Here is a 55,281-nt window from a genome sequence, read left to right as displayed (position 1 = left end):
AGATACTCGATCTCCACGCGGGCAAAGGGGACCGGCTTGCCGTCCGACAAAACGATCGCGCGGAAAACGCCGCCGGTCCAGATGCCGTACGGTCTCGTGAGGGGCTGTATCTCGACCGGAAGGCCCTGCGTGTTGGCCCAACCGCTGGGCACGCCGCCGACATTCACAACGACTTTGGTGAACTGCTGGATGTACAGGTCTTCCTCTGTCTCGAGATAGGGCTCGGGCTCGAGTACGAACACGTGATCTCCGAGCGAGCGCACCACCTCTCGCGGGATGGAGGCCCGGAACGCTGCGGCCCGCCGGCCACCCGCTTTCCATTCGACGGGGCGCAGGTATTTCTTGAGATCGGTCTTCACCGGCTCCGCGCCGGCGCGGTAGGTGGTCACGCTGAAGGAGCGCGGCTCTGCCATCGGCATCGTGGGTCCACCTTGAAAGGGATGGGTGAACACCAGCGCGAATTCCAGATCTGTGCCGCGTTCGAGTGTCGACTCCTGGACATACAGTGTCTGAAAATGGGCTTGCACGGGCAGTGCGGCCAGGCAACCGGCCAACGTGAGCACTCCGGCTCGGCGAAGAAAGTTCATCAAAGTCCTCATTTGGTGATGTTGGAGCTGTACAGCGTGGTTTGGTGGTTGTCGCCACCGAGAAAGACCACGTGGTAATCGACGCCTGGTGGCTTGAATACGTAGGTGCCGGCGTTGTCAAGGACGCCCTCCAGCAGCACCTTGTTCCTGGCGTCGAGCACCTGGATTTTTTTCCCGGCGGCGGAACTGCCGTCCGAGAAACCAGCTTCGCATTGCACCTGGTCTTGTTTGATGTAGCAGTCAAGGACGGGCGCATGCGCATGCGCCGCCGCGCACGCGGAGAGAATTCCAGCAACCGACGTCCCACGAAGCGAGAGCAATGGCTTCATCAAGTCTTTTCCTTCATTCACATGCCGCTCAACGCCGGGGCGAGCGGTCCGTGTCTTTCATTGCGTCGCCGGCGGTTTCTGCTAGAGCCGTCGACAAGGCATTCATGTTCCACCTCAGAAGGGCCTCGTAGGCGCCGGCCTCGTCGGTGAGAATGCCGGGGTTGCCCGCATCCAGTACCAGCAGCCGCGCGCCGCCTTTCTCGATGGCCTTGACGATCCGCTCGTCCGGTTTCCACTTGTGGACAACCAGCCGAATGTCTCGCTCGCGCAAGTAGCGGCTCAGCGCCGAGCGATCGCCATCGCTCCAGTCGACATCCTGTTTGACATACCAGCCTTCGACGAACACGCCGAAGTCGCCCAGCATGTAGGCGAACTCGCTGGCCAGCGAAAGAACGCGAGGGTCGCGCTGCGCCGCCATGCGTGCGCCATATTCGGCTTTCAATCGGCGCAAGCGCCCTTCGAAGGCGGCGAGGTTCTGCTGTATCCGGTTGGCATCCGGACGCGACAAGCGCTCCAGGTCGGCAGCGATCAGTGCCGCCATGCGCATGCCGTTGTCGGGGCTGAGCCAAGCGTAGGGCGACGGCCCCGCATCCGGGCCAGCTGCCTCAACCCAGGGGACGTTGTTCCTTGGTGTTTCGAGCACCGACAACCCCGGCTTCGCGGCATCCCACGAGCGCGATGCATCGATCTCGATGATGCGCAGGTTGTGCCGGCGCGCCGTCGGGTACAGCGGGTCCGCGCGCCACAGGTTGCGCAGCGTGACAACCGCTTCTGCCTTCATGAACGCGTCGGCCTGCAAGCGTGCGAGCGCGTTGCCCTGTGCTTCCATTGGCACTGCAGCACCTTCAGGCAGGCGTATAGCTTCGATGTCTGTCCCTTCGGTGAGGGCGGAGGTGAGGGCGTGTAGTGCAGGAAGTGCCGTAAGCACGCGGCATTTTTCACCGCCGGCGCCTGCATGTGCCGCAAGAGGGGCGCCCCACGCGAACACCAAGATCGTCAACCAGTTTCGGAAAGTCATGGAGTGCGCTCTAGATGCCAGCGCTTCGGAACCGGGGCGCGCGGGCTCGAACGACGGAGGTAAAGACGAAGATCGCCGCAGCGACGAGGACAATCGCCCCGCCCGTGGGGACCGGGATATGCAGCTGCATCGGCAGCAGGATGCCGAGCACGCAGGACACCGTCGCGATGGCGACCGAGCGCGCGACCAATTCACCCAGTGAGCGGCTGACGTTGCGGGCTGCCGCCGCCGGAATGAGAAGAAGAGCTTCGACGAGCACGGCACCAATGATCTTCAGGCAGGCCACGGTCACCAGCGTGACCATGGCGACAAATACATAATCCACAAAGCGCACCCGCACGCCCCTTGCATGTGCCAGGCTCGGGTTGATGCTGGCCAGCAGCATCGCGTTGTACATCGGCAGTCCAATGCAGGCGCAGATCACCGTGACGACAAGCAGCACGTTCATGTCGGTGTGGTCGACCGCCAGGATGGAGCCGAACAGCACGCTTTCCATGACGTGGGTATTGATCTTTGCGGACACGAACAGCAACAGCGAGGCCCCCAGGGCCAGCGAGATCGACAGGAAGACGCCGATCAGGATGTCGTTGGACAACGTCGTGCGGTGCTGTGCGTACTTGAGCGTCAGAGAGAACAGCAGGCAGAAGGCAAACATCGAGACATAGGGCGACGTGTAGGACTCGCCGATGAGCACCCCGATGGCCACGCCCGTCATGGCTGCATTGCCGACAGCCTGGCTGAAGAATGCCATCCGCTTGATCATGACCATCGAGCCCAGCACTCCCAGCAGCGGGCCGATCAGCAACGTACACAGCAGCGCATTGATCAGGAACTCATACTGGAACGGCTCTGGCAAGGCACCTCGTTCGGCGAGTGCCTGCAACTGGTTGCGAATGAATTCGTATACGGGCGTCATTGGCTGGTCTCTTACCGAAAATGCGTCCAGTCGAGTGCTTCGGCGGGAGAGCCATGGAAAAGGACTTGACCATTGATACTGGTCACGCACTGGGCGAGACGCATCACCTGATCCAGGTCATGATTGATCCACAGGATGGTGACCCCACGCGCATGCAGTTCGGCCACCAGATCCTCGAGCAGCCGCATGCCCGGCCTGTCGACACCGGTGGTGGGCTCGTCAAGAACCAGCAGCCATGGCGCCGGAGTCAGGGCCTGTGCCAACAGGACGCGCTGCCGCTCCCCGCCGGAGAGGGCTCCGAAGGGGCGCCTGCCTGAGACCTGGACGCCGGTTCGCTGCAGGGCCGCGGTGCATGCTTCCCGGCCCGGTCGGGAGGCGCCCATGAAGGCGGGCCTGCGCTGACTGAGGAGCGCCATGACGTCATCTACCGTCATCGGCAAGTTGCGGTCGAACTCCGGCAACTGAGGAACGTAGCCGATCGGACCCACCACATCACCTTCGAGGCGGATATGCCCCGAATGCGGCATCTGGCCCAACAGGGCGCGGGCCAATGAGGTCTTGCCGCCGCCGTTCGGGCCGACCAGGCAGTGCAGCGCACCGGCCTCGACGCGGAACGTCACGTCGTCCAGAACACGCGTTCCACCCAACTGAAGGGTGACATGCTCGAATACCAGGGCCGGGCCACGCATCGGTCTTTCTCCTTCAACGGCGCGTGGACTCGATGGCCGAGGCCAAAGTTTGGAGGTTTTCGCGCATCTCCACTTCGAACCGGTCCGCGGTGTACGGTCCGCCGGTGATGTGAGAGAGCGCAAAGATCTTCACGCCCGTGGCTTCCTCGATTGGCTTGCCCAGGCCGATGGAGAAGTATTTTTCAGCGAAGAGCACGCGGACGTTCGCCTTCCTGATGGCATCGATCGTGTTGGCGAGCTGGCGCGCGGTCGGCGCAACGCCATGGCGCGGCTCGATGACCGCCGTCACGGTCAGGCCGAACTCCTGCATCAGGTAGTCGTAGCCCGCGTGTGTCGTGGCGCATCGGAACGACGACAGGTCGAGACTGGCAAAACGGGTCATGAACTCCGCACGCAGCCCCCGGATCCGCGCCGCATAGGCGGCGGCATTGCGCCGGTACGCGGCGGCGTTGTCCGGGTCGAGCTCTCCCAGGCGCCGGGTGATTTCGAACACTTGCTGTATGGCCGCGGTGGTGGACACGAAGGTGTGGGGATTGACGACCTTGGCGTCGCCCTGGTCCCCCGCGATCGGTATGAGCGCCACCGAAGCATTGGCGTAGATGAGCGGCAGCGTCCCCTTGCGTCCGGCTGCCTTGACGATCTCGAAGGCCCACTCGTCGTGCCCGATGCCGTTGACCACCAGCGCATCGAGTGACATGGCACGCGTGATGTCTTCCGTCTGCGGCTGATAGTTGTGCGGATTCGCATCTCCCGCGATGAGCGGGACCACCTCTGCCTTGTCTCCGACGATGTTGGCGACGAAGCTGTAGTAGGGGTGCAAGGTGACGCCCACCTTGAGCTTTTTACCCGCGGCCAGTGCCGGGCCGACCAATCCGCACCCCAGAAGCAGCAGGCACATCGTCGTCCCGCGCCGGCGCAGCGAAAGCTTCTTCGACGTGGCCGTCATCGAGCCTCCTTGATGCGCTCGACTTCACTCGCGCCGTTATAGGCGATGACTTGCCGCCATCCCTTGGCGACCAGTGCTTCGGGTTTGACGATCTCGGGGTAGGGCGCCAGGGCATCGGGATGGATCCAGATGGTGGCCTGGTTCGCCCACATCACCCCCGCGTGCGCATGTCCGATCACCAGCAGGTAGGCGCTTTGGGCCGGCGCCTTGCCAGCAGAGCCGTAGTAGACGGTGGCACCCTGACCCTGCGTGCCTTCGGACACAGCGTTCGGCGCCGCCGCGGCAGGCGTCTCACGATGGCCGCTCTCTGCGCCGGGCTGGCTGGCATGGGGCTGGTGAGCGCCGGGGAGGATCAATTGCCAATGCACCTCCCCATTCGCCTTCCAGAAGGTGTCCTGATAGAAGGGCGGGAGCAGCGTCCGCTGGGCGTCCGCGAGGGTGATCCAGCCGCCCGTGTCGTTGTTGAACCAGATGATCTCTTCCGAGGCGGGCAGCAGCGCGCCGTGAATGGCCTGGTCGGCGGGCCCGAGGCCGTCGAAGGACCTGATCTGCCAGCTGAGGGGTTTCGGGGGGGCAGGATGGGCGGGGCGCAACAGCACGTAGCCTGCCAGGCTGCCGACCATCGCCACGAACAGCAGAGGCATCATGAGCGTTTCAAGCCTGCCGGTGAGGGGACGCACGGTCCAGAGTCGAGCGCTCCCACCTTTCAAGGCCGGTGAGTCACCCAACGCCCGCCGGATGCTGCGCCCCACGAGACTGCCTCCCGCGCTCACGAGGAGAATCCTATCCATCGGCCGAGAACAATCACAACGATCCACAACCCCATCGAGCTCAATCCCGCGGCGCGCGCCGCGCGCGGCGGCGGCAGCAGTTCGTCCCATTCGCCGATCCGGCGATAGATGCCCAGATGGAAGATCGCCATGTTGATGCCGGCGAAGACCAGGATGGTCATCTTCCACCAGAACAGGCTGTTCTCGGCGTAGGTAGTGGCATTCGACGCGAACATGAGCAGGCCCGTCGCCACGGAGGCGATGAAGGCCACCCAGGTAAATGGCAGCAGCTCTTGCATCAGCCGATGGGCGCTGCAGCGGTGCGAGGCACAGCCGATGAGCCGCAGATCCACAATGGCAATGATTCCGAGCACCAGCGTGATCGCAATCACATGCACTGACTCGAGCGCCGGAAATGCCACACCGGTCTCTCGGATGAAAGTCGAAAGCCGGGAATCTTGAACGGCTTGGAGGATGGATTGAATGACCATGGAAGGTACCGGTGAGCGTTGCGTCAAAGAGGAGGCGACCTAGATCGTGTAGGCAATCCATCGGCCGCAGACGATCACGCAGCACCACAGGAAAAGCGATAGCCAGGAGATCGGCTTGACGAGGTGTACCCATCGAGCGCCACTGCCCTCCGCGTCCGGAGACAGGAGCGGACGCCGCGCGAGCCAGGTCAACGTGAAGGCGGCAACGACCAGCACCATCTTGAGCCAGAACGTCGAGTTCGTCAGAACGCGTTCAGGCTCACCGATGCTCATGACCAGCCCGGTGAGGAGCAGCACGATGAGCGCGCGCCACATCCACGGGAAATAGCGGCGAACGACTTTGCCCGGGGACTCATCCGTGGCCAGTACGCCTGCAAGGCGCAGATCGGAAACGAATGCCGAGCCGAAGATCACGGCGATCGCAATGATGTGGATGCACTGCACGGTCGGAACGATCCAGGACACGTCCCGGATCATGGTGCTGGGCGCGGACTCATAGAGCCACGCGATGAAGGTCTCCGAGGACATCTGTCGCCTTTCAATGAAAAGAATCAGGATTGGCTTGCCTGGCAGGCCGGGACCATGGAGCTTCTCGTCAGAAGTCACCTGGCTTCGCGATCGGGCGCAAGCTCGCGGCGTCTTCGGGAAGGAGATAACCCTCCTTGACAGACAGCGCCTTGGCCTCCTCGAACTTCTTTGCGTAGATTTCACCGGTTCCGTAGAGCTTGCGCAGCTGCGTACGCGAGTACGGAATCTTGGTGTCGTAGATCAGGCCGCAGCGGGTCTCCTGGTCGGTCATGTAGCGGCTGGATGGCACGCTGATCCAGGGGGGGCGGACGCCGCCGAGCATGTTGCCGGTTGCGGGGTCGCGCAGCACCGATTTGCCCTTGCGTGCCACCCGTGGCGCCTTGGGCATCGCTGTACCTTCGCGGACCCAGCGGTCCATGCCGTCGAGCAAGGCCGAGGCAAGCATTTCGACCGGCTCGTCGTACAAGGTCTGGCAGCGAGGATCGCGACCTTTGCCGACATCGGCGGCCAGCCGCTCTGAATGCTCCGTGCCGAGGTCCGCCAGGCGCAGATGCGGCATGCCGGTCACTTCGTAGTAGCGAAGTTTCGGACTGTCCGTGTCCGGCGGCAGCTCGATGCCCTCGATCGCGTCGTGCATCAATTCGGACTGGCTGTAGACCGTCACGAATGGCACGCCGTCGGGCATCTTGCGAGGTACGCGAATGGCGTCACCCCCGACTTCGCCGTAGGCCATGCGGCCAGTCATGTAGGCGTCGATCAGGGGACCACCATCGGGCATCCGCCATTGCTGGTGACGCCCTTGGTCGAGATAGTCCATCCACACCTGGGCCGTCACGGCCCAGCTGTTGACATACACGCGATGAACTTCGAGTCCGGTGAGCGGACCTTGTGGCGCATTGGATTTCAACGCCATCGCAAGCTGCGCCGCAATGGCCTGCGATTGCGGAACGAAGGGATCGGCAACGCTACCGCGCTTGAAGCGCTCGGGATCGGAGTACGTGCCCAGCGGTGCGTAGCGTGCGTAGTCGTACCGGCGCATGAAGTCGAAGTTCACGATCCGGCCGTACTGCCTGATGCCGTCGGCTTCCTCCGCCGCCATTTCGGAGATGAACTTGGGATCACGCTTTGGCTTGTTGATGTTCAGCGTGTAGCCGACGTAGGCGTATCCTCGCCGCAGCAGGTAGTCGCGGGTGAGGATCCAGCCGGCTCCACGCTCGCCGAACCAGCTGAACGGTTCGATCACCACGGTTCCATTGAAGCGTGCCGGGTCGATCGGCTTGCGCACGAGAATGCGCGTGGTATATGGGGCTTGCAGCAGCGTCTCGCCTGCGGCGGTGATGGCTGGCGCGATGCCCGAAAGGTAGTACTCCTCTTCGACATACCCGTGGCGCGCCAGGTCGATGTACTCCGTGCCCCTGCGCTGCGCCGAAGACAAGGGCACCTTGCCGGAGGGGGGGACTGCCACGATCGTGGGCGTGGTGGGAACCTCCGCCCACGACAGCCCGGAAACGCTGAGCGAAACCAAAGCGCTTTGCAGCACGGCACGCATCAGACCGCTCGAGATCCAATTCATTTCAGTACGTCCGCTCTTGGGATGGAGTGAGGGGGCAGGGCGGCGGTGTCAGTTGCGACGAAGGGCGGTCTTTCCCTCGCTGTCGATCACGATCTGGTTGTTCTCACAGACGTATTCCTGGATCCTGTAGTCGGACCTCTTGTATTCGAAGGTGAAGCGATACGGCGCGTTAAGAACTTCCGGATCCTCGATCACGATCTGGTTCTCGAGATGATCGGGATCCTTGAGCCGGATTCGCTCCGTGATCTTCATTTCCTTCCCATGCGGAACGTCGTACAGCCGCGCCTCGGGCCGAATACCTTGGGTCTCCACCACGAGCGTGTCGCCCTCCCACCGCCCGCGCGATTGCCCTTGGAACGTGGCCTCCAGGTTGTCCTTTGACGGCATCGGTTCGGTCAACAGGATGCGACGTACTTGCTGGAGATACTCGCCGAGCACGACCACTTGCTTGTTGTTCTGAATAATCTCGATCGGAAAAAGCGCCGCCATCAGCGTGGGCATTCCCTCCGGGAGGCACTTGCTGCTCGTTGTGGCAAGCGGGGTCCCGGCTTCGTTGGCCTCAGCCTGCTTTTTCTTCAGCGTCTCGTATTCACTGAGGAAGGGCTCTTTCAGGTCGATCTTTCCGCCTGGCAATACAGGGTTGTCCGGATCCTCGCCAAACCAGTCGTCCGGTGTTCTTTCCCACGTTCCGCTGATGCCGAGCTTCTGCGCTTCTGCAGGACCACCACCGCGTTCGGAGGCGATGAACGTCACTGCGGCAGCTGCGGCGATGAACAGGGCCAGCAAGCCCGCACGAGAGCGTCGTGTCATTGTCATATCGATATCTCCACCCGGCGGACGTCGTCGGTCTCAGTACAAAGGGCTGGGCGGCGCGTCATCATCCTCCCCCCGTCAGAACCACGCTGCCGATCTTGATCTCGATGAGCAACCCTCCAGGATCACCGTTCTTCAGCGGGTGAAACGACACCTCTGCTTTGTCGCCAACCTTGATCGAATCGGATTTCCAGCCCGATCTGGCCAGGGCGTTGATGCTTCCGGTCTCGACCTTGTATCGCTGGGCCGGCGTGCCCTCTGCATCCACGTAGATCGTCACGTGGGGATTCGTCCAGTCGAACCGACCGACGAGGCCTTTGACCGCGGTGGTCTTGGTTCTGTCGAAAATGGCAAAGGAGTGATGTGCCGATGCAGTCAATGGCAGCAGGCCCGATGCGATCACTGCCAGCACGAGGCGCCTTCTGATTGAGGACGGCGATAACCTCGGATGTCTCATTGCGGGTGTCTCCACTCTTGTATTGATCTGTGGCCTCTCAAAATGCCACTGCGCCATCGCGATGCATGCCAAGGTTAGGCCGCTTCGTGATGTGGCCTTAGCCCAAAACGGCAGTTCGTCCTGAGGCTAGGGAATTCCCCAATCCGCGCCTGCTGTACAGCAGGCGCGGATCAGAAGCTCGCTCGCGCCGTGAGTTGCACTGTGCGCGGAGTACCCAGCAGCCAGCTTGTATTGGCGGTGCCTGTCAGCGCGTAGTCGCGATTGGCCAGGTTTTTCACGGACAGGCTGAACCTGAGGTTGGGTGAATGTTCGTAGGCCAGCGACGCGTCTAGTACCACGTACGACGGCAGCTTCGTGGTGTTGGCGGTGTTGCCCTGGCTCTCACCCACGTAGCGCGCGCCGAAGCCCAACTGCCATTGCGGCAGGAAGCGCCACGTTGTCCAGATGCTGGCCGTGCGCTCGGGCACGCCGGTGGGCGTCATACCGTCGCGCGAGACCAGGGCGCCCGAGACCAGTTCCCTGAAGTCGTCGTAGCGCGCCCGCAGGAAGGCGGCATTGGCGTCGATCGTCCAGCCGCGCACGGGCTCGGCCGCGAAGGCCAGCTCGATGCCGGTGGACGACTGCTGGCCGATCTGCTGCGTGACGTTGGGATTGCCGGCATCGCGCGAGAGCAGGTTGCGCTTTGCGATCTTGTACAGTGCCACCGTCCATTCGCCGCGCACGGCGGGCACGGCGCCCTTGGCGCCTACCTCGACCTGGCGGCCCTTCGTGAGATCGAAGGTGTTGCCGCCTCCGGGCAGCGACAGTGCGCCCGAAAGCGGGTCGGTGCCGGTGCCGAACTGTCCGTAGAGCGAGAGCGCCTCGCTGGGCGACCACACGGCGCCAAGACGGCCGGTGATGGGCGAATACTTCTTGACCAGGTTCACGCCGCGGCGCAGGTCCGTGCTGTGAAGTTCCATGCGGTCGCTGCGCAGGCCGGCCACGAGCCTCCACTCCCGATTCAGGTCGAGCGCGTTCTCGGCAAACAAGGCGGTGGTCTCCAGCTCTGACGCGCGGCCCGGAATGGTGGGAACAGGACTGATGAAGACGCCAGGCGCGAAGTTGTAGGGGTCTCCCGCACTGGCGCCCCCATAGGGCGAATTGTTGGTGTGCACGAGCCGGGTACGGTACCAGTCCAGGCCCACGATGAAGCGGTTCTTCAAGCCGCCCAGCGTGCCGTCGAAGGTCGCGTCGAATCGGTTGCCGGTCTGCTCCTGGTCGTGCAGGATCTCCAGGTAATCGCTGCGGTCCACGCTGGTTCCCGGGGTACTGAAACTGTAGTCCTCGGCGTTGCGCCAGTGCCGGGCGGTGGTGAGGTGGTAGGTCTCGTTGCGCAGGCGAAGGCCGGCGGCGACCTGATAGTCCACCTTGGCGCGCCAGACGCGGTCGTTGTACTTGACCACTGAGTCGGAGACGTTGAAGTTCGTCCGGCGCAGCCGCTGGTCCAACACACCATTGCGCAGCGGTGTACCAAAGTAGCGCGCGTCGTCGTTCACGCCGCCGTCGAGGGAGAGGGTCACGCTCATGTCGCGGCTCGCGCGCACCGCCAGTGCCAGCGCGTAGTTGCGGCGCTGCACATCCATGAACTGGCGATAGCCGTCGCTTCTTTCTGCATCGAGGTAGACCGAATAAGCCAGCACATCGTTGATGGGGCCGCGCAGGCCCACGCCCCCTTGCACAGCGCCAAAGGAGCCAACGCTCAGGAAGGCCTCGCGCTCGGTGCGCTCGAAGCCGGGGCGTTTGGTCACATAGTTCACAGCCGCGCCGATGGCTCCATCGCCATAGAGCACCGACGCAGGGCCTCGCAGGACCTCGACTGACTCCATGGGCCAGGTCGAGAAGGGATAGGTGACGGTGCCTGCTGCGACGGTGAGGCGTGTTCCGTCGATCAACTGGGCCACCGAGTTGTGGCCGACGAAGCCGCGCGCAATCAAGCTGGTCCCGCCATTCCCCGGAGCGGGCGCTTCGCTGATGCCGGGCATGCGCACGGCCACGTCCTGCGCACGCGTGAGATCACGCTCGGCGATGTCGGCCGCCTCTAGACGGCTGACGCTGGCCGGTGTCTCGCGTGCAGTGAGGCCCAGGCGGGAGCCGGTGCTGTTGGGCGCATCGAGCGACAGGGTGCTGCCGGCCTCGGCCTGCGTATCCGTCACCTGCACGGTGGGCAGTTGAGCAACAGAGGGCTCTGCCAAGCTGGTCTGCGCAATGCAGACCACCACGGATAGGAACAGCAGGTTCCGAGCTTCTTGCATGAAACGATCCTCCATGACCCCGGTCTTCTGACCCCGTCCGTTTCCGCGCCGGGCATCGGCCGGTCGAACCGCGCCGGAGCTCTTGCACATCAAGGGTTGCAGCGTTTTCCCGGGTGGGCGTGCGCCGGAACGACCTGGGGTCGCGGCTTCAACGGCAGCATCCGCCGCAGCACGGCATCCTTGCGAACGAAGTGATGCACAAGAGCCGCAGCGACGTGCAGCACCACCAGCGGCCATGCCAGCCACTTGCCGCAGAAGCTGTGAATCGACCACATGATGTCTTCCAGGTCTTTGACACTCAGGCCGAAGAGGTCCCGGACCCAGGCCGCAAAGGCCGTGTCTCGACATGCCGGAATCACGAAGAGCCCGAAATCAGTCGGGTGATACGTCGTCATGTAGCCTGTCACGGGCATAAGGATGAGGAAGGCGTACAGCGCCCAATGGGCCACGTCCGCGGCGAGATGTTCCAGGCGTGAACCGGGGACGTGGTGGGGGACGCCTCCCCAGAGCCGCCAGACGAGCCGCGGCAGCGTGAGCACGCCGATGGAGATACCCAGAATCCAGTGGATATTGAGGAGCGGGATGACCCGGTCAGGCTCCGGAGCGATGCCGAAGAGTGCCGGCTTGATACTTGTTTCCGGATCGACTATCCAGATCACATAGTACGCAATCACATAGGCGGTGATGAATGCCCCCGCTGTGAACCAATGGAACAGCATTGAGGCATTTCCGTAAGCGTCGATTCTGTTGCGCCAACCCATCGCAAGCTCCTTCTTCTTTTGGCTGCAGCACCAAGGTCAGTTTGGCAACAGCACGGTGACAACCTTTTCTTCGGTATACGCGAGGGCACCGGACAACCCGCCCTCGCGGCCAATGCCGCTCGTCTTGAGTCCACCCCATGGCAGGTTCGCATCCAGAGGGCTCCAGCAATTCACGCCAACGGCTCCGACCTTGAGGGCGGCTGCGACGCGGTGAGCGCGCGCGAGGTGGCTGGTCCACACTGTGGCGGCCAAGCCATAGGCGGAGTCGTTGGCCAGATCGATGGCTTCCTTCTCGGTGTCGAAGACGATGATCGTCCCCACGGGACCAAAAATCTCTTCCCGCGCAATCGTCATTGAGTTTGTTGCGTTGGCGAAGATGGTGGGCTTCACGAACCATCCTCTCTCAGGCTGCGACACACCGCCGGCAAGGAGTTCGGCGCCTTCGTCGAGGCCAATCTGCACGTAGCGATTCACACGGTCGAACTGCGCCTTCTTGGCCACTGGGCCCATCTGCACACCGGGTTGGCGCGGATCCCCCACGGTGATGGAATTCGCCGCCTCCGCCAATGCAGCCGCGAATTCGCGGGCGATGCCGTGCTGCACGAGGATCCGCGATCCAGCCGCGCACACCTGCCCCTGATTCACGAACAGGCCCATGGCGCAGCCGCGCAGTGCCTCCTCCATGGAGGCATCATCAAATACGATCTGCGGACTCTTGCCACCCAGTTCCAGTGTGATTCGCTTGAACAACGGAGCTGCGATGCGCTGGATGGCCCGTCCCGCTTCGGGGCTTCCAGTAAAGCTGATCTTCGCCACGTCGGGATGCTCGCAAAGCGCACGGCCGACCACCTCACCGTAGCCCGTGACCACGTTGATCACGCCGTCGGGAAAGCCCGCCTCCTGCGCGAGGAGAGCCAGATGCAGCGCGGATTGGGGCGTTTCCTCTGACGGCTTCACCACCACGGTGCAGCCCGCCGCCAACAGAGCGGCCAGCTTCCATGTCGTGATCATCAGGGGCGAGTTCCACGGCAGGATGGCACCGACCACGCCGATCGGCTCCCGGATCGTGTATGAGAGCGTCCGATTCCCCATATAGCCGCCCGTAGGGATGGCGCGGCCTTCAAGGTGGTTGGCCCAGCCCGCTGCGGCACGCAAGTTGGCCACGGCATTGGGAACGTCCATCATGCGGGGCTCCATCGGCGAGCGTCCGATGGCATTGGCATCCATGTCGGCCAACAGCGCAGTGTCGCGTTCGACGAGGTCGGCCAGCTTGCTCAGCAGGTGGCCGCGTTGCGCTCCGCTGAGTAGCTTCCAGGCGCCGCTTTCCAATTGGGCATGCGCAGCCGCTACGGCGCGCTGCACGTCCTCGGACGTGCCGCGCGCTGCGGTGGCATATTCCAGTTCGTCAACAGGACTGACGAGGCTCATGCGGGCATGGTCCGAGGCAGGGACCAAAGCGCCCTCGATAAAGTGATTCAGTTGCAGGGTCATGGGTGATCTGCCAGATGAAAATCGCACAAATGCCAGAGGCTCTGGCAGGTTGAAGAAAGTCGCGCCGAACTCTGGGCGCAGGGCGAGTGTGCGTTTGCCTGTGTCACCCGCGTTAGCCCAAATCAGCAACTGGACGAAGTCGCCAGCGGAGCGGGCGGCGTCAAGTGCCGCTTGAACTTGACCGCCTGCGAGCGGCACATCGACTTGCGCCGAAAGACGCGCGCGCAGCGCCGCGACAATTGAATAGAGTCAAGAGGTGCATGCGGGCCAGCGATGCACCCGATGGATGCGCGTGTCTCTTCGAAGGTGCGGTAGACACGCCGACGAGCGCACTCGCAATCGCGTAACCCAGTTCAGGCGCGATGGCCGTGACGGGGGCGATCACGCTCGTCCGTCGGCTCGGCGATGAGCGCGTGCGCGAATCGGTTAGTGAGTGTTGTGCATTCTCTCTGCGCTTTCACGCTCACCTTGTTCGCGCGCTGCCTGCTCGGCCGCTTTCACGCTGGACCGTGAACCGGTCCGGGTGAGGTAGGCTTCCAGGTGGGGCCATGGCGCAGTGTCGATAGCGTGGGCTCTTGTCCACATGGCAATGGTGTAGCAATGCGCATCCGCAATCGTGAAGATGGACCCCATGAGGTAGTTCCTGTCGCTCAACTGCGTGTTCAGCCAACCAAGTCGGCCATTGAGGTATTGGCGAGCGATGCTCCTGTATTCAGGAGGAGTCGCCGCCTTGAAGAGCGGCATGAAGCCGCCCTTGTGAAGGTCCGCTCCGATGAAGCTCATCCATTCGAGCGTCCGGTACCGTTCGAGCGTGCCCGGGGGCGCCAGCAGCGAACTGCCCGGGCTCTGGTCTGCCAAGTACTGCATGATGACCGCGCCTTCGCTGAGATACTGCCCGTCGGCCATTTCGAGAGTGGGCACGGTTCCCTTGCTGTTGACCTGAAAGTAGTCGGTGCCGTCCTTCAGACGCTTGGTGGTCATGTTGACCCATTCAAGCTCAAGAGGGATTTGTAGTTCGCGCGCAACGATATCGACAGCCAGCGAGCAGCCGCGCACCTCGTGATAAAGCTTCATGACATTTCTCATTTTCTTCTAGTGCATAAATGGCCAGCGTCGTGCCGACCAGGAATTGAGTCGAATCTCATGCGACGGTTCGCTACCGGTCCGTTTCGATCTTGACCTGAGTCAGGATGCCCTGCGTGGCGACGATGGATCGCTCCCACACGGCCATCTGGAGCGCACGGCTGCTGTTCGCGCTGCGCAATCCAAGCTCCACCAACTTGGCCTGAACTTCCGGGGTTGCCATCACGCGCCCGATGGCATCGTGAAGAAAGTCCATGACAGGCTCCGGAGTCCCGGCGGGTGCGAACACAGCGAACCAACCCGAGTCTTCGAAACCCGATACGCCGGCTTCCTTGAATGTGGGAACGTCGGGCAATGTCTGCACGCGGCGGGCCCCGGTCACCGCCAAGGCGCGCACTTCCTTGTCTTCGACATGGCTGCTGAGCGCGGCGACTGTCAGGAACACGCTGTCGATGTGACCGCCGAGCAACTCGGTGATCGCGGGCGAAGAGCCTTTGTACGGAACATGCTGCAGACGCGCATTGGTTCGCGCCGCAAGCAGCGCCCCCATGATGTGGGGAGACGACCCGGAGCCGAAGGTGCCGAAGGTCAGCTCGCGGTCGCGCGAAGCCTTCAGCAGCTGATCGAGATTCTTGAACGAAGACTTGGCGTTCACGGCCAGTACAAGCGGTGTTTCCGCCACGATGCCGACCATCGAGAAGTTCTTGCGGGTTTGTTCCATCTGCTGCTTCTTCGGAGACAGTAGCGGCGACAGGACGTGGGTCGAGCTGCCGCCGAACATCAGCGTGTAGCCATCGGCTTTCGCTCGTTCGGCATACTGACTCGCGAGAACACCGTTGGCACCCGGCTTGTTCTCGACAACAACGGATTGCCGAATCATCGCGCCCAGCTTGGCCGCCACAAGTCTGGCAAGTATGTCGGTCCCGCCACCGGCGGAAAACGGCACGACCAACGCGATCGGGCGATCTGCGGGGAATGCAGGAGCGGCCTGGGCGCTGAGGGATGCGAGAGCGGTAAACAGTGCAAGCGCTGCGAGAGGTATTTTCTTGAGCATGGCAAGTGGAGTAAGACGGCGCTCGGCGGCGCCGGGTCCGGGTCGTCGATCGGCGGTGGTCGACCGTGTGCCGGCGTCGATGCGGGTTTCGGCAAAAGTGCTCTGTCGGGTTGGAGTGGCTACTCGAGTTGAATGTGAGCGTGCTGGACAACGCTTCGCCACTTGTCCTGATCTCGTTCGATGAAGGCTCGAAACGGTCCTGGACCTTCGCCGGATACCTTCACGCCGCGCTGCGCCAAGGCCTCTGCGACCTGCGGTTTGGCAAGTGCGTTTCCGATTGCCTTGTCGAGGCGTTGCACGATGGCGTCGGATGTTCCCGCCGGGGCCATGACACCAAGCCAGCCGTCAACCACCAGGTCCGGGATACCCGCCTCGGCCATCGTTGGAAGATTGGGGGCCTGGGTGGTGCGCTGAGCAGACAGGACACCAAGTGCCTTGAGCCTTCCCGCCTGCACATACGGAAGCATCACCGACACGGTATCGAACGCAATCTGCACCTCACCGGAGACCAGGTCCGTCGCGGCAGCTGCGCTTCCCTTGTAGGGCACGTGCAGCAGTTTTGTCTGCGTCTTGATCGCGAAGAGTTCACCGATCAGGTGATTGGTCGAACCTGCGCCGTAGGACGCGAAGCTCAGCTGCCCCGGCTTCGCCCGGGCAAGGGCGGTCAACTCGCCGACGCTGCTGGCTGGGACTGATGGATGCGCCACCAGCATGAACGACACGGTGCCCACTTGCGTGATGGGCTTGAAGCTCTTCAGCGTGTCATAGGGCACCGCCTTTTTCAGGGCCGGCAAAACGGTCAACTCCGAGCCCGACCCGAAGAACAGTGTGTAGCCATCCGCAGATGCCTTGGCTACGGCGGCGGCTCCGATCATTCCTCCGGCGCCCGCCCTGTTTTCGATCACTACCGGCTGTCCCAGCTCGGCGGCCAGGTTCTGCGCCAGCAAGCGCGCCGCCGTGTCCGTGCCTCCGCCGGCGGCAAAGCCGACAACCATGGTGATGGGCCTTGCGGGAAACGCTTGCGCCTGAGGTTGAGTCCAGGCCGAGAGCGGCACTGCAGCCAGAAGTCCGATCTTCAGCGCGTCTCGGAGCAAGCGAAGCACCATGGTCGGCCTTTCAGTGTCGTGTCAGAAGAACTTTCTCATATTTTGGGAAAAAATCAAACAAGAAAGAAATGCCGGCTTTTCCGGGGCGCGAAAGCGCGGTGCTTTACCGGCGCGTTACTGCAGGGCGCTGCTGACCGTGGCTGCCGCAGCTTTCACCATTTCGATGACGACCTCCTCGCGCAGCAGTGCCATGCGCGCCGCATCGCCAATGAGGGTGATGCTGCCCACGACCTGCCGGGATTCGATGAAGACGGGCGCGGAGATGCCTTCGATGCCGCTGTTGAGCTCTCCGACGGAGAGGGCGAAACCCTGGCGTCTGATGTTCGACATGCTGGCGTGGAAGCTCTCCCAGTCGTTGAGCTGTTCGTCGCCCTGCGCCTCGCCGTTCTCGAAGAGTCGGCGCAGTTTGGCGGCCGGCAGGAAGGCGGTGATGGCCTTGGAACTGGAGCCTCGGAACAGGGGCAGCGGCCGGCCCCGGCCGTAGGCAAGCGAGCCTGTGTCGCTCGTGGATTCGATGTGCACGGTCATGACCTTGTTGCCATAGAGCTTGGTCAGCAGCGCGTTCAGGCCTGTCTGCGCACACAGTGTGCGCATGGGTTCGGACGCCGCACGGATGACCGGATCGCACTCCCTGATTTGCAGGTCCAGTTCCATGATGCTGGGCCCGAGCGTGTAGCCGCCTTTCCAGCGAACCAACAAGCCGGCCGTTGCCAACTGCTTCACGTAGCGATAGGCCGTGCTGGTGGGAACGCCCGCGCCCTTGGCGATCTCCTCGGCCGACAGCACCGGGTGCTCGCGCGTGAAGAGTTGAAGCGTGCTCAGCATCCGGGAAAGGCTCGAGGAGTCCTGCTCCGAATCGCGGGCCTTGACGGCGACCGAGCGCGCCTTGCGGGCCGTCTTGGGAGTCGCCTTGAGGGGCTTGGTCTTTGTGTTTGCACGCGGCATGTATGGGTCTCCTCCCCCTTCGGCTGAGCGATGGCTGGGAATTCTAGGGGCCGCGTCGCTCGAGGCTGCGCCCGGCCTTCCGGTGGATGGCCGATGCGGGTTCGTGGGTGATGTGTTGACGAAATAAATAAATTATCGGAATATGGGAAAAATGGCAATTTGACCTGACGGCGCTGGCATGGCGCGAGACCCCGCAACTGACTGAGGAAACACATGAAGCTGTACCTGACACCCACCGCATGCTCGCTGGCCGTCGACATCGTGGCGCGAGAAGCGGGTATCCCGCTGGAACTGATCTGGGTGGATGTGCGCGCCAAGAAGCTCAAAGACGGAGGCGACTACTTCGCCATCAACCCGAAGGGACAGGTTCCGACCTTGGAGACCGACGCAGGGGAGTTGCTGACCGAAGGCCCGGTGATCGTGCAGTACCTGGCCGACATGAATCCGGGAAGCGGGTTGCTGGCTGCCGGTGCCGTGATGGACCGATACCGTGTCATCGAGTGGCTCAACTTCATCGGTTCGGAACTGCACAAGGGCTTCACTCCGTTGTTCCGACCGACCACGCCTCCCGCGTATCGGGTGCTGGCGATAGAGAACCTGAACAAGCGGCTGGCCTGGCTCGACACCGCGCTGTCGGGGCGCGAGTACCTGCACGGCGATCGCTTCACGGTTGCCGACGCCTACTGTTACACCATCGTCATGTGGAGCCACGTCCACGACATCGATCTTTCGCAATGGCCCAGCCTGAATGCCTATCTCGAACGCATCGAGCAACGTGAGAGCGTTCGGGCGGCACTGAATGCGGAGCGGCAGGAGATCGCCGCCCGTGCCGCCGCCTGAGGCGCCCGAAGAAAGATCGCCATGACGAACCGATGGAAGCAAAGGCCGCCGGGTTCGAACTGGGGCCTCTTCGGGAACGACGATCAGCGCGGATCGATGAACCTCGTTGGCCGGCCGCAAGTGCTGAAGGGGCTCGAGGAGGCGAAAGAGGGGCTGACATTCAGCTTGTCGCTTCCGCTGGACTACCCCGGCGGCACGGCACTGCATCCGCGCCGCCATGGCCCTCGGCGCTTCGCCACGCTGCGGGGCGGAAAGAACGAGGGCGAGCAGTGCTTCTGCTTTGCGCTCTCCCGCGAGAATCCTTTTTATTCCGACGTCTATTCGGATGACGTCGTGGTCCTGCACACGCAGTACTCCACGCAGTGGGACGGCTTGGCGCACGTCGGCGCGGAGTTTGACGCCGACGGTGATGGCGTCGACGAGATCGTCTTCTACAACGGCTACCGGGGCGGAGAGCACGTCAAGCCGGCACGCCGTGCCGAAGGCGCCGTGCGATGGGACACCTACGAGGACCCGACGGCAAGCGCGCTTGGCATCGAGCAACTGGCCAGCCACGGCGTGCAGGGGCGCGCGGTCATGATCGACCTGAATCGCCACTACGGCGAGGAGAATCATCCCGTCGGCTATGCGGACCTGATGCGAATCCTGCAGGAGGATCGGGTGGTCATAGAGCGCGGAGACATGGTCTGCCTCTACACCGGCCTCGACGACCTGATCCTCGGCATGAACAGGAAGCCCGTCGCCGAGAAACTGCTTCATTCCTGTGCTGGCTTGGATGGCGGCGACCAGCGGTTGCTTCAGTGGATCACCGACACAGGCATTGCTGCGCTGATCTCGGACAACTTCGCGGTGGAGTTGATGCCCAAAGCCATGCGCCAGAGCGCCAGGCACGCAATGCTGCCGCTGCACGAGCACTGCCTTTTCAAGAACGGCATCCACCTGGGCGAGTTGTGGCGATTGGGCGAACTCGCGCGCTGGCTGAGAAAGAACGAGCGAAGCCGTTTCCTTCTGACTGCGCCGCCATTGAATCTTCCCGGTGCCGCAGGTTCGCCTGTCACGCCCATTGCCACTGTTTGAGCGCGCCTCGGCGCGGGGCTTCGGCGTTCCCTTTCACTTGAAGAGGCTGCCCATGATGATGAATCGCTTGCACCCGGCGCTTTTGCGCATGGCCTTCCTGGCTTGCTGCGTCCTTGCCACTGCGCTGTCCCTCGTGCAGCCGGCCGGTGCCCAGGCCTATCCGTCCAGGCCGATCACGCTCGTCGTCTCGTTCGAGCCAGGGGGCTCCACTGATATCTCTGCCCGTGCGGTTGCGCAGGAACTCTCGGTCGCCCTGGGCCAGCCTGTCATAGTCGACAACAAGCCGGGTGCAGGGGGGCGTATCGGGACGAAATACGCCGCTTCGGCGAAGGCCGACGGCTACACGCTTCTCTGGGGGAGCGGGAGCACCCTGACGGCTGGGCCGGTGCTTTATCCGGACCGGGGGCATGCGGCGAGCCTGGCTCCCGTCAGCCTTGGCGCGACCCAGCCCTTTGTCTTCGTGACGACGCCTGCCACCGGCGCGAAAACGCTGGCTGAATTTGTCGCGCTGGCAAAGCGACGGCCTGGTGAGTTGAACTTCGCATCGGCCGGGACGGGGTCGAGCAATCATCTGCTGGGCGAAATACTCATGTCGGTCACCGGCATCCAACTGGTTCACGTGCCTTACAGAGGGGCCGCCTCGGCGAAGGAGGGGCTTCTGAAGGGCGATGCCCAACTGATGGACGAGGTCGTCTCGCCGCTCATCGGCGCGTTGCGCTCCAATCAACTGGTGCCGCTGTTCATCACGGGCGACACGCGCGACCGCCTGTTCCCGTCCATTCCCACCGCGTTGGAAGTGGGGCTGCCCGACCTGGCCATTACCGGCTTCTTCGGCCTGCTCGCGCCCGGAGGGACGCCACCGGAAGTACTGGCGAAGCTCAACGGCGCCATGAAGACGGCGCTTGCGGCGCCCGCGGTCAGCCACGCATTCGACAACCTGGGTTTCACCGCGGCCTACAGCACTCCCGAACAGATGCAGGCGCGAATCACCCAAGGCAAGGCGATCTATCAGCGCGTGGTCTCGGAGCGCAAGATCAAGGTGGCCGATTGACGGCCATGACAAACCTTGCGCCAGACTCGGTGCGTTCGTGAGCTAAAGGGAGTGCCGAGTTGGCCGCCCTAGCCAGCGATCCGCGACGTGATCTTGCGCGCGGCGTCGATCATCAGCGTCGAGAGGAACTCCCGGTTGAAGGCATTGAACCGTTCGGAGTTTCCCGCCAGGGTGATGCTGCCGAGGATGCGTCCCTTCTCGTCGAAGATCGGCGCGGCGATACCACTCTTGCCGGGATCGAGTTCGCCCTCGCTGATGCAGTAGCCGTCCTTGCGGATGCGCAGCATGGCCTTGGAGAAGTCTTTCCAGGTCAGCCCGATGCGCTCCAGGTCTCCTGGCGCGGCGTTGTCGAAGAGCCGCTTCAACTGACGCGGCAGCAGGTACGCCAGGATCACCTTGGCCGTCGCGCTGCGAAACAAGTCCATGGGTCTGCCGCGTCCGAAGTTCAGCGCCTGCTCGTCGGCACCGGAGCGCTGCAGGATGTTGATCACGGTCGAGTCGTAGAGCTCGCTGATCAGCAGTTCCAGATGGGTCTGGGCGATCAGGTCGCCCACGATGTCGCGGCTGGCTGCCAGCAATGGGTCGAACTGAGTCATGTGCCGATCGAGTTCGATGATTCGCGGCCCCAGGGCGTAACCGCGGGGCAGGCGAACGAGCAGGCCCGCGTTGGACAGCTCCTTCACATAGCGGTATGCGCTCGCGGACGTGTAACCCAACTGCGAGCAGATGACCTCGATGTCAATCACGGGCTGTTCCGGCTTGAACAGATTCAGCACCTCGAGCATGCGACTGAGGCTATTCATGGGCGTTGGCAGCGCGTGGCGTCATGGGTGGGCGGCATGTCTTGGCAAACCCGGAAGGTTAATCGAAGCATCGGCGCCGTTGTCGGCTTCTTGCTCGCTTCGAAATGATCGATCAATATCTCGCATTGAGAAAAATATGCATGTTATGTGCTTGAAAATGGCAAACAATATTGCATTGTTTTGTCTAATCGATAAACTTGCAAAATTCCTCGCAGAATGAAAGAGCTCTGGCAGGGGTAGTCGGGCCGTTGGCCCCGGCCCAGCGAGCGCACGCCCCGCTCGAAGCCGAACGTCGTCAGTCGGGGTGTTCAGGAGTTCGAGATGAACAGGAATTGCTTTCGGCAAACATGTGCCGCCCTGGCGATGCTTTTCGCCGCGTGTCTGGCCCCGGCTCCAGCCTGGGCCGAGGGCGGTTGGCCATCCCGGCCGATCCGCATCGTCGTTCCGTACCCGCCAGGTACGGGGCCGGACGTGATGGCTCGCCTGGTGACGGAAGGAATGGCGAAGGAGCTCAAGACCGCCTTCGTCGTGGAAAACAAGGCGGGGGCCAACGCGATCATCGGGACGTCGGAGGTAGTGAAGTCGCCGGCCGACGGCTATACCTTCCTGCTGGTCGACCGGCTCACCCTCACGGTCAATCCGCTGCTCTACCAGCCGCTGCCGTTCGACCCCCGGAAGGATCTCGTCTCGGTCAGCAACATCGCCGACGTGAATCTGTATCTCGTGGTCAGTGCGCAGGTGCCTGCCAACGATTTCAGATCCTTCATCGCCCACGTCAAGGCGCATCCCGGGGAGGTGCCGTTCGGCACCGGCGGCGTTGGCAGCGTCATGCACCTGAACATGGAGTTGCTGCAAGCAGGCACCGGCGTGCAGTTCCTGCATGTGCCGTACAAGGCGCTCGCGGAAGTCATTCCCGCCATGCTCGGTGGCCAGGTGGTGGCGACATCGGGCGGCGTGGAGGCTCTGCTGCCCCATGTGCAAAAGGGCAGCCTGAAGCTGCTGGCTGTCGGCGCCAGCGCGCGCACGCCGGTGGCACCGAATGTGCCGACGATCACCGAGGCCGGCGGGTCCGACATGCTGCTGTCCACCTCCTACTCGCTGCATGCCAAGGCAGGCACCCCTGCAGAAATCCTGGCGCGAATGAACGCAGCCCTGGCCAAGGTGCTGGCCGCTCCCGACCTGCAGGCCTGGGCGTCCGCCCGAGGCCTGCGGGCCGGGGCTTCAAAGCCCGCGGAGCTCGACGCGCAGATCGCTGTCGACGCCGAGCGTGTCGGCAAGCTGGTGCGCGAGCGCGGCATCAAGGTGCAATAAGAGGAACGAGGCAATGAAGAAAATGACCGGCGCCGAGGCGCTCTGGCTCGCGCTTGCAGGCGAAGGTGTGGACACCTGCTTTGCCAATCCGGGCACCACCGAACTCGACCTGGTGCGTGCACTGGAGCAGCGCGATGAAATCCGGTGCGTGGTCGGCCTGCAGGAAAACGTCTGCACGGGAGCGGCCGACGGGTACGGCCGCATGCTCGGGCGTCCCGCGGCAACGCTCCTGCACCTGGGGCCGGGGTTTGCCAACGGCATCGCGAACCTGCACAACGCGCGGCGCGCACGCACGCCGATCGTCAACCTCGTCGGCGATCACGCCAGCTGGCATTTGCCATATGACGCGCCGCTGACCTCCGACATCGAATCGCTCGCGCGGCCCGTCTCTGGCTGGGTGCACCGCATCGACAGTGTCGACGACAGCGCGGCCGCGGCCGCCGAGGCTGTGCGACAAAGCGTTGCAGCAGGTGGGCGCGGCACGACGCTGATCTTCCCCGCCGATTTTCAGGCGGGCGATGTCACGCAGGCCGCCAAGATCGAAAGGCCTGGCGCCACCAGCACGAGCGCCGAGGGCGGCCCCGACACAGCACAATGCATCGAGCGCCTGCGCGCAGCGCGGCGCGTGGTCTTCCTGTTGGGCGGTGGCGGAGAACTCTCTGGCTTGGGTCAGCGCGCTCAGCGCGCGACGGCCCGCCTGTGCACGCTGCTGGGCGCACAGGCCTATGCCGAGACCTTTCCGTCGCGTTCAGAGCGCGGGCAGGGGCTGCCGGCCTTCGATCGGTTGCCCTACTTTCCCGAGCCGGCGCGCGAAGTGCTGGATGCGGCCGAACTCGTCGTGCTCGTCGGCGCGCTGCCGCCGGTGACGTACTTCGGCTATGCGGGTCACCCGAGTTTGCTGGTCGATGCCGAACGGTTGCTGGTCATCAGCGAGCCGGGGCAGCCAGTGGCCGGGCGGCTCGAGGAAATGGCCGATGCCCTGGGGGCGCCGGCCTACCAGGCGGCCGTGTCGTCGCTGCCGGACGCGCCCGAGGGCGCGCTGACGCCGGCCAGGATCGCAGCGGTTCTGGCGCGCGAATTGCCGGCGGGCGCGATCGTCTCGGTTGAGGGCGGGACTTGCGGCTACCCCTTCTATGCGGCGTCTTCGGCCGCCCGTCCGCATACCACGCTCACCAACACCGGAGGTGCCATCGGGCAGGGGCTTCCCGTGGCGATGGGCGCGGCCATCGCCTGCCCGGAGCGCAAGGTGGTCGGGCTGCTGTCGGACGGCAGCACCCAGTACACGATCCAGACGCTGTGGTCGCTCGCGCATGAAAACCTCGACGTGGTCGTGCTGATCGCAGCGAACCACCAGTACGCCATCCTGCGCAACGAACTGCGGCGCGATGGCGCGGCGCTCGGCACACGGGCGGAGGCCCTGACTGCGCTGGATCACCCGCGCATCGACTGGGTGGGGCTTGCCGAGGCCTACGGCGTCCCCGCAACGCGCGCGCACACCGCCCAAGAACTGACCGAACAACTTCAACGCGCGTTCGGGCGAAGCGGCCCTGCGCTCATCGAAATGGCCCTTTGAGGGCGCAACGTCAGGGCGCCGGCAGGCGGCCTGCATCAATCAAGGAGAACATATGGATCTGAAACTCAGGGGCAAGGTCGCGGTCGTGACCGGCGGCAGCCTTGGCATTGGCCGGGCCGTGACGCAGGCGCTGGCGGCCGAAGGCGTGCGCGTGGCGATCGTGGCGCGCAGCAAGGAACCGCTCGAACAGGCGGCGCGCGAAATCAGCGAACAAACCGGCATCGAGATTCTTGCTGCGCCCGCGAATGTCAGCAGCACCGAGCAGGTCGACGCCATGATGAGCAGGGTCGCGGCGCATTTCGGCCGAATCGACATTCTCGTCAATGGGGCTGCCCACCCGGGCGGTCTGGTGCGCAGCGAGATCGAGAACGCCAGCCCCGAAGGGCTGCTGGAAGACATCAACATCAAGGTGGTGGGCTACATGCGCTGCGCCAAGGCGGCCGCGCCCCACATGCGCAAGGGCGGCTTCGGCCGCATCATCAACATCGGCGGCCTCACGGGCCGCGGCAGCAAGCAACTCTCGGGCATGCGCAACGTGGCGATCTGCCACTTGACCAAGACGCTTTCCGACCAACTCGGCCCGTCGGGTATCACGGTCAACGTGATCCATCCCGGCGTGGTGGAAACACCGCACATCCACGAGCTCTACGCCAAGGAGGCCAAGCTACAGGGCCTTACGCCGGATCAGGTGGAGGCGAACTACGCCAGGGCCACGCCCATCCGCCGCGTGTTGCAGCCCAACGAGATTGCCGATGCCGTGCTGTTCCTCGCCTCCGAACGAGCGGGCGCGATCACCGGAGAGTCGATCGCGGTGGACGGCGGCATCACGCGCGGCATCTTCATCTGAGCAAAGCGAAGGAGCACTCAATCATGCAAGGAACGATTCTTGTGGGAACCGCGGGGCAGGGCATCCTGCGCAGCGCAGACGACGGCGCGACATGGCATCGCCTCGGGTTGAAGGAAGCCATCGAGTTCGATGGCGTCGTGCGAAGTCTTCTGGTGGACCCTCGGGACCCGAACCGGATCTTCGCGGGTGCGGACGCCGGCATTTGCCTGAGCGAAGACGCGGGTGCGCATTTCAGGCGCCTCGAATCGCCCGCGAACGGAATGCATGTCTGGTCCATCGCGATCGACCCGCGCGACTCCAATGTCATCTACGCAGGAACGGGCGCGCCTTCTCGCGCCGCGATGTTCCGCTCGCTCGATGGGGGTCAGAGCTGGACGCGGCTTGGCATCGAATTGCCGGAGTTCTGCGGCGGCGTAAACCGTCCGCGGATCCTCACCATCTGCGTGGACGCCGATGACGGCGCGGTGTGGTTCGGCGTAGAGGAGGGCGGTGCCTGGCACAGCCTGGACCAGGGCGAGACCTGGCGCCGCGCGGACGATGCGCAAAGCGGCATCCTCAACGGCGACATCCACGCCATCACCATCCTTCCGGCCCGCGGCGGCCGGCCCAAGACCCATCTGCTCGCCACGGTGAATTCGGTCTATACCAACCGCGACGGTGGCTACGGGCCGTGGGCCGCGGAAAGTTCGGCCGATCGCTTCGATGGCATGTACTACACCCGCACGCTCGCACCTCTGGAGGGCGCGGAGGACGTGCTGCTGGTGGCCATCGGCGATGGCACGCCGGGCACGCGCACGCAGATCTACCGCTCGCTCGACCGTGGCGCGACATGGTCAGCGGCACTGCTTCATGCGGTGCCCAACTCCACGTTCTGGGCGTTGGGAACGCACGCCGCAGACCCTCAGTTTGTGTTGGCCGGCACCAAATACGGCCACCTCTTCCGTTCCATGGACGCGGGAAAAACCTGGTTCAAGGACTGGCGCGACTTCAGCGAGATCACCGCAGTGGCATGGACGCCGGTCGTCGCCGCCGTCAAGGCGCACCCGAAATCCACTCTCGGGGCGAAGCCACATGACTGATACGACGACCCGGACCGTGCGCCCGAAGATTCGCCGCACGCACCTCTCGCTCTTTGTGTCGAACCCCTTCGCATCGGCAAGTTGGTACGAGCGCGTGCTGGGCATGCAGGAAACCGCGCGCGGCGAGCAGTGGGTGTTCATGAGCTTCGGACAGAAGCACCATGACATCGCGTTGATCCGCCCGGAGCCGGGCATCGTTGTGGGCGGCTGTGCGCTGCAGCACTACGGCCTGGAAATCGATGGCGACATCACGGAACTGCGGCGGCTCTACGGGCAACTGCTCAAGGCCGGAGTGGAGGTGGTCAAGACCACCGACCACAAGGTGGGTTACGGCCTGTACTTCAACGACCCGGATGGTCATCGCTTCGAGTTCTTCTGCGAAACCGTCCACGACGATGAGGAGGGCAAGCGAGTGCTGCATAACTACAACGCGCCTAGCGACCACTTCGAACTGGAGCCGCTGTACGACTGAGTGCGGCGCGCTTTCCCCTTCCTGTTCTTCAACATTCACACATCATTCTCATGACCAAGTCAGCCAATTTCAGCGTCTTTCACATCCGCAAGTGGTACCTGCAGATCGAGGACACCCTCGCAGGCGAAACCGGCGCGCCGGCCGATGGCGACCCACTGCGCAAGATCGTCATTGCGGCCTCCATCCACAACCCGTTCGCCGGCAGGTTCGTCCAGGACCTGTCTGCCTGGATCGAGCCGTCGCCTGAACTGGGGCGCGAGTTCGGTCGCCGCATCCAGGAGGCTGCCCAGGGCCGCGCGATCGAGAGCTACGGCAAGGCCTGCCTCGTGGGCATCGACGGCGAGTACGAGCATGGCAACGCGCTGCTCACCAATCCGGCAGCCAACCCGATCCGCGACGCACTCGGCGGCGGCAAGTCCTGGGTGCCTTCCACCGGAAAGCGTGGCGGTCCCGGCGCCGTGATCGACATCCCGCTGGCGCACAAGGACGCGCTGTACGTGCGTTCGCACTACGACACCGTGACCGCCCAGTTCAGCGACGGCCCCAACCGCGACGAGGTCATCGTCTGCTGGGCCTTCGCCACCCGCGGACGCCTCAACGCGCGGCTGGGGGGCCTGAAGGCCTCCGAGGTCAAGGGCCAGGACGGCTTGTACTGAAAGACGCACATGGAGCGGCGCGACTACACGCTGGCCCTGTCGGGGCTGAACTTCCACGTCAGCGAGTGGGGGGCGGAACAGGGATGGCCCGTCGTCATGCTCCACGGCATTCGCGGCTACGCCGAGACCTTCGCTGGCATCGCGGCGGCCCTGCATCCCGGCTTCCGCGTCATTGCGTTCGATCAGCGCGGGCGCGGCGGCTCTGACTGGGACCCCGCTCACAACTACTATGCCGACGCCTACGTGGCGGATGTGGAGGCCATCGTTCAACAGTTGGGGCTCGACCGCTTCGACCTGTTGGGTCATTCCATGGGAGGCATCAACGCGATCGTCTATGCCGCGCGCCATCCCGGGCGTGTGCGGCGCCTGGTGATCGAGGACGCCGGCCCCGGCGCCTTCGAGACGAGCGACGGCGCGACACGCATCCGCAAGGAACTCGCAACGACGCCGGAGCGCTTCGAGTCCTGGGAGGCCGCCGGCGAATTCATGCGGGCGCTGCGTCCCACGGTGAGCGAAGAGGCCCGGCAGCAGCGCTTGCACAGCATGCTCAAGCCCCTGCGCGAGGGCGGCTACACCTGGCGCTACGACCATGCCGGCATTGCGGCGACGCGGCTGAACCCCGACCCGGCGCGTGTCGTTGATCTTGAGCCGTGCCTGTCGGCCATCGGTTGCGAGACCCTGGTGATCCGCGGGGGGCGATCCGACTACCTGCAGCCGTCGATGGTCGAGCGCATGCAGGCGTTGAATCCGCGCATCGCGAGCATCGAGATCCCGGACGCCGGCCACTACGTGCATGACGACCAGCCGGCCTTGTTCCAGCAGGCGGTTTCCGATTTTCTCGATCGGGGTCTGTTCCATGCAGGAAAGGGCGCACCGTGATCCACGAACTTCGAACCTATACCCTCGTACCAGGCGGCACGCGCGAGTACTTGCGCATCTACAACGAGACGGCGCGAGCGCTGCAGACCCGCATGCTGGGCAACCTGGTGACGCTGATGACGCCGGAGAGTGGTGATCTCAATCAGCTTGTCTTTCTCTGGGCCTATGACAGCCATGAAGAGCGCGCGCGTCGACGTGCCCAGTTGATGGCCGACGCCAGCTTCACGGAGTTTCGCAAGAGCGTGCGCCACTTGCTGGTCCGGCAGGACAGCCGCCTTCTCACCGCCGCCTGAGTCGGCGGGCACGGAGACAAGAACCTATGAAAATCCCCACGGACATTCCGGTGCTGATCGTCGGCGCGGGCCCGGTCGGCGTCTCCATCGCCAACCTGTTGGGCCACTACGGCGCCGCTTGCCTGGTCGTCGAGCGCAACCTGCAGGTGCTGAACTATCCCCGCGCGGTGGGCCTCGACGATGAGGCGCTGCGCACCTTCCAGGCGGCCGGCCTGGCCGAGGCGATGCTGCGCGACATGATCCAAAACGTGCCGATGCGCATGTACACCGCCGGCAAGCGCTGTTTTGCGGAGATCCTGCCGAGCACGCGCGAGTTCGGCTGGTTTCGTCGCAATCTCTTTTCACAGCCGCTCGGCGAGCTGACGCTGCGCCAGGGGCTCGAACGCTTCCCGCACGTGAACCTTTGTCCCGGCGTAGAGCTGGTTCATCTGGTCCAGGACGATGAGGGCGTGACGGCGACCTTGCGCGACGCAGAGGGGGCCGAGCACCGGGTGCGCGCAGGCTACCTCGTGGCATGCGACGGCGGACGCAGCATGGTGCGCGAAGGCATCCTCAAGTTGCCTTTCGAAGGGCGCACGCATCCAGCCAAGTGGGTGGTGATCGAATGCGACCACGATCCCCTGGACGCGCCCTATACCGCGTTGCACTGCGAGCCTCAAAGGCCCTACGTGTGCCTGAGGCTCCCCTATGGGCTGCGGCGCTGGGAGTTCATGCTGTTTCCGGGCGAAGACGGCGAGCAGATGCTGCAGCCTGAGAAGGTGCGAGAACTGCTGGGCCGGCATGTGGCAGAACCCGACAAGCTCAACGTGATCCGCGCCCGCGTGTACACGCACAACTCTCGCGTGGCCGGCGCGTTCGTCGTCGGGCGCGTTTGCCTGGCCGGGGATGCTGCACACATCACGCCGCCATGGATCGGCCAGGGGTTGAACGCGGGCCTGCGCGACGCCTTCAACCTGGCCTGGAAGCTAGCCTGGATCCTGCAGGGACGGATGAAGCCCGAGTTGCTGGCGAGCTATCACGAAGAGCGCCACGCGCACGCCAAGGCGATGATCGATCTGGCGGACTTGTTCGGCTCCGTGCTGTCCCAGCGCAACCGCTTCGTGGCCTGGATGCGTGACTGTTTCTTCCTGTCCATCAAGAACATTCCGCGCGTGCGCGACTACGTGCTGCAGATGAAGTTCAAACCCATGCCGCGCTTTACAAAGGGTGTTGTCCTGAACAGTGGCGATGCGCGGAGCGACGAATTGGTGGGGCGCATGTTCATCCAACCCAACGTCGAGCGCGAAGCCGGGCGCACCCAGCGCCTGGACGATATGGTCGGTGCGCGCTTCGCGCTGCTGAGCTGGTGCGGCGACGCACTGGCGGGTGCACCCGCCTGTTTGCGGGAGCAACTCGAGCGTCTGGGCTGCGACCACTATGTCGGCGTGCGCTCGCGCAGCATCAGGAGCGAGGCCTGTTCTCACGTGCCAGTCCAGCCATCGGGAACAGTGATCGAGGACGTGGAGAACACGCTGCACTTCTGGTTCCAGGCCAAAGGTGTCGACTGGGTGCTGATCCGCCCGGACCGCTTCATCGCGGCGGCTGGCAAGGCGGGCGATTCGGTGCCGCAGCTTTCGACATTTTGCGAAACCGTACTGCCGCCAACTGGCTCTGTTTTCGCCGGCTCGGCGAGCGCCTCCGAGCAGTCCCGCTTGCCGGCGCATGCCTGAGGAAACCATGATGTTGTATCCCGAGCTTTCCCTCTATGTCGGCGGCCGCTTTCTGAATGGCGATGGCCGTCCAGGACAGGACGTGCGTGATCCCGCCACCTTTGATCTGCTCGGGCGCCTGCCCTGGGCAACGCGCGAGGACGTCGATGCGGCACTGAGGGCCGCACACCGGGCGTTCCAGTCCTGGCGGCGCAGTTCGCCGATGGAGCGTTCCGAGGTGTTGCGCAAGGCGGCAGCGCTGGCACGCGAGCGCGCCAGCGAGATCGGGCATGGCATCACGCTGGACAACGGAAAGCCATTGCCGGAAGCAGTGGCCGAGGTGCTCAACGCCGTCGAGCATATCGAATGGCACGCGGAGGAATGCCGTCGCATCTACGGCCGTGTCGTGCCATCGCGCAATCCGGCGGTGCGCCAGTTCGTGGTGCGCGAGCCGGCAGGCGTCTGCGTCGCATTCAGCCCTTGGAACTTTCCATTTGGCCAGGCGATGAAGAAGGTCGTGGCCGCGATCGGCGCCGGCTGCACCGTCGTGCTCAAGGGGCCGGAAGAATCGCCAAGCGCCATTGTGGCGATGGCTCGCTTGTTCCACGACGCGGGACTGCCCGAAGGCGTGTTCAACATCGTGTGGGGCGTGCCAAGCGAGATCTCGCGCCAATTGATCGAATCGCCCCTGGTGCGGGTCGTCTCGTTCACCGGCTCGGTTCCGGTGGGCAGGCATCTCGCGGCGCTCGCGGGCTCGCACATGAAGCGAATGAACATGGAACTCGGCGGTCATGCGCCGGTTCTGGTATTCGATGATGCTGACGTAGAGCAGGCCGCGACTCTGCTTGCGCGACTGAAGACCCGCAATGCCGGCCAAGTGTGCGTCTCGCCCTCGCGCTTCTTTGTCCAGGCAGGCATCCACGACCGCTTCGTGGCCAGTTTCGCCGATGCGATGCGCGGCGTGAAGGTGGGCCATGGCTTGGAAGAGGGCGTCCAAATGGGGCCACTGATCCACGAGAGGCGCCTGCAAGCCATACGCGAACTCGTGGACGACGCAGTGCAGGCGGGCGCGCAGGTGCTCGCAGGCGGCGGCACATTGGGCGAGCGCGGCCATTTTCACGAGCCGACCGTGATCGCTAACGTGCCGCAGCACGCTCGCGTCATGCGTGAGGAACCATTCGGACCCCTGGCCGCCCTCGCGCGTTTCGATACGGTGGACGATGCATTGCGCCTGGGCAACGCGCTCCCTTTCGGCCTGGCTGCCTACGTCTTCACGCAGTCGATCCAGACCTCGACGCGCGTGGCCAACGAACTGGAGGCCGGCATGGTCAACATCAACCATTCCGGCATGGCGCATCCCGAGCTGCCTTTCGGCGGCGTGAAGGACAGCGGCTTCGGCAGCGAGGGCGGCACCGAGTCCTTCGACAGCTTCCTGGTGACCAAGCTGATCACCCAGATCTGAAACCTCAACCCCGAGTTCCTGCACCATGTTGAACCTGCGAGACCCTTCTCTGCTTCGAGAGCAATGCTTCGTGGCGGGCCAGTGGATATCTGCCGCCCGAACCATCGCCGTCACCAACCCCGCCAGTGGCGCCGTGGTGGCTCACGTACCGCGCCTGGGTGCCACCGAAACCCTCCAGGCGATCGACGCCGCGAATGGTGCGTGGCCCGCATGGCGCGCGCGCACGGCCCATGACCGCTCGGCGCTGCTGGCGCGCTGGCACGCGCTGATCCTGGAGAACCAGGACGACCTCGCCAGAATCATGACTGCCGAGCAAGGCAAGCCGCTGGCGGAAGCGCGCGGCGAGATTGCCTACGCGGCGTCCTTCATCCAATGGTTCGCCGAGGAGGCCAAGCGGGTCTACGGCGAGACGATTTCTTCGCCGATCTCCACCCAGAGGATCGTGGTGACCAAGGAGCCCGTGGGTGTGTGCGCGGCAATCACGCCCTGGAATTTTCCCGCTGCGATGATTACGCGCAAGGCGGGACCGGCATTGGCCGCGGGTTGCGTCATGGTCGTCAAGCCGGCGAGCCAGACACCGTTGACGGCGCTTGCTCTCGCGGCGTTGGCCGAACGTGCAGGGATTCCTTCGGGCGTGCTGTCGGTAGTCACCGGGTCGGCTGGCGACATCGGGACGGAGTTGGCGACCAATCCGTTGGTGCGCAAGCTTAGTTTCACCGGCTCCACCGAAGTCGGGCGACATCTGATGCAGCAGACCGCGGCGACAGTAAAGAAGGTGTCGATGGAACTGGGAGGCAATGCACCTTTCATCGTCTTCGAAGATGCAGATCTCGACGCCGCGGTGGAAGGGGCCATCGTGTCCAAGTTCCGCAATGCAGGCCAGACCTGCGTATGCGCCAACCGGCTGTACGTGCACTCCAAGGTCTACGACCAGTTTGCACGCAAGTTGGCGGACGCGCTGAAGGCGCTGAAGGTGGGGTCCGGCGAGGAGGAGGGCGTACGCATCGGGCCGTTGATCGACGACGCGGCCGTGCGGAAGGTCGAGGAACATCTGGCTGACGCGCTAGAAAGAGGGGCGCAGGTGATCACCGGTGGCGGCAGGCATGCGCTGGGGCGCAGCTTCTTCGAGCCGACCGTGCTCGTGGGCGTCACCCAGGCCATGCGCGTCGCGCGCGAGGAGACCTTCGGGCCGCTCGCGCCCCTGTTTCGCTTCGAGACAGAAGACGAAGTCGTCGCGATGGCGAACGACACCGAATTCGGCCTGGCAAGCTATTTCTATGCACGCGATCTCGGCCGCGTGTGGCGTGTCGCGGAGCGCCTCGAGTACGGCATGGTTGGCGTGAACACCGGGCTGATCTCCAACGAGGTGGCGCCGTTCGGCGGTGTCAAGCAATCGGGCCTCGGACGCGAGGGATCGCGCCATGGCATCGAGGACTACTTGGTCATCAAGTACATCAACATGGCGGGAATCGAGAGCCCGCGAACGAATCAACTCAACTAGGAAACCATGACTGAAGCACGCCAGCCCGATCACCCGATCAATTCCCTGTTCGTCGACCGCTGGTCGCCGCGCGCATTCACGGGCGAGCCGATTGCCAAGCCCATGCTGCTGAGCCTGCTGGAAGCAGCTCGGTGGGCACCCTCGGCATACAACGCGCAGCCATGGCGCTTCATCTATGCGCAGCGCGAGACCCTCAGTTGGGAGCCGATCTTTGCTACGCTGGTGGAATTCAACCAAGGCTGGGCCCAGCATGCAGCTGCACTGGTGGTCATCGTGTCGGCCAGGCAAGCCGTGTTTCCAGGGCAGACAGATGCCGCGCCCAACGCATGGCATTCGTTCGATGCCGGCGCGGCGTGGGCCAGCATCGCTTTCCAGGCCACGCTCGCGGGCTGGTCCGCCCATGGGATGGCGGGCTTCGATGCAGATCGGCTGCGAAAGGCCGCAGGCATTCCAGACACCTACGCGCTGGAAACGGTGTTGGCGATTGGCAAGCAGGGCGACAAGGCCTTGCTTGCCGAGGGGCTGCGCGCTCGCGAGATGCCCAACGGACGACTGCCGCTGACCCAATTGGCAGCCGAGGGGCGGTTCACTTTCAGCGAATGAAGCATCGGCTGGATGTGCCACGACTGGTCTCGCGCACAACGGCCGCGCAACGGCTTGCCGATCCGGGATACCGCGCAGCAGGCTTCTATTCATAGACTGCCGGCCACCCCTTTGCTGCAACCGAGCAGGTTCGCGCCCACCCGCAATTCCGGCTTCGAACATCGCATGCCGAGTCAGGAGACAGTACATGGAAGTTATGAACACCTTGTTGGAGCGGCCACAGGAGGCTGCCGCAGTCCGCTCCACCACTCTGCGCCGTTCAACGCTCAGCGCGGGGTTCATCACACTGCTGGTGATCTCGGCGGCAAGCCCATTGAGCGTTGTCGCTGGTGGCTTTCCACTTGGGATCATGCTGGGCAACGGTGCCGGCACGCCCGCGCTGGTTGTTGTGGCGCTGGCGCTGCTGCTGCTGTTCGCCGCGGGCTACACGGCGATGGCCACTTGCGTCACGAGTGCAGGGGGCTTCTATGCCATGGTTGCCCGCGGCCTTGGTGGAAGCGCCGGCGGCGCTGCGGCGATGGTGGCGATCCTGGGCTACCTCACACTGCAATTCGGGCTATACGGCCTGCTGGGCGCTGTCTCGTCCGAGGCCTTGCTTGCCCAGTTTGGGCTGAGTGTTCCATGGTGGGCCTGCGCACTGGCAGCCATGGCGACGGTAGCGTACTTCGGCTATCGCCAGATCGACTTCTCCGCGAAGGTGCTGGCCGGCTTCGTCGTTGCGGAATATGCGGTGGTGCTGATTCTTGATGTGCTGATTCTCAGCCAGGGAGGGGCGGACGGTATCAACTTCAAGTCCTTCACCCCGCAGGTGATCGCTGGCGGAAACCCGTTCATCGGATTGCTCTTCTGCTTTGCGGCCTTCATAGGCTTCGAGGCGACGACCATCTACAGCGAGGAAGCCAAGGATCCCAAACGCAGCATCCCGATCGCCACATACGCCGCGCTGTTGCTCGTGGGCGGCTTCTACTCGTTCTCGCTGTGGTGCCTGGTGCTGGGTGCCGGCACTGACAAGGTCGCTGCCACGGTTGCTGCCTTGGGTGACCCAACGAATTTCCTGTACACCTTGTCAGATACCTATGCGGGATCGCACTTGACCATGATCCTGCGCGGCATGTTCATCGTCAGTATCTATGCAGGATTGATCGCATTTCACAACTCGACCGCGCGCTATTTCTACTCGATGGGACGTGAACGCTTGCTGCCACCACGGCTCGGTTGGACACATCCCAGGCACAAGAGCCCGCATATTGCTTCGCTGTTGCAGACGGCCTTGTGCGCCGCCGTGGTGATCGGCTTCGCCGTGGCCCGTGCAGATCCGGTCCTGACGATGTTCTCGTGGCTGAGTAACCTGGCCACGGTCTGTGTGCTCTTGCTGATGATCGCCACCGCGATCTCGGTGATTAGGTTCTTTCGCCGCGCATCGCACGGTTATGGCAAGGTCCGGATCCTGCTGCTGCCGGCGTTGGCGGGAATGGGGCTTTGCGTGGTCCTGGTGCTTGCGGTTGCGAACTTCCATATTTTGACGGGCGCCAGCGAAAGGAGTGCTCTCGCTTTGATCGGTCTGTTGCCGATCGCAGCGTCTGTCGGGTGGTTGGCGGCAGGTCGACTCAAGCGCCGTGACCCCGCGCGTTTCGCGAATCTCGGCCAAGATCGCGACTAGGATGGCTTGATCGGTTGATTGAGATGGCACCGCAACTCGAAAGTTCGAAGCGGCTCGCTCCGACATCGGCACCATGGCCGCCCGTGACCGAGTTCTGTCTTGCCTCATTGCTGGCGCGCAGATGATCGAACTGCGCCACCTTCGCCATTTCATGGCCGTTGCAGAGGAACTGAGCTTCCGTCGCGCCGCCGAGCGAGTCCATATCGACCAGACTCCACTGTCGCGAACCGTCCGTGACCTGGAAGACCGAATGGGCGTGGCTCTTTTAATTCGAAAGCCCCGCAGACTCGAGCTCACTCCCGCAGGTGCCAAATTGCTTGATCATGCGCGAGGACTTTTCTTGCGTCTGGAGCGCATTAAACGCGTCATACGCGAAACCGATGCACGCTATCGCGAGCCCTTGCGCATCGGCGCGGACGACAGCACGGTGCAGCCCAGGCTGGCCGAATGCCTGACCCGCTGGCGGGAACTTGTCCCCGATATCCCAGTGGAGCTGACGGAAATGCGCCCGGCAGAACTCTTGGCCGCGCTGCGCAGCGAGGAGATGGATGCAGGGTTCTCCTTCGGCCTGCCAGATAGTGAAGCCATCGCGCAACATGTGGCCTGGATGAGCCCCATCGTGGCGTTGCTTCCAAGAGCACATGAGCTCGCCTGCCGCGAGGTGGTTTCCCTTGCCGAGTTGTCATCCTTCCCCGCCATCGCCTGCAGTGCTTCCTACCATCCAGGACTATGTCAGCAGATGAAGGCAGTACGTCGGCGATATTCTGTAGCTCCGACAATCGTCGGGGAGGCTCGCACACTGACTGGCTATCTGACCCGTGTGGCGGCAGGTCTGGGGGTTGGGGTTGCAGATGCTGACCACATGCGGGCACTGCGACGTACGGACGTCGTGGTCGTGCCGCTCGCCGAACCGGTGCACTTCACAACCTACGTGCTGCACAAGCACCGGCGCAATGGCCTGCCCGAATCGCTGCAACGGTTTCTTACCCACGCCACAGCTTTGAACTGAACGTTACGGTGCGGGATTGCAAGGCGAACTGCCTCGCTCCAACAGCCATGGAGTTGTCGAGCTGCCCGTGGAATGCTCCCGTCATGACAGCCTGAAGGCTCATGCACTCAGCAGAAGAAGGAGTCGCAAGCCAGTCCCACGCCAACGTACGCCACGCCACGCCCCCATGGGTGTGCCGCCCGGCGGCTTGATTCCAGACTCATGCCTGCGTGCCGCAGCGGCACACATGTGCTGGAACTCATACGCCTGGGAGGTGGCGCCCTATGCCGACAGCAGCGACCGGCATCCTGTTCGGACAGATATTCGTGGTGCTCGGCGCCGCCTTGGGCGGGGTGTGGGCGGCCACGCAGTGGACGGCGCACGCGCTGGGTTACCAATCGAGGCTCGGGCCCTGGTGGTTCGAGGTTTCCGGCGTGCCAGTCTACGAGCCGTGGAAGCTGTTCGCGTGGTGGTACTTCTACGAGACCTATGCGCCCCAGGTGTTCAAGCGTGGTGGGGTCATAGCCGCATTGAGCGGGATGTCGGCGACGGGCGCAGCCATTGCGATGGCCGTATGGCGCGCGCGGATGGCCAAGCGCGTCACAACTTACGGTTCCGCGCGCTGGGCCGAGCGTGAGGAGATCGACAAGGTCGGACTGACGAAGCCGGCAGGTGTGTTCCTCGGCAAGACTTCGGACAAGAGCGGCGCCTATCTGCGTCATGAGGGCCCAGAGCATGTGATGGCGTTCGCGCCCACGCGCTCCGGCAAGGGCGTCGGGCTCGTGGTGCCCACGCTGCTGTCCTGGCCCGGCTCGGCCGTGATCCACGACATCAAGGGCGAGAACTGGAATCTCACGGCTGGCTGGCGCGCTCGCTTCTCGCACTGCCTGCTGTTCAATCCGATCGAGGCGCGCTCGGCTGCCTACAACCCGCTGCTCGAAGTGCGCCGCGGCGCGCACGAGGTGCGCGACGTGCAGAACATCGCGGACATCCTGGTCGATCCTGAGGGCGCACTCGAGCGGCGTAACCACTGGGAGAAGACCAGCCATGCGCTGTTGGTCGGGGCGATCCTGCATGTGCTCTACGCGGGTGAGGACAAGACGCTGCGTGGGGTGGCGAACTTCCTTTCCGATCCCGCATGCCCCTTCGAGGTCACGCTGCACCGGATGATGACGACGCGGCACCTGGGTGAGGACATCCATCCGGTCGTTGCTTCGGCTGCCCGTGAGGTGCTCAACAAGAGCGACAACGAGCGCTCCGGGGTGCTGTCCACGGCCATGTCCTTCCTGGGGCTGTATCGCGACCCGACGGTGGCTGAAGTCACCTCGCGCTGCGACTGGCGCATCGCCGACCTGATCTCGGCGAAACACCCGGTCTCGCTGTACCTGGTCGTCCCGCCCTCGGACATCAGCCGCACCAAGCCGCTGATCCGCCTGATCCTCAACCAGATCGGCCGGCGCCTCACCGAATCGCTCGACGGGTCCGATGGCATCGCACGGCTCCACAAGCTGCTGCTGATGCTCGACGAGTTCCCGGCGCTGGGCCGACTGGACTTCTTCGAATCTGCGCTGGCGTTCATGGCCGGCTACGACCTGCGTGCCTTCCTGATCGCGCAGTCCCTGAACCAGATCGACAAGGCCTATGGCCCGAATCACGCGATTCTTGACAACTGCCATGTGCGCATTGCGTTCGGCACCAACGACGAGCGCACGGCCAAGCGCATCTCGGAGGCGCTGGGGACGGCCACCGAGTTGCGCGCGCAGCGCAACTACGCGGGGCACCGGCTCGCGCCGTGGCTGGGCCACCTGATGGTTTCGCGCCAGGAGACGGCGCGGCCGCTGCTGACGCCGGGCGAAGTGATGCAGCTGCCACCCGACGACGCGGTGGTGATGGTCTCCGGCCATCCGCCGATCAAGGCTAGGAAGCTGCGCTACTACCAGGACCGCAACTTCACGCGGCGTGTGCTGCCACCACCGGCGCTGGCTGCGGGCTTCTACGGGGATCGTCCTGCGACACGGCCCGACGACTGGAGCGGACTGGCGCCGCTGATCGCTCCTGAGTCTTTGTCGTCAGTCGATGCGGGTGGCTTTGCCGACGAGGGCGGCTACCAGCTCAAGCCCGAGCTGGAAGTCGTGCGCGACACGCCGGCGCTGCCGGAGGACGACAGCCTGCTGGTGCTCTATGACGAGGACGACGTACCGCTGGGGCCGCGGGACGTGGGTCGTCAGCTCACGCGCACTGCGCGCCTCGCCGCGCTGGACCCTGACGACGGGATCGCCCTATGAGCCGGGCTCGCCTCAACATCTTCATCGAGCCGGAGCACGCCAAACGGCTGGATCGTCTGGCGGTGCACAAGGGTGTCTCGAAATCTGCCGTGATCGCCGCGGCGCTGGCGTCGTTCCTGTCGCCCGATGGCGGCGACCAGCGCGAGGCAGCGATCGCCAAACGCCTGGACCGGCTCTCGCGCCAGTTCGACCGGCTGGAGCGCGACCAGAACATCCTGATCGAAACGGTCGCGCTCTATGTCCGCTACTTCCTCACCGTCTCGATCCCGGTGCCCGAGGGCCAGCAGGAAGCCGCACGCGCGCAGGGGCGGGCCCGCTATGTGCAGTTCATCGAGCAGCTCGGGCGGCACCTGCAGCGCGGGCGCAGTCTGGTACGCGAGGTCCATGAGGAGATCGAGCCTGAAGCGGCGCCAATGCACGCAGGGCAGGAGCCGGAGGAGGCCGCTGATGGTCCAGCCGTCTGATCGTTCTTCCGGCTCGTCGCCAGGCGTCGTGGACAACGCGGTGGCCCGGCGCATCCGCATGTTGCGCACCGCCATGGGGCCAGAAATCGCAGCGGCCCTCGCCGATCCGGAGGTTGTGGAGGTGCTGCTCAACCCCGATGGTTCGCTGTGGGTGGACCGGCTCGGCAGCGGCCGCGCGCCGACCGACGCGGCGCTGCCGCCGCCCGTGGCCGAACGCATCATCCGGCTCGTCGCCGCGCACGTGCGCGCCGAGGTGCATGCCGGTATGCCGATCCTCTCGGCCGAGCTGCCCGAGACCGGCGAGCGTTTCCTGGGCGTATTGCCGCCGGTGGTGCGGGCGCCGTCCTTCGCGATCCGCAAGCGGGCGCTGCGCATCATGACCCTCGCGCACTACGTGGCCGACGGCATCCTGACCGAAGCGCAAGCCGCGTTCCTGCGGCGGGCGGTGCGCGACCGCCTGAACATCGTGGTGGCCGGCGGCACCAGCACGGGCAAGACGACGCTCGCGAACGCGTTGCTCGACGAGATCGCCGACACCCGAGATCGGGTGCTGATCCTCGAGGACACGGTGGAGCTGCAATGCCGCTCCGACGACCACGTGAGCATGCGCAGCGAACCGGGCGTGACCACCATGGCCGACCTGGTGCGCGCCACCTTGCGGCTGCGGCCCGACCGCATCGTGGTCGGCGAGGTGCGCGGCGCCGAGGCGCTGGACCTGCTCAAGGCCTGGGGCACCGGGCATCCGGGCGGGATCGCCACCGTGCATGCCGGCTCCGCGCAGGGCGCCCTCACGCGGCTGGAGCAACTGGTGCAGGAGGTCTCCGTGACGGTGCCGCGCGCCCTGATTGCCGAGGCGGTCCACGTCATCGTCTTCATCGCCGGGCGCGGCCGTGCCCGGCGGGTGCGCGAAATCGCGCGTGTCGTCGGCCATGACAGCGAAGGCTACCAGTTCGATACCTCGGCGGTGCCCGGCTTCCCGTTGCTCTCTTCGTCCCTCTCTGCTCCTTCCATCCCTTCGTCTTCTGGAGAACCGTCATGACGATTCCACGCAGTTCCATAAAGCCGCTTCTGCACGCGGCTGCTGCGGCAGCGCTCTTACTGGCCGTCGCGCTGCCCGCGCGGGCTGCAGGCTCGAACATGCCCTGGGAAGCACCGCTGCAGTCGATCCTCGACTCGATCCAGGGGCCGGTGGCCAAGATCGTCGCGGTGATCATCATCATCGTGACGGGCCTGACACTGGCTTTTGGCGACACCAGTGGGGGCCTTCGCAAGCTGATCCAGATCGTGTTCGGCCTGTCAATCGCGTTCGCTGCGTCCAGTTTTTTCCTGACCTTCTTCAGCTTCTCGGGCGGGGCGGTGCTGGCATGAACGCGCCGACTGTCTTCTCGCCGGGCGTCGCGCCAGGCTTCGAGATCCCGCTGCACCGGTCCCTCACAGAGCCGATCCTGCTGGGCGGCGCGCCGCGTACCGTGGCGATCGCCAACGGCACGCTGGCCGCTGCCGTGGGACTGGGACTGCAGCTCTGGCTGCCCGGCGTCGCGCTCTGGATCGTCGGCCACGCGCTGGCTGTCTGGGGTGCGAGGCTGGATCCGCAGTTCATGCAGGTCTTTGCGCGGCACATCAAGCAGCGTCCGCTGCTGGACGCGTAAGGCGGGAAGGGGAGACGCGATGCTGAATCTCGCCGAATACCGAAAGCGGCCGGCGCTGCTGGCCGACTGGCTGCCCTGGGCCGGCCTGGTTGCGCCCGGGGTCGTGCTCAACAAGGATGGATCGTTCCAGCGCACGGCGCGGTTTCGCGGGCCGGACCTGGACAGCGCCACGCAGGGCGAGTTCGTCGCCACCTCGGCGCGTTTGAACAACGCGCTACGGCGGCTCGGCTCGGGTTGGGCGCTGTTCGTGGAGGCCGAGCGGCGCGAAGCGGCAGGCTATCCCGAGTCTTCGTTCCCCGAGGCGCTCTCCTGGCTGGTCGACGAGGAGCGCCGCGCGGCCTTCGAGGAGGACGCCAGCCACTTCGAGAGCCGCTACCACCTGACGCTGCTGTGCCTGCCGCCCGAGGAGTCGAAGGCACGCGCCACGGGCCTGCTCTACGAGAACGCCGGGACGAAAGAAAAGTCGGGATCGGATGCCTCGAATGGGTCGGACTGGAGAGGACGGCTGGAAGCTTTCGTCTCCGAGACAGAGCGCTTCCTCGGCCTGCTCGAAGACGTGATGCCCGAGATAGGCTGGCTTGACGATGCCCAAACGCTGACCCACCTGCACGGCTGCGTGTCCACGCGTCGGCATGCGGTCGCAGTGCCCGAGGTCGCGATGCACCTCGATGCGCTGCTGGCCGACGAGCCGCTGACGGGCGGGCTGGCGCCGATGCTCGGGGGCCGGCATCTGCGCGTGCTGTCAGTGCGCGGCTTTCCCACCTCGACCTGGCCGGGCCTGCTCGACGACCTCAACCGCCTGGGCTTCGCCTACCGCTGGAGCACGCGCTTCCTGTGCCTGGACAAAGCCGAGGCGGAGAAGGAGCTCGTGCGCCTGCGCCGCCAGTGGTTCGCCAAGCGCAAGAACATCGTAGCCTTGCTGCGCGAGACGATCTTCCAGCAGGAGAGCCCTCTGGTCGACTCCGACGCTTCGAACAAGGCGGCGGATGCCGACGCGGCGCTGCAGGAGCTCGGCAGCGACCAGGTGGCTTTCGGCTACGTGACCGCCACCGTGACGGTGCTCGATGCCGACGCAACGGCGGCCGACGAGAAGCTGCGTGCGGTCGAGCGCACGATCCAGGGCCGGGGCTTCGTCACGATCCCTGAAACACTCAATGCGGTCGAGGCCTGGCTGTCGTCGATCCCGGGCCATGCGTACGCGAATGTGCGCCAGCCCATCATCTCGACCTTGAACCTCGCGCACATGTTGCCGGTGTCAGCCGTGTGGGCAGGCCCCGAGCGCAATGCGCACCTCGACGGGCCACCGCTGATCGTCACGCGCACCGATGGCGCGACACCGTTCCGGCTGGTCACGCACATCGGCGACGTCGGCCACACGCTGGTGGTCGGGCCGACCGGCATGGGCAAGTCGGTGCTGCTCGCCACACTGGCGCTGCAGTTCCGCCGCTATGCCGGCTCGCGCATCCTGGCCTTCGACATGGGGCGCTCGATGCGCGCCACGGTCCTCGGGCTCGGCGGCGAGCACTACGACCTCGGTACCGATGGAGAGATCGCTTTTCAGCCACTGGCGCGCATCGACCAGGACAGATACCGCACCTGGGCGGCGGAGTGGGTGGAGGGACGGCTTCGGCAGGAGGGCCTCGAGGTCGGGCCGGCCGAGCGGGAGATGGTGTGGTCCGCGCTGGCCAGCCTCGCCAGCGCGCCGCCCGAGCAGCGCACGATGACGGGCCTGGCGGTGTTGCTGCAGTCGAACGCCCTGCGCCAGGCGCTGGCGCCCTACGTGCTTGGCGGTGCGCACGGGCGGCTGCTGGACGCGGACCGGGATCGGCTGGGGACCTCCTCCGTCCAGTGTTTCGAGATGGAGGAGCTGATGCACAGCAAGGCGGCCGTGCTGGCTGTGCTCGGCTACCTCTTCGCGCGCTTCGACGAACGCTTCGACGGCGCGCCGACGCTCCTGATCTTGGACGAGGCCTGGCTGTTTCTCGACGACCCGGTGTTCGCGGCGCGCATCCGGCAGTGGCTCAAGACGCTGCGCAAGAAGAACGTCTCGGTCATCTTCGCCACGCAGAGCCTGGCCGACATCCAGAACTCCAGCATCGCGCCGGCCATTGTGGAGAGCTGCGCGAGCCGGATCTTCCTGCCCAACCCGCAGGCCACCGAACCGCAGATCCGCGTGATCTATGAGGGCTTCGGGCTCAACGGCCGGCAGATCGACATCGTCGCCACGGCGCAGCCCAAGCGTGACTACTACTACCAGTCGCGCCTGGGCAATCGGGTCTTCGAGCTCGGGCTCGGGCCGGTGGCGCTGGCCTTCGCGGGTGCGGCCTCGCCCGAGGATCAGCGCGCGCTCGACCGCGCGCAGGCCTCGGTGTTGCAGTCGCCGTTCACGCGAATGCCTTCGGTCTTCGCGGCAGCCTGGCTGCGCCACCGTGGTTTGGGTTGGGCCGCCGACCTCATCCCTTCGTTTTCATCTGCATCCCTATCCCCTTCCTCAACCCCGCAGGAGCCGTTGCCATGAACCTCCAATCTTCACTCAAACCCCGGATCGCCGCGCTGGTCGCGGCCGGCGCGATCGCTTTCGGTGTGGCCCCGCCGGCGCATGCGCTCTTCGGCGTCGGCGACACCGTGTTCGATGCTTCCAACTTCATCCAGAACATGCTGACGGCTGCCCGCGCGCTGGAGCAGATCAACAATCAGGTCGAGCAGTTGCAGAACGAGGCGCAGATGCTGAGCAACCAGGCGAGGAACCTCACGAGCCTGGACTTCAGCGCGCTGTCCGAGCTCAAGTCGACCCTGGCGGCCACGAACCAGCTGATCCAGCAGGCACAGGGGCTGGCCTTCAACGTCTCGCGCATGGAAGAGGAGTTCAAGCGGCTGTACCCCGAGTCCTTTTCGGCGGCGCTGTCCGGTGCCCAGATGGCCGGCGATGCGCGTCAACGCTGGCGCAACTCGCTGGAAGCACTGCGCACCGCCACACAGGTGCAGTCGCGGGCCATGCAGAACTTCGCGTCGGACGAGAAGGCGCTCACGGATCTTGTGAATCGCAGCCAGTCGGCCACCGGGGCCCTGCAGGCGATGCAGGCGACCAACCAGTTGCTGGCGCTGCAGTCGCGCCAGGCGATCCAGGCGCAGCAGCTGCAGATCACGCAGGACCGCGCAATGGCCCTGGAGCAGGCGAGGCAGGTGGCGGTGCAGGAGCGCGCGCGCGAGGTGCGCCGGCGCTTCATGGGCAGCGGCACGCCGTACACGCCCTACAGCGTGAATTTCTACGGCCACTGAGGGGCAGCTATGAAGAACCTTCTCCTCCTCGTCACTGCCGCTGTGGTCCTGGTGCTCGCCGGCTGCGGCAAGTCAGAACCTTCCCGGTCCTCGATCGAGTCCGTCGAATCCCTGGTCGCGAATCCCGAGCGCCTCAAGGAACTGCGCGCGCAGTGCAAGGCCGACCATGCGAGGATGGGCGACGCGCAGTGCCATGCGGTGGCCGAGGCCACGCGCCAGCGCTTCATGAGGGGCGGTCAATCGCCTTACGCGAGCGAGCCGGTCCCGCCGCCGGCAGCTCCTGCCTCACCGCCGGCCGGCGCGGACGCCAAGGACTGACGCCATGGACGATGTCGCGGTCATCGATCGCTTCCTCGATGTCTTCTCGCGCTACATCGATTCGGGCTTCGGCCTGCTGCACGGCGAGGTGGCGTTCCTCACGGCCACGCTGGTCGTGATCGACATGACGCTGGCCGGGCTGTTCTGGGCCATGAGCCATGCGGCGGGGCAGGGCGACGACGTGATCGCAAGGTTGGTCCGGAAGGTGCTCTACGTGGGGGCCTTTGCTTTCATCATCGGCAATTTCAACCAGCTGGCCGGGGTCCTGTTCCGTTCGTTCGCGGGGCTCGGTCTGGTGGCGTCGGGCTCCAGCCTGACACAGGCGCAGTTCCTGCAGCCCGGCCGGCTGGCGCAGGTCGGCATCGATGCGGGCCGGCCGATCATGGAACAGATCAGCGAGATGACGGGCTTCCCCGAAACCTTCGCTCATCTGGACACCATCGCCGTGCTGTTCCTGGCCTGGCTGGTGTTGATCGTGAGCTTCTTCGTGCTCGCGGTGCAGCTCTTCGTCACCTTGATTGAGTTCAAGCTGACGACGCTGGCGGGCTTCGTGCTGGTTCCCTTCGCGCTGTGGAACAAGACTGCGTTCCTGGCCGAGAAGGTGCTGGGCAACGTGGTGTCCGCCGGCATCAAGGTGCTGGTGCTGGCCGTGATCGTGGGGATCGGCACCGGCCTCTTCGCAGAGTTCCGCACACCTCCCGGGGCCGATCCCTCCATCGACCATGCGCTGACCGTCATGCTGGCGGCGCTTGCGATGCTGGGCCTGGGGATCTTTGGGCCGGGGATCGCGACCGGACTTGTGTCGGGCGCGCCGCAGCTCGGTGCCGGCGCGGCGGCGGGAACGGCCCTGGGTGCGGCGGGCCTGGCCGTCGCCGGTGGCGCGGCCGTGGCGAGCGCGGGTTCTGCCGTGGCCGCGGGGGCACGCATGGCGCCCGGCGCGGCGCGTGCGGCCATCGGGGGCGGCGCTGCGGCTGCGCGATCGGCCAATGGCCTGGCAAGCGGCGCGAGGTCGGCCTACCAGGCCGGCGCCGCGGCGTCCGGCGGTGGCGGCGTCCGGGCGGCCGGGGCCGGCCTTGCCCATGTCGCGAAAAGCGGCGCCGGGGCCGTTGGCCAGCGCGTCGCGTCCGGCGCCAAGGCGGTCAAGGACCGCATGGCGAACTTCGTGTCCGATGCCGTGGCGCCCGCCGCCGCGGGGAATGCGGCATCTGCCAGTGCGGACGAGGCCGGCGCACCACCCCCCGAGCCTGCGTGGGCCCGGCAGATGCGCCGCAAGCAGCAACTGAGCCATGCGGCCTCGACGACGGCGCATGTCCTGCGCTCGGGCGACCACGGCGGCAGCGGCACCGGTCCGAGTCTGCGCGACGACTCCAATGCCTGATCCGCCTTCCTGAGGAGAACCATCCATGCGATTCAAGCGACCCCAGGTGCGGTACTCGGACACGCCCGAGTCCGTCACCCCCTATCAAGCCGCGGCGCAGGCCTGGGACCAGCGCATCGGCAGCGCGCGCGTGCAGGCGAAGAACTGGCGGGTCATGGCCTTTGGCTGCCTCTCGCTGGCCTTGGTGATGGCCGGAGGGCTGGTGTGGCGGTCGGCACAGTCCATCGTGACGCCCTATGTCGTCGAGGTGGACAGCGCGGGGCAGGTGCGCGCGGTCGGCGAGGCCGCGACGCCGTACAAGCCCAGCGACGCACAGATCGCACACCACCTGGCGCGCTTCGTCACCGACGTGCGATCCCTGTCGATCGATCCGATCGTGGTGCGGCAGAACTGGCTCGAGGCCTACGACTACACGACCGACCGCGGCGCCGCGACGCTGAACGACCACGCGCGTGCCAACGATCCGTTCTCGCGCATCGGGCAGGAGTCGATTGCCGTTCAGATCAACAGCGTGGTGCGCGCGAGCGATTCGTCGTTCCAGGTGCGCTGGACGGAGCGGCGCTATGTCAACGGCGAAGCGGCCGGGCTGGAACGCTGGACCGCGGTGCTCGCGATCGTGCTGCAGGCGCCGCGCACCGAGGAGCGGCTGCGCAAGAACCCGTTGGGCATCTACGTCCACGGCCTGTCCTGGAGCCGCGAGCTCGATGCGACGGACGCTGCAACGAAAGGAACCAAGCCATGAAGACGGATTTCCGTAAACACGCATTTGCTCCGATCCTGATTGGGGCGGCTGTCCTTGTCGGCTGCGCCACGCAGGGCAGGCCGCCGCCGGCAATCTCGCTGGATGAGCCGGTGGCCGTCGCCGCGCAGCCATTGCCGGAACCGACCCCGCCCGTCGAGGTGGTGGAGGTGCCCAAGCCCTTGCCGCTGCCCGGGCAGATGAAGGCGCTGTCGAGCGAGAAGGAAGCGAAGCCGACGCCCGAGCCCGTCGACGAGAAAGTGCGGGTCTCGCGAGCCAACGAAGAGGCCCGCATCGTGCCGACGCGCGAGGGCTACGTCAACGCGATCCAGGTGTGGCCCTATGCCGAAGGCGCGCTGTATCAGGTCTACACGAGCCCGGGTCGCGTGACCGTCATCGCGCTGCAGGAGGGCGAGGAACTGGTGGCGGTCTCGGCCGGCGACACGGTGCGCTGGATCGTGGGGGATACGCTCAGCGGCAGTGGTGCGAACCAGCGGGTCAACGTGCTGGCGAAACCCACGCGTGTGGGCCTGAAGACGAACCTGGTCATCACGACGAACCGGCGCGCCTACCTGCTGGAACTGTCTTCGACGCCGCAGGCCTGGATGGCGTCGGTGTCCTGGGACTATCCGAAGGACCGGATGTTGGCGCTGCAGAAACAGGCGAGGGAGGCGCAGGCCGCGGCGCCGGTGGAGTCGGGCCTGTCGGTGCAGCAGATCCGGTTCCGTTATGCGATCAGCGGCGATGCGCCGTCCTGGAAGCCGCTGCGCGCCTTCGATGACGGGCAGAAGGTCTACATCCAGTTCCCGGGCAGCATCGCGCAGGGCGAGCTGCCGCCGCTGTTCGTGATTGGGCCGCAGGGCGATGGGCAGCTCGTGAACTACCGTTTCCGTTCGCCGTACTACGTGGTAGATCGGTTGTTCGGTGCGGCGGAACTGCGGCTGGGCGGCTTCAAGGGCGGCAAGGCCGAGGTCGTGCGCATCGAGCGCACGGATGGCGCGATCGGCAGCGTTCAGGGTGCGCGGAGCGACGGGTCATGAGTGTGGAAGACAGTTCGCCGCCCCAATCGCCCAAGGTGGCGCCGGAGACGGTGGCCCTGCGCGCGCAACCGCGGCCGGTCGTGCGGCTCAACCGCCGCATGCTGGCGGTCGGCGCCGGCACCCTGGCCGCGGCCGTGCTGGGCGGCACGATGTGGTCACTGCAGTCTCAGAAGCGCGAGCGTGACCCGGCCGCCGAGTTGTACAACGTCGAGCGCGTGGCCCGGGCGGACGGACTGGACCAGTTGCCGAAGGACTATGCCGGGATGCCGCCCGCGTCGAAGCCGGCGCCACCGGTGCTGGGGCCGCCGCTGCCGGGAGATCTCGGGGCGGCCATGGCGAAGGCACAGCAGCCGATGGAGGCGAGGGCGGGCCATGGCGTCGATCCGGCGCAGGCCGAGCGGTTGGCGGCCGAGGAGGCGGCGCGGTCCTCGGTGTTCTTCCGGCGCAGCGGTGACGGTGCCGCTCCGATGCGGAGGACTGTTGCCGAGAACGCCATGACCGCAACTGCCGCCGATGTGTCTGGACCGAGGGCGGGTCAGCAGCCGTTCAATCCCTTGGGCGCGATGAGCCCAGCCGTGGCTTCGCCGGCCGACCCTGTGGCGGCGCAGAACCGCCAAGACCGCAAGGAAGCGTTTCTTGCGAATGCCGGTGACACGACCACGCGCAATCCGGGCGGCCTGCAGCTTCCGGCTTCGCCCTACCAGGTAGTGGCGGGGACCATCATCCCGGCGGCGCTGGTGACGGGCATCAACTCCGACCTGCCGGGACAGGTGATCGCCAGCGTGACCGAGGCGGTCTATGACACGGCCTCGGGGCGCCATCTGCTGATTCCGCAGGGTTCGCGGCTGATCGGGCGCTACGACAGCCAGGTGGCGTTCGGGCAGCGGCGCGTGCTGCTGGTGTGGATGCGGCTGATTCTGCCAGACACGTCGTCGGTGGCGCTGGACCGGTTGCCGGGGATCGATCCGGCCGGTTACGCCGGGCTGGAGGACGGTGTCGACTGGCACTGGGATCGCATCCTGGCTGGTGCAGCGCTGTCGACGCTGCTCGGTGTAGGGGCCGAGCTGGCGGCACCGCAGAGCCAGACCGATCAGGACGGCAATCGCCTAGTGATCGCCGTGCGTGAGGGAGCGCAGGATACGGTGAATCAGGTCGGGCAGGAGATCACCAAGCGCAACGCGAGTATTCAGCCGACGTTGACGATCCGGCCGGGGTTTCCGGTGCGGGTGATGGTGAGCAAGGACCTCATCTTGCGGCCGTACCAGCCGCTGTTTTTTCAGCGCGGAGCTTCGCAATGAGCACGAACAAGCTGCGGCTTGGTCCTTTGCCGAAGGCCGAGACCACCAAGCTCACAGTAACTCTCCCTGCCGACTTGAAGAAGCGACTTGAGCAGTACGCGAAAGTGCATAGCCAAGCACATGGCGAACAGGTTGATGCAGCCGCGCTGATTCCACACATGCTTGATACCTTCATCTCGCGCGACCGGGAATTCCTTAAGCGCAGCCGCACGAGTGACGCCTTGTCGGTCCCAACGCATCTGCCAAGTACCTGACACATGCCTATCATCTCACTGCAATAGTTCGCGCATGTGTTCTCCACTTTCGGGCTTCATCGCCTCGCCTAAGCTGCCAGCCTCCTAGCACCAGATGACGTGACCATCTCGGACTAAGAAGTGGGCGCCGCACGTTGTCGAGTCCACCGACGGAAAGATCGATGGCCCTTGCTCGTCGGAAACCACTCGCCATGACGGATGGTGGCTCGTCATCAAGTTGAGAGCGACCTGCTGCCCGCAACCGCAAGGGCACACAAAAAAGCACCACTTGTTCGTTCCGCCACTCCGAAAGAGCGCGACTACTTCGTTGCTCCGACCTGAAGCAACAGCACGGGCACGTTCTTCAAAGACTTGCAAGCGGAAGCGTCGCTCCCTTGGTGCGCGGCCTAGCGAACGAAGCCAGCGACCGATGGCGATAAGCGCATGCGTGATCCACTTCATGTCAGACGACTCGCTCGACGGCCGTGCGAGGGCGTAAAACGCTCAGGCGGCGGTTGTAGGCAGCGATCCAGGAGAGGTGTTCGGTGCGCAGTGCGGTCACCAGCCGTTCGACCAGCGAGTCGTCGATGGCGACAGGGTCCCCATGGGCGAAGGCATTCCTTCTGGTTTGAATTTCCTGCAGGAGAGACGCGATGGGCGCGTAGCCAGCATCGGTCAGATCGGCGTTGTAAGTTGTGTTGAACAAGATCTTGTACAGCCGGTCCATCCTTGCGCCCACGGAGCGGTAGCGAATGCGAAGGTTCTCGGCTTCTTCCGCAGGACGATAGGAAAGCCCCAAGTTGATGAGACGGTCGATGCGGGACTCGAAGTAGGTCCAGAAGAGCAGAACGATGCCAACCTTGTCGGCCATGTGCCTGCCCGCTACGTGCGGTTGGGGAAGGACCTCCACGTTCAGCGCCGGACGTTTCCACTCCCGCTCGATCAACTCCAGATAGACGTAGTCCTCATAGCGACCCTCTGCACCGGGGACGACGTATGTTGGAGGATCTCCGGGCCGGCTTGGGTCGGTAGGTTCGCACGGGCTCGTGCGGTCACACACCGGACACGCTGGCTCACTGGAGCGAAGGGCAGCGCACTCGCACTTGTAGAAGCCATACCATAGACTGCTCCAGGGGGAGCGGGCGGGGAGGTGGTCGAACCACACATATTCTTTCTCAGGTTCCATTTCTCATCCCCAGGAGAGGCCGAGATGCGGCAATACGTCACCCGCGGCGAACGACACGTCGTTGGCGCAGATGCAGTTCGCTCGCCTCGTGCCCGAGTTTGACCGCACGGTGCCAAGGTCGAGGCGCATGAGCGACTCGTCCCCCAGAGATTTTCGAGCCCCGGGCAGGAACAGGCGTGCGAGAAATTCGGCTGCCGCCATCGACGCAACTGCCGATGTGTAGGCGACGACAGCTGGTGCAGGTTCGTCAAGCTCAGGTGCATAGCCTTGTCGAACCTGAGCCGAACGTTCGTCGAGTCGCATCGCTTCCAAGCGTAGGCCTTCAGCGCTGATTCGCCCTCGGCAGAACAAGCATGGGCTTCCGGGAGTCATGGTGGTAATTCGGCCCCACACCTCCTTGATGGACTGCTGCGACGCCTCGATCTTGACACCCAGATCAATCACCGGTGTCAGGTAGTGCAGATGGTGTGCCATGAGGATGCTACGCGGCATCTCTTTGTCGACGCAGCTGAAGATCACATCGCAATCGCGCAGCATGGCGGCCACGTCCTGTCGACAGATGCTGCCCTCAACCGCGTCGACGATGGTCCCCAGGCCGATGGATCGCAGATGCTCTTCAAGCACACGTACCTTGGCCTGCCCAACCTGGCCCATCGTTGCGCCCAATACTCGCGGAACGTTCGTGTCCTCCAACTTGTCATCATCGAACAGGCGAAGTGTTCCCACACCGAGCCTTGCCAACACCTGCGCGGCAGCTGAACCGGTGCCGCCGGCGCCGACGACGCCGATCACAAGCTGCCCAAGCAAGGCCTGACCGTCGCGTCCGATGGCACGGATCGACCTGTCGAAGATATCTTGCTTGGCGACGCTCGCGCCTGCATGGACCTTCCACTGCGCCCCCCACTCAGCGATGACGTCTAGAGCCGCTGGCTCAGGCATGTAGATCCGGCCCACCATGCACCCATCGCACACTACAAGCGCACCGTGGGTCCGCCCAGGTACCCGGGCCTTGAAGAATTCAATCAGCTTTGGTTCCTCGCGGTCGTCCTGGTCTGAAAAGTAGAGAGCCCCGGACGGATGTGAGTGCACAAAGATGATCGAACTGCCTGCGTCTCGGGCAATCTTAGCCGCCGACGTGTACGCCGGACTGGCCAGGGACATGCCCGCTGTGTGCTGGCGCAGGTAATCCTCCGGACGCACCGACACGACCTGGTTGACTATGAGCTTGCAGGATCTGTCGGTACGCACCTCCGTGCACAGCAAGAACGCCGCACGCTCGACGAATGGGGCCGCCTGTAAAGCCTCGTGCAGGCTTCGCGCAGTGGCATCGCTGAAAACTAGGCTGGATCGCATGCGGTCTCCTTTCCGGCCCCTTGGAGCTCTCGTTGAATGTGGACGAAGAACGAACGCAGGCTGTCGACACCCGGCTGCCAGGGCGTCTGGTTCAGATGCCGAGAGAAGCGTTGCCAGTTGCGCCCGCAGTGGCTTTCAACGTAGTCCGATGCGGGGGCGTACTGCCCCGTGGCTTGCAAGCGGATAGGGGGGGCGCAGTACCACATGTCCAACGGAGTCATGGGATAGCCGTTCGGGATGCGGACCATCAGGTCTGTGCGGTCCGGCGTGAAGCCGCCCCCTGTTACGCAAAAGCTCTTCACGACCAGGCAAGACTGGCCCTGAGCTGGGACCAATTCCCAGTCCAGCCCTCGCTCGCGCAGGAACGCTTGATCTTGCGCGCGCAGCATCACTCGGCTCCCGGGTTGATGGTGGAGGGCGCCGTGTAGAAGCGGCTACCGCGGTGCACGCGGTAGGTCTTGCCGGGCTCGATCAGGACGTCATCACGAGGGCCGGGCGTCTCGAGGAACAAGTCGCGGTTGGCCGAGACATCCGGCTTGGGGACAGCCCTCAGTTGTGCGCCGGTCAGTTCGCGGTCTTCAATGAAGTAGGTCACCTCGTCGATGACGATCTCGATGGGGTGGCTGGGTTTGTGGTCAATCGCTGTCATGGCTGCTCCGTGGCTAAAAAGTAGCTGTAGAGTAGCTATTAAATGAAGTTGACGCAAGTGGCTAGTGAATTATTTTTAGCTAAAAAGCGTATAATTTCGGTACCGAGTCAAAGGAAAACTGAGATGACGCCAGCCAAGAAGACGATGACGCTTAACCTGACGGACGCCGAGATGACCGTGCTCGAGCAGTTGGCCGCGGAGAAGGACATCACCAAGACCGCGCTCCTCCGCCAGGCGTTGCGGCTTTATCAGTTGCTGGATTCGCGTACCAAGGCGGGAGAGAAGCTCTTCTTTGAAGACGAGAAAAGCAAAGAAAAGAAGGAAGTGGTGGTGCTGTGACCGAAAGCGAAGACATCGAACTCTGGGACAACGCCCGCAAGGTCTGGGAGCCGGGGACGTTGTGGCGGCAACCCGACACGCAACTCGTGCTGCGCGCGGAAGAGCAGTGGCGTGGATGGATGGAGGGCGTGGCCGCCATCAATGTCGACCGTGAACTCGGGGTGACACTGCCATTCACGTATGCGCACTGGCCGTGGGGCTTCATAGCCGTCCAGGCCAGCCGGTCTCTTCGTGAAGAGGTCTACGCGGTGACGCGGACGATTAACCCCGGCACCGACGGGCAACGCGTCTGGGTCGAAGGCCTGATGCACTTGAGTACCTACGAGCATGCCTGCCGCGCGGAGAGTCACAAGGGGAAGCCGGGGATCTACCTCGATCTCATCGCCACTGCGCCGTGGAACCTGCCTGGGGTTCTGACCCCGCCGCGGTATCAGTTGGTTGGAAAGATCTTGATGCGACAGGCGGTCGATATCAGCCGAGACCTCGGTTTTAAGGGGCGGGTCGGGTTGCACGCGCTGGACGACGCGGCACTTTGGTATGAAAAGAAGATCGGGATGGTCAGCCTCGGCCGCGACCCGAAGAAGGAAAACCTCGAGTACTTCGAACTCGAGGAGGCTGCGGCCGAGGCGTTCTACCCGTTGGAAGGAGATGATGATGAAGAAAATCCCGCGTAGCTGGCTAGAGCGACATCTAGAGCCCGTTGGGACCGAAGTACCTCTTGCTGGCACTGGTGACCTGACCGCGTTCGAAGCTCGAGTGGCTCGAGCTGAACACACTGCCGCTCAACCCACGCCTGCCCGCGCGATGGCTGTCGTGGTGAAGGCTGCCTGTGCACAAGAGAGGCTGGATAGGAAGACGTTGGCAGACCGATCGGGACTGTCTGAAGACGACGTTACAAAGCTGCTTGACGCAGCAGTTCAGCCGTCACTACGCGTTGTCGCTGGTGTGTCAAAGGCTCTGCGCCTGTCGCGAGGGAAGCTCGCAACCATAGCTGGCTTTGGCAGCGTCAAAGACGCGCAAAACGATGCCGTCATGGTGAGGTACGCGACTCTTTCCAAGGGGATGAGTACGTTGGACGAAAACAGTCAAGATCTTGTCCAGGATTTCATAAAGTTCATGTCCGAAGACTGAACTGGGACGGATAGACAACAACGAAATGAGGGCTGAGGATGAAGGGACCACTTGTACCAGTTGAAGAATCGAAGGCAATTGCAGTCCGGGTCGACCGATTGCTAGCGGACCTGGGTCGACCCAAGCCGCCGATCAGCCTTGCGCAAGTCCGGGCAGTCCAAAAACTGGACGTGCGCTACTATTCCGTCGGAAACCCCGACTTCATGGACCGCCTAGCGCACAAGATGCGCATTGCCGGGAAGGTCATCACGGAACCTTGGCGCCTGGTCGAGGCCGTCAAACAGATGGATCTCAAGGCGCTGCTGCTTCCCGATGCCAAGAGGATCCTCATCGACGATGACTTGCACGACATCAAGAAGCGGTGGGCAGAGGCACACGAGATCACTCACGACTTGCTCGACTGGCACAAGGACTTCATGTACGGCGATGCCGAAGTGACGCTGTTGCCCTCCTGCGAAGCGATGATCGAGGCAGAAGCCAATCTCGGCGCAGGCTTGATTCTGTTCCCAGGCTATTACATCAACGACTATCTCAGCGGCAAGGATCCGCTCATGTCTTTGGCGATGAATCTGGCGAACGACTCGGGCAACAGCATTTCATCCGCGGGATGGCGGATTGCAGAGCACTCGGGCCGACCGACCTTCTTCATGATCTGCGAGCCGGGTTCCTTGCGGGAGGCGTCAGTAAAACACTTGGCGGTTTCGACGCCGTTCGAGCAAAGGTTCGGCCACATCCAGGCTCCCCAACTGTTCACGATCGTGAAAGCCAACGCTCGGCACGCGCGCGGCGGACCATTGGGTGCATTCACGTACGCACTGAGGGATGTGGAAGGCCGTCAACACGAGTTTGTGTTCGATGTCTTCAGCAACGGGCACTCCATCCTGACGATGGGGTACACGAAGGTCTAGAGATCGCCTAGCCGTTTCCATCGCCTCTACCGCGCCAATACGAATGACAAATCAGACGCCAAACACCCCTTCAGCGACGGGTCGCTGCGATGACAAGCGCGAGGACTTCCTGCTGGAGACATACCGGCAGACCTCTACCCACCTGGGTCGGCACATCACTGGCCTGTGGCAATGCGTGGGAGTCGTAGGAGCCGCGCTGATTGTCTTTGCCCAAGACAAGGACAAGCCGCTGAACGACTACTCGTGCACCTTGGTCGTGATGCTGTGCGGATGGCTCGCCGCGACGACGTTGGACGCGAGCAATTGGTTCGTAAGCGCTCAATAAACCACGCCCTTGCGCGCGGCGCCGGAATCGATGCGCGCGCAGAGGTCTACGGTTCGACGAGCTCGATGTTCCAGGG

The 55,281-nt window shown here is 64.3% G+C and carries 59 protein-coding genes (1 of these 59 only partly in view); 34 read left to right on the top strand and 25 right to left on the bottom strand.

Annotated elements, in window-relative coordinates; translation table 11 throughout:
• From FB547_RS21880 to FB547_RS21790, 19 genes are all read right to left on the bottom strand, one after another.
• On the bottom strand, positions 1 to 587 hold the 5' portion of the coding sequence (locus FB547_RS21880) for a DUF4198 domain-containing protein (protein ID WP_209535074.1). Its footprint begins 241 nt before the window's first position; 587 of the gene's 828 nt are visible here — the first part of the coding sequence; it begins with the start codon at positions 585 to 587; its stop codon lies beyond the left edge, outside the window.
• 8 nt (positions 588 to 595) lie between these two features.
• Positions 596 to 916 carry a hypothetical protein gene (locus tag FB547_RS21875; protein ID WP_145745782.1) on the bottom strand — a complete coding sequence of 107 codons (321 nt, stop codon included), beginning with the start codon at positions 914 to 916 and terminating at the stop codon, positions 596 to 598.
• Between the two features lie 28 nt (positions 917 to 944).
• Positions 945 to 1,934 (bottom strand): metal ABC transporter substrate-binding protein, encoded by a 990-nt coding sequence (locus FB547_RS21870; protein ID WP_209535076.1) that lies wholly within the window; start codon positions 1,932 to 1,934, stop codon positions 945 to 947.
• 10 nt (positions 1,935 to 1,944) lie between these two features.
• A complete protein-coding gene (locus FB547_RS21865; RefSeq protein ID WP_145745781.1) occupies positions 1,945 to 2,850 on the bottom strand; it encodes a metal ABC transporter permease in 906 nt (301 codons plus the stop codon).
• Positions 2,851 to 2,861: 11 nt separating this feature from the next.
• On the bottom strand, positions 2,862 to 3,539 hold the full coding sequence (locus tag FB547_RS21860; protein ID WP_145745780.1) for a metal ABC transporter ATP-binding protein: 678 nt from the start codon (positions 3,537 to 3,539) through the stop codon (positions 2,862 to 2,864).
• 13 nt (positions 3,540 to 3,552) lie between these two features.
• The gene (locus FB547_RS21855) at positions 3,553 to 4,485 is read right to left on the bottom strand and encodes a metal ABC transporter solute-binding protein, Zn/Mn family (RefSeq protein WP_145745779.1); all 933 of its coding nucleotides are present in this window, start codon (positions 4,483 to 4,485) and stop codon (positions 3,553 to 3,555) included.
• Positions 4,482 to 5,132: a hypothetical protein gene (locus FB547_RS21850; RefSeq protein WP_186454221.1), complete on the bottom strand. Its 651-nt coding sequence runs from the start codon at positions 5,130 to 5,132 to the stop codon at positions 4,482 to 4,484. The genes FB547_RS21855 and FB547_RS21850 overlap by 4 nt, the downstream gene beginning before the upstream one ends.
• 122 nt (positions 5,133 to 5,254) lie before the next feature.
• Positions 5,255 to 5,746 carry a DUF6644 family protein gene (locus FB547_RS21845; RefSeq protein WP_145745778.1) on the bottom strand — a complete coding sequence of 164 codons (492 nt, stop codon included), beginning with the start codon at positions 5,744 to 5,746 and terminating at the stop codon, positions 5,255 to 5,257.
• A gap of 39 nt (positions 5,747 to 5,785) precedes the next feature.
• Positions 5,786 to 6,274 carry a DUF6644 family protein gene (locus tag FB547_RS21840; RefSeq protein ID WP_145745985.1) on the bottom strand — a complete coding sequence of 163 codons (489 nt, stop codon included), beginning with the start codon at positions 6,272 to 6,274 and terminating at the stop codon, positions 5,786 to 5,788.
• Between the two features lie 67 nt (positions 6,275 to 6,341).
• Positions 6,342 to 7,823: an alpha/beta hydrolase domain-containing protein gene (locus FB547_RS21835; protein ID WP_145745777.1), complete on the bottom strand. Its 1,482-nt coding sequence runs from the start codon at positions 7,821 to 7,823 to the stop codon at positions 6,342 to 6,344.
• 72 nt (positions 7,824 to 7,895) lie between these two features.
• Positions 7,896 to 8,663 carry a hypothetical protein gene (locus FB547_RS21830; protein ID WP_209535080.1) on the bottom strand — a complete coding sequence of 256 codons (768 nt, stop codon included), beginning with the start codon at positions 8,661 to 8,663 and terminating at the stop codon, positions 7,896 to 7,898.
• A 61-nt stretch (positions 8,664 to 8,724) separates the two neighbouring features.
• A complete protein-coding gene (locus FB547_RS21825) occupies positions 8,725 to 9,072 on the bottom strand; it encodes a DUF6152 family protein (RefSeq protein WP_209499599.1) in 348 nt (115 codons plus the stop codon).
• A gap of 215 nt (positions 9,073 to 9,287) precedes the next feature.
• Positions 9,288 to 11,408: a TonB-dependent receptor gene (locus FB547_RS21820; RefSeq protein WP_261380353.1), complete on the bottom strand. Its 2,121-nt coding sequence runs from the start codon at positions 11,406 to 11,408 to the stop codon at positions 9,288 to 9,290.
• 89 nt (positions 11,409 to 11,497) lie between these two features.
• Positions 11,498 to 12,169, bottom strand: coding sequence for a cytochrome b (locus FB547_RS21815; protein WP_145745774.1), 672 nt, complete (start codon positions 12,167 to 12,169; stop codon positions 11,498 to 11,500).
• 36 nt (positions 12,170 to 12,205) lie between these two features.
• The gene (locus tag FB547_RS21810) at positions 12,206 to 13,660 is read right to left on the bottom strand and encodes an aldehyde dehydrogenase family protein (protein ID WP_145745773.1); all 1,455 of its coding nucleotides are present in this window, start codon (positions 13,658 to 13,660) and stop codon (positions 12,206 to 12,208) included.
• A 426-nt stretch (positions 13,661 to 14,086) separates the two neighbouring features.
• Positions 14,087 to 14,734, bottom strand: a complete 648-nt coding sequence (gene gstA, locus FB547_RS21805; RefSeq protein WP_145745772.1) for a glutathione transferase GstA — start codon at positions 14,732 to 14,734, stop codon at positions 14,087 to 14,089.
• Positions 14,735 to 14,816: 82 nt separating this feature from the next.
• A complete protein-coding gene (locus FB547_RS21800) occupies positions 14,817 to 15,797 on the bottom strand; it encodes a tripartite tricarboxylate transporter substrate binding protein (RefSeq protein WP_145745771.1) in 981 nt (326 codons plus the stop codon).
• A gap of 119 nt (positions 15,798 to 15,916) precedes the next feature.
• Complete coding sequence (locus tag FB547_RS21795) at positions 15,917 to 16,903, bottom strand: Bug family tripartite tricarboxylate transporter substrate binding protein (RefSeq protein WP_145745770.1); 987 nt, start codon at positions 16,901 to 16,903, stop codon at positions 15,917 to 15,919.
• 114 nt (positions 16,904 to 17,017) lie between these two features.
• Entirely contained in the window at positions 17,018 to 17,848 is an 831-nt protein-coding gene (locus FB547_RS21790) for an IclR family transcriptional regulator (protein WP_145745769.1), read from the bottom strand.
• A 213-nt stretch (positions 17,849 to 18,061) separates the two neighbouring features.
• Between FB547_RS21790 and gstA (FB547_RS21785) the strand changes: the two genes are divergently transcribed.
• Genes gstA (FB547_RS21785) through FB547_RS21775 form a run of 3 tightly spaced genes read left to right on the top strand, consistent with a single transcriptional unit; the run spans position 18,062 to position 20,816 of the window.
• Positions 18,062 to 18,688 (top strand): glutathione transferase GstA, encoded by a 627-nt coding sequence (gene gstA / locus FB547_RS21785; RefSeq protein WP_145745768.1) that lies wholly within the window; start codon positions 18,062 to 18,064, stop codon positions 18,686 to 18,688.
• A 21-nt stretch (positions 18,689 to 18,709) separates the two neighbouring features.
• Positions 18,710 to 19,765, top strand: a complete 1,056-nt coding sequence (locus FB547_RS21780) for a cyclase family protein (protein WP_145745767.1) — start codon at positions 18,710 to 18,712, stop codon at positions 19,763 to 19,765.
• 52 nt (positions 19,766 to 19,817) lie between these two features.
• On the top strand, positions 19,818 to 20,816 hold the full coding sequence (locus FB547_RS21775) for a Bug family tripartite tricarboxylate transporter substrate binding protein (protein WP_261380352.1): 999 nt from the start codon (positions 19,818 to 19,820) through the stop codon (positions 20,814 to 20,816).
• Positions 20,817 to 20,884: 68 nt separating this feature from the next.
• Here the strand turns inward: FB547_RS21775 and FB547_RS21770 are convergent, their stop codons facing one another.
• A complete protein-coding gene (locus tag FB547_RS21770; RefSeq protein WP_145745766.1) occupies positions 20,885 to 21,619 on the bottom strand; it encodes an IclR family transcriptional regulator in 735 nt (244 codons plus the stop codon).
• Positions 21,620 to 21,940: 321 nt separating this feature from the next.
• On the opposite strand from FB547_RS21770, the gene FB547_RS21765 reads away from it, so the two are divergent.
• From FB547_RS21765 to FB547_RS21635, 27 genes are all read left to right on the top strand, one after another.
• On the top strand, positions 21,941 to 22,930 hold the full coding sequence (locus FB547_RS21765) for a Bug family tripartite tricarboxylate transporter substrate binding protein (RefSeq protein WP_145745765.1): 990 nt from the start codon (positions 21,941 to 21,943) through the stop codon (positions 22,928 to 22,930).
• A 13-nt stretch (positions 22,931 to 22,943) separates the two neighbouring features.
• Positions 22,944 to 24,503, top strand: coding sequence for an acetolactate synthase large subunit (locus FB547_RS21760; RefSeq protein WP_145745764.1), 1,560 nt, complete (start codon positions 22,944 to 22,946; stop codon positions 24,501 to 24,503).
• Positions 24,504 to 24,555: 52 nt separating this feature from the next.
• A complete protein-coding gene (locus tag FB547_RS21755; RefSeq protein ID WP_145745763.1) occupies positions 24,556 to 25,350 on the top strand; it encodes an SDR family NAD(P)-dependent oxidoreductase in 795 nt (264 codons plus the stop codon).
• Between the two features lie 23 nt (positions 25,351 to 25,373).
• Positions 25,374 to 26,429, top strand: coding sequence for a WD40/YVTN/BNR-like repeat-containing protein (locus FB547_RS21750; RefSeq protein ID WP_145745762.1), 1,056 nt, complete (start codon positions 25,374 to 25,376; stop codon positions 26,427 to 26,429).
• The gene (locus FB547_RS21745) at positions 26,422 to 26,901 is read left to right on the top strand and encodes a VOC family protein (protein ID WP_145745761.1); all 480 of its coding nucleotides are present in this window, start codon (positions 26,422 to 26,424) and stop codon (positions 26,899 to 26,901) included. The genes FB547_RS21750 and FB547_RS21745 overlap by 8 nt, the downstream gene beginning before the upstream one ends.
• Positions 26,902 to 26,951: 50 nt before the next feature.
• A complete protein-coding gene (locus tag FB547_RS21740) occupies positions 26,952 to 27,557 on the top strand; it encodes an amino acid synthesis family protein (protein WP_145745760.1) in 606 nt (201 codons plus the stop codon).
• 9 nt (positions 27,558 to 27,566) lie between these two features.
• A complete protein-coding gene (locus FB547_RS21735) occupies positions 27,567 to 28,436 on the top strand; it encodes an alpha/beta fold hydrolase (RefSeq protein ID WP_145745759.1) in 870 nt (289 codons plus the stop codon).
• The gene (locus FB547_RS21730; RefSeq protein ID WP_145745758.1) at positions 28,433 to 28,729 is read left to right on the top strand and encodes an NIPSNAP family protein; all 297 of its coding nucleotides are present in this window, start codon (positions 28,433 to 28,435) and stop codon (positions 28,727 to 28,729) included. The genes FB547_RS21735 and FB547_RS21730 overlap by 4 nt, the downstream gene beginning before the upstream one ends.
• Positions 28,730 to 28,755: 26 nt before the next feature.
• A complete protein-coding gene (locus tag FB547_RS21725) occupies positions 28,756 to 30,438 on the top strand; it encodes a bifunctional 3-(3-hydroxy-phenyl)propionate/3-hydroxycinnamic acid hydroxylase (protein ID WP_145745757.1) in 1,683 nt (560 codons plus the stop codon).
• Positions 30,439 to 30,451: 13 nt separating this feature from the next.
• Complete coding sequence (locus FB547_RS21720) at positions 30,452 to 31,879, top strand: NAD-dependent succinate-semialdehyde dehydrogenase (protein ID WP_145745983.1); 1,428 nt, start codon at positions 30,452 to 30,454, stop codon at positions 31,877 to 31,879.
• A gap of 25 nt (positions 31,880 to 31,904) precedes the next feature.
• Positions 31,905 to 33,380, top strand: coding sequence for an NAD-dependent succinate-semialdehyde dehydrogenase (locus tag FB547_RS21715; RefSeq protein ID WP_145745756.1), 1,476 nt, complete (start codon positions 31,905 to 31,907; stop codon positions 33,378 to 33,380).
• Between the two features lie 6 nt (positions 33,381 to 33,386).
• Positions 33,387 to 33,983: a nitroreductase family protein gene (locus tag FB547_RS21710; RefSeq protein ID WP_145745755.1), complete on the top strand. Its 597-nt coding sequence runs from the start codon at positions 33,387 to 33,389 to the stop codon at positions 33,981 to 33,983.
• Positions 33,984 to 34,179: 196 nt separating this feature from the next.
• Positions 34,180 to 35,643, top strand: a complete 1,464-nt coding sequence (locus FB547_RS21705) for an APC family permease (protein ID WP_145745982.1) — start codon at positions 34,180 to 34,182, stop codon at positions 35,641 to 35,643.
• A gap of 73 nt (positions 35,644 to 35,716) precedes the next feature.
• Complete coding sequence (locus FB547_RS21700) at positions 35,717 to 36,652, top strand: LysR family transcriptional regulator (RefSeq protein ID WP_261380351.1); 936 nt, start codon at positions 35,717 to 35,719, stop codon at positions 36,650 to 36,652.
• A gap of 263 nt (positions 36,653 to 36,915) precedes the next feature.
• The gene (locus FB547_RS21695) at positions 36,916 to 38,916 is read left to right on the top strand and encodes a conjugal transfer protein TraG (RefSeq protein WP_145745754.1); all 2,001 of its coding nucleotides are present in this window, start codon (positions 36,916 to 36,918) and stop codon (positions 38,914 to 38,916) included.
• Positions 38,913 to 39,380 carry a CopG family transcriptional regulator gene (locus FB547_RS21690; RefSeq protein ID WP_145745753.1) on the top strand — a complete coding sequence of 156 codons (468 nt, stop codon included), beginning with the start codon at positions 38,913 to 38,915 and terminating at the stop codon, positions 39,378 to 39,380. The genes FB547_RS21695 and FB547_RS21690 overlap by 4 nt, the downstream gene beginning before the upstream one ends.
• Complete coding sequence (gene trbB, locus FB547_RS21685; protein ID WP_410000808.1) at positions 39,364 to 40,419, top strand: P-type conjugative transfer ATPase TrbB; 1,056 nt, start codon at positions 39,364 to 39,366, stop codon at positions 40,417 to 40,419. The genes FB547_RS21690 and trbB overlap by 17 nt, the downstream gene beginning before the upstream one ends.
• The gene (locus FB547_RS21680) at positions 40,416 to 40,748 is read left to right on the top strand and encodes a TrbC/VirB2 family protein (protein WP_145745752.1); all 333 of its coding nucleotides are present in this window, start codon (positions 40,416 to 40,418) and stop codon (positions 40,746 to 40,748) included. Before trbB ends, FB547_RS21680 begins: the two co-directional genes overlap by 4 nt.
• Positions 40,745 to 41,029 carry a VirB3 family type IV secretion system protein gene (locus FB547_RS21675; RefSeq protein ID WP_145745751.1) on the top strand — a complete coding sequence of 95 codons (285 nt, stop codon included), beginning with the start codon at positions 40,745 to 40,747 and terminating at the stop codon, positions 41,027 to 41,029. The genes FB547_RS21680 and FB547_RS21675 overlap by 4 nt, the downstream gene beginning before the upstream one ends.
• 19 nt (positions 41,030 to 41,048) lie before the next feature.
• Positions 41,049 to 43,547, top strand: coding sequence for a conjugal transfer protein TrbE (trbE, locus tag FB547_RS21670; RefSeq protein WP_145745750.1), 2,499 nt, complete (start codon positions 41,049 to 41,051; stop codon positions 43,545 to 43,547).
• Entirely contained in the window at positions 43,544 to 44,308 is a 765-nt protein-coding gene (gene trbJ / locus FB547_RS21665) for a P-type conjugative transfer protein TrbJ (RefSeq protein ID WP_145745749.1), read from the top strand. Before trbE ends, trbJ begins: the two co-directional genes overlap by 4 nt.
• 9 nt (positions 44,309 to 44,317) lie before the next feature.
• Positions 44,318 to 44,626 (top strand): EexN family lipoprotein, encoded by a 309-nt coding sequence (locus FB547_RS21660; RefSeq protein ID WP_145745748.1) that lies wholly within the window; start codon positions 44,318 to 44,320, stop codon positions 44,624 to 44,626.
• 4 nt (positions 44,627 to 44,630) lie between these two features.
• On the top strand, positions 44,631 to 46,004 hold the full coding sequence (gene trbL, locus FB547_RS21655; RefSeq protein ID WP_145745747.1) for a P-type conjugative transfer protein TrbL: 1,374 nt from the start codon (positions 44,631 to 44,633) through the stop codon (positions 46,002 to 46,004).
• A gap of 25 nt (positions 46,005 to 46,029) precedes the next feature.
• The gene (gene trbF / locus FB547_RS21650; RefSeq protein WP_145745746.1) at positions 46,030 to 46,746 is read left to right on the top strand and encodes a conjugal transfer protein TrbF; all 717 of its coding nucleotides are present in this window, start codon (positions 46,030 to 46,032) and stop codon (positions 46,744 to 46,746) included.
• A complete protein-coding gene (gene trbG / locus FB547_RS21645; RefSeq protein WP_145745745.1) occupies positions 46,743 to 47,783 on the top strand; it encodes a P-type conjugative transfer protein TrbG in 1,041 nt (346 codons plus the stop codon). Before trbF ends, trbG begins: the two co-directional genes overlap by 4 nt.
• Positions 47,780 to 49,081, top strand: coding sequence for a TrbI/VirB10 family protein (locus tag FB547_RS21640; RefSeq protein WP_145745744.1), 1,302 nt, complete (start codon positions 47,780 to 47,782; stop codon positions 49,079 to 49,081). The genes trbG and FB547_RS21640 overlap by 4 nt, the downstream gene beginning before the upstream one ends.
• On the top strand, positions 49,078 to 49,335 hold the full coding sequence (locus FB547_RS21635; protein WP_145745743.1) for a DUF2274 domain-containing protein: 258 nt from the start codon (positions 49,078 to 49,080) through the stop codon (positions 49,333 to 49,335). The genes FB547_RS21640 and FB547_RS21635 overlap by 4 nt, the downstream gene beginning before the upstream one ends.
• An 84-nt stretch (positions 49,336 to 49,419) precedes the next feature.
• Here FB547_RS21635 and FB547_RS33875 read toward each other — a convergent pair whose 3' ends face one another.
• The 5 genes from FB547_RS33875 to FB547_RS21615 form a co-directional block, all read right to left on the bottom strand.
• Positions 49,420 to 49,776 carry a DUF6527 family protein gene (locus FB547_RS33875; protein WP_222431248.1) on the bottom strand — a complete coding sequence of 119 codons (357 nt, stop codon included), beginning with the start codon at positions 49,774 to 49,776 and terminating at the stop codon, positions 49,420 to 49,422.
• 1 nt (position 49,777) lies between these two features.
• Positions 49,778 to 50,185, bottom strand: coding sequence for a hypothetical protein (locus FB547_RS21630; protein WP_145745742.1), 408 nt, complete (start codon positions 50,183 to 50,185; stop codon positions 49,778 to 49,780).
• A gap of 318 nt (positions 50,186 to 50,503) precedes the next feature.
• A complete protein-coding gene (locus FB547_RS21625; protein ID WP_145745741.1) occupies positions 50,504 to 51,853 on the bottom strand; it encodes a ThiF family adenylyltransferase in 1,350 nt (449 codons plus the stop codon).
• Positions 51,838 to 52,242, bottom strand: a complete 405-nt coding sequence (locus FB547_RS21620; RefSeq protein ID WP_145745740.1) for an E2/UBC family protein — start codon at positions 52,240 to 52,242, stop codon at positions 51,838 to 51,840. Before FB547_RS21620 ends, FB547_RS21625 begins: the two co-directional genes overlap by 16 nt.
• Positions 52,242 to 52,502 (bottom strand): multiubiquitin domain-containing protein, encoded by a 261-nt coding sequence (locus tag FB547_RS21615; RefSeq protein WP_145745739.1) that lies wholly within the window; start codon positions 52,500 to 52,502, stop codon positions 52,242 to 52,244. The genes FB547_RS21620 and FB547_RS21615 overlap by 1 nt, the downstream gene beginning before the upstream one ends.
• A gap of 123 nt (positions 52,503 to 52,625) precedes the next feature.
• Between FB547_RS21615 and FB547_RS21610 the strand changes: the two genes are divergently transcribed.
• Genes FB547_RS21610 through FB547_RS21595 form a run of 4 tightly spaced genes read left to right on the top strand, consistent with a single transcriptional unit; the run spans position 52,626 to position 54,880 of the window.
• Entirely contained in the window at positions 52,626 to 52,841 is a 216-nt protein-coding gene (locus FB547_RS21610) for a transcriptional regulator (protein ID WP_145745738.1), read from the top strand.
• Positions 52,838 to 53,515 carry a hypothetical protein gene (locus FB547_RS21605; RefSeq protein ID WP_145745737.1) on the top strand — a complete coding sequence of 226 codons (678 nt, stop codon included), beginning with the start codon at positions 52,838 to 52,840 and terminating at the stop codon, positions 53,513 to 53,515. The genes FB547_RS21610 and FB547_RS21605 overlap by 4 nt, the downstream gene beginning before the upstream one ends.
• Positions 53,496 to 53,972: a hypothetical protein gene (locus FB547_RS21600; RefSeq protein ID WP_145745736.1), complete on the top strand. Its 477-nt coding sequence runs from the start codon at positions 53,496 to 53,498 to the stop codon at positions 53,970 to 53,972. Before FB547_RS21605 ends, FB547_RS21600 begins: the two co-directional genes overlap by 20 nt.
• 38 nt (positions 53,973 to 54,010) lie before the next feature.
• Positions 54,011 to 54,880, top strand: a complete 870-nt coding sequence (locus FB547_RS21595; RefSeq protein ID WP_145745735.1) for an ImmA/IrrE family metallo-endopeptidase — start codon at positions 54,011 to 54,013, stop codon at positions 54,878 to 54,880.
• Positions 54,881 to 55,281: the final 401 nt, after the last annotated feature.

The sequence above is a fragment of the Variovorax beijingensis genome, from assembly GCF_007828835.1.
GTDB classification, from domain to species: Bacteria; Pseudomonadota; Gammaproteobacteria; order Burkholderiales; family Burkholderiaceae_C; genus Variovorax; species Variovorax beijingensis_A.
This window is presented reverse-complemented; position numbering and strand designations above follow the sequence as displayed.

Excerpts from the sequence above, each read along its gene's own strand:
- FB547_RS21875 (WP_145745782.1), bottom strand. The coding sequence starts at position 916 with ATGAAGCCATTGCTCTCGCTTCGTGGGACGTCGGTTGCTGGAATTCTC.
- FB547_RS21870 (WP_209535076.1), bottom strand. The coding sequence starts at position 1,934 with ATGACTTTCCGAAACTGGTTGACGATCTTGGTGTTCGCGTGGGGCGCC.
- FB547_RS21865 (WP_145745781.1), bottom strand. The coding sequence starts at position 2,850 with ATGACGCCCGTATACGAATTCATTCGCAACCAGTTGCAGGCACTCGCC.
- FB547_RS21860 (WP_145745780.1), bottom strand. The coding sequence starts at position 3,539 with ATGCGTGGCCCGGCCCTGGTATTCGAGCATGTCACCCTTCAGTTGGGT.
- FB547_RS21855 (WP_145745779.1), bottom strand. The coding sequence starts at position 4,485 with ATGACGGCCACGTCGAAGAAGCTTTCGCTGCGCCGGCGCGGGACGACG.
- FB547_RS21850 (WP_186454221.1), bottom strand. The coding sequence starts at position 5,132 with ATGATGCCTCTGCTGTTCGTGGCGATGGTCGGCAGCCTGGCAGGCTAC.
- FB547_RS21845 (WP_145745778.1), bottom strand. The coding sequence starts at position 5,746 with ATGGTCATTCAATCCATCCTCCAAGCCGTTCAAGATTCCCGGCTTTCG.
- FB547_RS21840 (WP_145745985.1), bottom strand. The coding sequence starts at position 6,274 with ATGTCCTCGGAGACCTTCATCGCGTGGCTCTATGAGTCCGCGCCCAGC.
- FB547_RS21835 (WP_145745777.1), bottom strand. The coding sequence starts at position 7,823 with ATGCGTGCCGTGCTGCAAAGCGCTTTGGTTTCGCTCAGCGTTTCCGGG.
- FB547_RS21830 (WP_209535080.1), bottom strand. The coding sequence starts at position 8,663 with ATGACAATGACACGACGCTCTCGTGCGGGCTTGCTGGCCCTGTTCATC.
- FB547_RS21820 (WP_261380353.1), bottom strand. The coding sequence starts at position 11,408 with ATGCAAGAAGCTCGGAACCTGCTGTTCCTATCCGTGGTGGTCTGCATT.
- FB547_RS21815 (WP_145745774.1), bottom strand. The coding sequence starts at position 12,169 with ATGGGTTGGCGCAACAGAATCGACGCTTACGGAAATGCCTCAATGCTG.
- FB547_RS21810 (WP_145745773.1), bottom strand. The coding sequence starts at position 13,660 with ATGACCCTGCAACTGAATCACTTTATCGAGGGCGCTTTGGTCCCTGCC.
- gstA (WP_145745772.1), bottom strand. The coding sequence starts at position 14,734 with ATGAAGCTTTATCACGAGGTGCGCGGCTGCTCGCTGGCTGTCGATATC.
- FB547_RS21800 (WP_145745771.1), bottom strand. The coding sequence starts at position 15,797 with ATGCTCAAGAAAATACCTCTCGCAGCGCTTGCACTGTTTACCGCTCTC.
- FB547_RS21795 (WP_145745770.1), bottom strand. The coding sequence starts at position 16,903 with ATGGTGCTTCGCTTGCTCCGAGACGCGCTGAAGATCGGACTTCTGGCT.
- FB547_RS21790 (WP_145745769.1), bottom strand. The coding sequence starts at position 17,848 with ATGCCGCGTGCAAACACAAAGACCAAGCCCCTCAAGGCGACTCCCAAG.
- gstA (WP_145745768.1), top strand. The coding sequence starts at position 18,062 with ATGAAGCTGTACCTGACACCCACCGCATGCTCGCTGGCCGTCGACATC.
- FB547_RS21780 (WP_145745767.1), top strand. The coding sequence starts at position 18,710 with ATGACGAACCGATGGAAGCAAAGGCCGCCGGGTTCGAACTGGGGCCTC.
- FB547_RS21775 (WP_261380352.1), top strand. The coding sequence starts at position 19,818 with ATGATGATGAATCGCTTGCACCCGGCGCTTTTGCGCATGGCCTTCCTG.
- FB547_RS21770 (WP_145745766.1), bottom strand. The coding sequence starts at position 21,619 with ATGAATAGCCTCAGTCGCATGCTCGAGGTGCTGAATCTGTTCAAGCCG.
- FB547_RS21765 (WP_145745765.1), top strand. The coding sequence starts at position 21,941 with ATGAACAGGAATTGCTTTCGGCAAACATGTGCCGCCCTGGCGATGCTT.
- FB547_RS21760 (WP_145745764.1), top strand. The coding sequence starts at position 22,944 with ATGAAGAAAATGACCGGCGCCGAGGCGCTCTGGCTCGCGCTTGCAGGC.
- FB547_RS21755 (WP_145745763.1), top strand. The coding sequence starts at position 24,556 with ATGGATCTGAAACTCAGGGGCAAGGTCGCGGTCGTGACCGGCGGCAGC.
- FB547_RS21750 (WP_145745762.1), top strand. The coding sequence starts at position 25,374 with ATGCAAGGAACGATTCTTGTGGGAACCGCGGGGCAGGGCATCCTGCGC.
- FB547_RS21745 (WP_145745761.1), top strand. The coding sequence starts at position 26,422 with ATGACTGATACGACGACCCGGACCGTGCGCCCGAAGATTCGCCGCACG.
- FB547_RS21740 (WP_145745760.1), top strand. The coding sequence starts at position 26,952 with ATGACCAAGTCAGCCAATTTCAGCGTCTTTCACATCCGCAAGTGGTAC.
- FB547_RS21735 (WP_145745759.1), top strand. The coding sequence starts at position 27,567 with ATGGAGCGGCGCGACTACACGCTGGCCCTGTCGGGGCTGAACTTCCAC.
- FB547_RS21725 (WP_145745757.1), top strand. The coding sequence starts at position 28,756 with ATGAAAATCCCCACGGACATTCCGGTGCTGATCGTCGGCGCGGGCCCG.
- FB547_RS21715 (WP_145745756.1), top strand. The coding sequence starts at position 31,905 with ATGTTGAACCTGCGAGACCCTTCTCTGCTTCGAGAGCAATGCTTCGTG.
- FB547_RS21710 (WP_145745755.1), top strand. The coding sequence starts at position 33,387 with ATGACTGAAGCACGCCAGCCCGATCACCCGATCAATTCCCTGTTCGTC.
- FB547_RS21705 (WP_145745982.1), top strand. The coding sequence starts at position 34,180 with ATGAACACCTTGTTGGAGCGGCCACAGGAGGCTGCCGCAGTCCGCTCC.
- FB547_RS21700 (WP_261380351.1), top strand. The coding sequence starts at position 35,717 with ATGGCCGCCCGTGACCGAGTTCTGTCTTGCCTCATTGCTGGCGCGCAG.
- FB547_RS21695 (WP_145745754.1), top strand. The coding sequence starts at position 36,916 with ATGCCGACAGCAGCGACCGGCATCCTGTTCGGACAGATATTCGTGGTG.
- FB547_RS21690 (WP_145745753.1), top strand. The coding sequence starts at position 38,913 with ATGAGCCGGGCTCGCCTCAACATCTTCATCGAGCCGGAGCACGCCAAA.
- trbB (WP_410000808.1), top strand. The coding sequence starts at position 39,364 with ATGGTCCAGCCGTCTGATCGTTCTTCCGGCTCGTCGCCAGGCGTCGTG.
- FB547_RS21680 (WP_145745752.1), top strand. The coding sequence starts at position 40,416 with ATGACGATTCCACGCAGTTCCATAAAGCCGCTTCTGCACGCGGCTGCT.
- FB547_RS21675 (WP_145745751.1), top strand. The coding sequence starts at position 40,745 with ATGAACGCGCCGACTGTCTTCTCGCCGGGCGTCGCGCCAGGCTTCGAG.
- trbE (WP_145745750.1), top strand. The coding sequence starts at position 41,049 with ATGCTGAATCTCGCCGAATACCGAAAGCGGCCGGCGCTGCTGGCCGAC.
- trbJ (WP_145745749.1), top strand. The coding sequence starts at position 43,544 with ATGAACCTCCAATCTTCACTCAAACCCCGGATCGCCGCGCTGGTCGCG.
- FB547_RS21660 (WP_145745748.1), top strand. The coding sequence starts at position 44,318 with ATGAAGAACCTTCTCCTCCTCGTCACTGCCGCTGTGGTCCTGGTGCTC.
- trbL (WP_145745747.1), top strand. The coding sequence starts at position 44,631 with ATGGACGATGTCGCGGTCATCGATCGCTTCCTCGATGTCTTCTCGCGC.
- trbF (WP_145745746.1), top strand. The coding sequence starts at position 46,030 with ATGCGATTCAAGCGACCCCAGGTGCGGTACTCGGACACGCCCGAGTCC.
- trbG (WP_145745745.1), top strand. The coding sequence starts at position 46,743 with ATGAAGACGGATTTCCGTAAACACGCATTTGCTCCGATCCTGATTGGG.
- FB547_RS21640 (WP_145745744.1), top strand. The coding sequence starts at position 47,780 with ATGAGTGTGGAAGACAGTTCGCCGCCCCAATCGCCCAAGGTGGCGCCG.
- FB547_RS21635 (WP_145745743.1), top strand. The coding sequence starts at position 49,078 with ATGAGCACGAACAAGCTGCGGCTTGGTCCTTTGCCGAAGGCCGAGACC.
- FB547_RS33875 (WP_222431248.1), bottom strand. The coding sequence starts at position 49,776 with ATGAAGTGGATCACGCATGCGCTTATCGCCATCGGTCGCTGGCTTCGT.
- FB547_RS21630 (WP_145745742.1), bottom strand. The coding sequence starts at position 50,185 with ATGGCCGACAAGGTTGGCATCGTTCTGCTCTTCTGGACCTACTTCGAG.
- FB547_RS21625 (WP_145745741.1), bottom strand. The coding sequence starts at position 51,853 with ATGCGATCCAGCCTAGTTTTCAGCGATGCCACTGCGCGAAGCCTGCAC.
- FB547_RS21620 (WP_145745740.1), bottom strand. The coding sequence starts at position 52,242 with ATGCTGCGCGCGCAAGATCAAGCGTTCCTGCGCGAGCGAGGGCTGGAC.
- FB547_RS21615 (WP_145745739.1), bottom strand. The coding sequence starts at position 52,502 with ATGACAGCGATTGACCACAAACCCAGCCACCCCATCGAGATCGTCATC.
- FB547_RS21610 (WP_145745738.1), top strand. The coding sequence starts at position 52,626 with ATGACGCCAGCCAAGAAGACGATGACGCTTAACCTGACGGACGCCGAG.
- FB547_RS21600 (WP_145745736.1), top strand. The coding sequence starts at position 53,496 with ATGAAGAAAATCCCGCGTAGCTGGCTAGAGCGACATCTAGAGCCCGTT.
- FB547_RS21595 (WP_145745735.1), top strand. The coding sequence starts at position 54,011 with ATGAAGGGACCACTTGTACCAGTTGAAGAATCGAAGGCAATTGCAGTC.